This is a genomic window from Flavobacterium frigidarium DSM 17623 (genome assembly GCF_000425505.1).
Classification (GTDB): Bacteria; Bacteroidota; Bacteroidia; order Flavobacteriales; family Flavobacteriaceae; genus Flavobacterium; species Flavobacterium frigidarium.
This window is the reverse complement of sequence record NZ_KE384393.1, coordinates 222,466-280,136: the sequence shown is the minus strand read 5'-3', so window position 1 is coordinate 280,136 and position 57,671 is coordinate 222,466. Positions and strand designations below refer to the sequence as shown.

Below are 57,671 nucleotides of genomic sequence, written 5' to 3'. Positions count from 1 at the left end.
AATAAGGCGGATACTTATAAATCTGACGATCGTACAGCTGTTCTTTATACATTCCTATATAATTGTTATTTGTAACTTGTTGTATCGTATTGTGATCTGGATTATATGTTTGGATCAAAACTTTACCTTGTTTAGACGCGCGTCCAGATCTACCAGCAACCTGAGTCATCATTTGGAAACTTCTTTCAAATGCTCTAAAATCTGGGTGATACAGCATATTATCTGCATTCATAATTCCTACCAAAGTCACATTATCAAAATCTAAACCTTTAGCAAGCATTTGCGTTCCTACAAGAATATCTATTTCTCTATTTTTAAAACTATCTATAATTTTTTCGAAACCAAATTTACCTCTAGTCGTATCTTGATCCATTCTTCCTATTTTACTATCCGGAAAAAGCAATTCTAACTCTTGTTGGATTTGTTCTGTACCAAAACCTTTGGTAGTCAAATCTACACTAGAACAAGCGTGACAATGCGTAGGTTTAGCAATAGAATAACCACAGTAGTGACAACGAAGTTGGTTTTTATGTTTATGATATGTCAAGCTTACATCACATTGCTGACATTGCGGAATATGCCCACAAGTTAAACACTCTAATAACGGAGAGTACCCTCTTCTATTTTGAAACAAAATAACTTGCTCTCCTAGCGCTTTAACCTCAGTAATATTTTGAATTAAAGTATCACTAAAGTGTCCTGTCATTCTTTTTCTAAAGTATTTGTCTTTTAGATCTACTAACTCAATAACAGGCATGGTCACCTTGCCATATCGGTGTGATAATTCTACCAAACCAAATTTGTCATTTGTAGCGTTATAATAAGTTTCGATACTAGGCGTAGCTGATCCTAATAACACTTTTGCTTCATGAAAATTAGCTAATACGATTGCTGTGTCACGAGCATGATAACGTGGTGCAGGATCCATTTGTTTGTAGGTCTGCTCATGTTCCTCGTCTACTATAATTAAACCTAGTTCCTTAAAAGGTAGAAACAATGCCGACCTCGCTCCTATAACAATTTGAGCTTTATCAGAATTTTGTAGGACTTGCCTCCAAACTTCAATACGCTCATTGTTATTATATTTCGAATGAAAAACAGCCACTTTATTGCCAAAGTAAGCACTCAACCTACTCACTAATTGCGTAGTTAAAGCTATTTCTGGTAGTAGGTACAATACTTTTTTACCAGTTGTTAGATACTCTTCGATTAATTTTATATATACTTCGGTTTTACCGCTAGCAGTTACACCATGAAGTAAACAAACCTCTTTTTCTAGAAAGCGCTCTGTTATTTGCTCTAAAGCAACTTGCTGACTTGAGCTAAGTAAAATTTCTTTATTAGATTGATTGTTACTAAAATCTACGCGATCTTCCTGAATTAAATAATCTTCAAAAATACCTTTTTCGATCAAAGCTTTTACTGCCGCAGATGTAGTATTTGCAGCATTAACTAATTTTTTAACTGTGATTGGTTTTTGCTCTGAAGCGTTCAGTTGGAAGTAGTTTAAAACTAATTCTTTTTGCTTCGCCGCATTTTTAAGAACTTCCAGTAAAGTACTTAGGCCTCCATCTGTAGTATATTGTTCATGTAAACGAATATACCGCACTAGTTTAGGCTTGTACCCATCTAGTACTTCTTCTTGAAGGCTGATAACCCCTTTATCAATCAATTGTTGAATGATAGGAAAAACATTCTTTTTATTTAAAATACCAACAATATCTTGAATCTTTAATGTCGACTGCAACTGCAATGCCTCATGTATAAGATATTCCTCATCAGAAAGTGTTTGGGTATCAACAGTCGCATTTTGTTTTTGTGAAATAATTGTTTCACTTTCAAGCAGTAGTCCGCTAGGCAAGGCTGCTCGATATACATCACCAATGGCGCACATATAGTAATTTGCGATCCACTGCCAATGTTTAATTTGAATAGCTGTAACAATAGGAAGTTCATCAAGGATTTGATTAATTTCCTTTGCTTCATATAATGTAGGCTTGTTTTGATGCGTTTCAAGGACTAATGCAGTGTACATTTTATTTTTACCAAAAGGGACCGACACGCGCATCCCTTCTTTGATAAAATGATATTCTGCCTCAGAAATACTGTAAGTAAACGTTTTAGCAAGCGAAAGCGGTAAAATTACTTCTACAAAAAAAAGCATTGTTATTATTTAAAAATTTAAAAGCAAAATGTAATTCAGACCAAGGCTCAATTATTTTACTCTGTACCAGTATTGTGTTCTTCCTAGTAAAGAAAAACCAATGTATCCACGTACTTTTAATTTATCTTGTGATTCAAGTACGATTAGACATTTGTATAATTTTCCATTTTTAGGATCTAGAATTTGACCACCGCTATATTCATCACCATCTTTCTTTAATCCTTTAATAACGTTTAACCCCATAATAGGTTTTTTAGCGTCTTCTCCTGGACAGTCTTGGCATAACTCTTTAGCACGTGAAGCATCTAAGATTTCTACTACCTTTCCGTAAATTTTACCTGACTTCTCATAGATTTCGATAATAGATTTGGCTTTACCAGTTTCATCATCGATCGTTTTCCATTTTCCAGTAATACTTTGAGAATAAAATACTGTTGTAATTAGTAATAGTGCAAAGGTAAATAAGGTCTTTTTCATAATTTTTTGTTTTTGGTTAATAATATAAATTGGTTTGAACATCCTTTTAAAATCGCATAGAAGAATTTAATTGGAAATCCAAACATACTATAAAAATAGCAATATTGTTTATGTTGTAGTATTAATATTTTTTCGCTTTAACTTGGTTATAGTAGCATTCAATTCGAAACCCAAAAGTAATATCATGCAGTTAATCCAAATATAAAACATAACAATTAATAGTGTACCTATAGATCCATAAAGCTCATTATACTGCGAAAATCGAATGACCCAGATTCCGAAGAAATACGAAATTATAATAGTGAAAATAGTTGTAAAAACAGATCCAATAGATATAAAAGAGCGTGTTTTATCATGTTTGGTTCCAAACTTAAATAATATCGATGTTGTAATCAAGATCATTAGAATTAAGAAAACGTATCTTCCTAGTACAACTAGCGGAATTTGTTCGTTCAAAAATTCTCTAGCAGTTAGCTTTTGGATAAAAACTTCAAAAACAACAATGGTCGCAACAGTTACAATTAATAAAACAGATAACAACAGTGACATTCCTATCGCTATTAAATACTGTTGAAAGAAACCTCTCTTTACTAAAACATGTTTAGAATTTTGAAACCCTCCTAATATGGCATTCAGCCCATTTGCCATCAAAAAAATAGATAGTAAAAAACCCGAGGATAGCAATCCAGAGTGGCTATTATGCAAAATATCATTTACAATATTTGAAATCGCATAAAAAGTATTAGGCGGCACCCCATCTTCAACAAACTTTAAAAAATCTGCCTGAAAACCTTCGATAGGGATATAAGGTATGAGATTTAATATAAAAAGTGCAAAAGGAAACAAAGCCATAAAAAAGCTAAATGCAATAGAACCAGCTCTGTTAGAAAGCGCTCCTTCAGCTACTCCTATTCCATAATGCTCTAATAAATCATATAGCGTAAGTCCTTCTAGCCATGGTAGTTTCACCTTTTTAAGTGGTTCTACTACTCTGCTTAAAAGAGGGATCTTACTTATTCTTTCTTCTATTTCTGCTGACATCAATCACGCTTTTTTTAAATGCATTGAATAAAAAAGATTTTAACCTTCTTTAGAACAATCCATTGAAATTATTTGCATTTGGTTTTTAGCTGATAACATCTGCTATATTGATAACCAAAACCTTGCCAAACTAATTATATTGCTTTTAAACTCAAGTCCATATTATAAACTGAGTGTGTTAAAGCGCCCGAAGAGATGTAATTTACACCGCAATCTGCATATTGTTTGATTGTTTCTTCATTGATATTTCCAGAAGATTCTGTCAAACTTTGCGTTCCTATTATTTTCACAGCTTCTCTAGTCATTTCGTAATCAAAATTATCTAATAGAATACGATACACGCCTCCTTCTGATAAAATTTCATTGACTTCATGCAAATCTCGTGCTTCAACAATAATTTTTAAATCCTTATTATTTTTTTGTAAGTATGATTTTGTCTTAGCTATAGCCAATCCTACACCTCCAGCAAAATCAATATGGTTATCTTTTAACATGATCATGTCATAAAGTGCAAAGCGATGATTTTCGCCACCCCCTATTTTTACTGCCCATTTTTCAGCAACGCGAAAACCGGGTGTTGTTTTTCGGGTATCAAGAATTTTAGTATTCGATCCTTCTAATAACTTTACATAGCTATTGGTCTTTGTTGCAATTGCAGACATGCGTTGCATTGAATTCAAAACCATGCGTTCTGCTTTTAATATTGATTGCGAACTACCGGTAACATGAAAAACAACATCTCCATATTTTACAGTTGCGCCATCTTCTATAAAGGCTTGTATTTTTAAACTGGGATCTACGTATTTAAAAATCATTTTTGCAAAATCAACTCCCGCGATAATCCCTTGATCTTTTACTAAAAGTTTTGCAGTTCCTACTGCATCTGCTGGTATACAAGCTAGAGAGCTATGGTCACCATCTCCTACATCTTCTCGTATTGCGTTCGAAATTAATAACTGCAACTCTTCTTGAAATTGTGCTTCACTAATCATTTTACAAAATTTTTATTTAGTGCTAATGTACTCGTTTTTTTATAGATTGAAAAACTTCTCATACAATGCCGTCCAATTAATTATTGACGATAAACACTATTTCTTCTTAATACACTATTAATTAGTAAATTATCGAATAGTATAGCGTTTCTCAACTAGATTTCATTGAAATAATTAATTTTGCCGACCTAAAACTTTCAATTTCGAAATGATTTTCTCGTTACAAAGACAACATTTTTCACTTCAATTAATTACTTTTATTCCGTTTTTTACTTTAAAATTTTCGATGCCACTCGCTATTTGACAAAATAGCAATTTAGAAGTAATTCGAAACTATTTCCATTCAATATTCAAATGATCATAAATGACAACTTTAAAGATTATACTATACTGCTTTTCATTCTTACTTTCACTAGTAGTTTTATTGCCATTGATTAAAAAAGACTTCTGGATTTTTCGTGTTTTTGACTATCCTAGATTACAAAAATTTGTCTTAGTATCGATTGCTTTAGCAGGATGGTTAGTATATTATAGAGACAGCACATTACTAATTGACTGGGGAATAATCATTTTTTTAGGTGTCACATTAATTCACCTCGCTTATGTTATAGTTCCTTTTACCTTTTTAGGAAAAACAATGGTTGACAGAGCTGAAGACTCTAGTAAAACACCTTTAAATTTTTTAGTATCAAATGTGTATCAGTACAACAATAGCTTCGCCAAATTACTCGCATTAGTTAAGGAACGCAATCCTGATATTTTATTTTTAGTAGAAACAGACCATAAATGGCGCGACGCCGTAATTACTTTAAGAGAAACATATCCCTATTACATCGAGATTCCTCAAGATAACACCTACGGACTTTTATTTTACAGTAAATTACCTATTAAAAGACAAGAAATCAACTTTCTAATTGACAAAGAAATTCCCTCTATCATTGCAGATATCAAACATGACAATCAAACGGTAAGAATTTACGGCTTACACCCTACACCACCTGTTCCAAAAGAAAATAAATTTAGCACTGATCGCGACGCTGAAATTTTGATGGTTGGAAAAATGGCTAAAGAGTACAACAAACCTTGTTTAGTGATGGGAGATATGAACGACGTTGCATGGAGTTACACCACTAGGTTATTTTTAAAAACTAGCGAACTATTAGATCCACGACGAGGTCGCGGCATGTACAGTACTTTTAACGCAAAAAAAATATTATTTAGATGGCCGCTTGATCATTATTTTTTAAGTAGCCATTTTAGATTGGTAAAAATGAATGTCGAAAAATCTATTGATTCTGACCACTTCCCTATTAGTATTAGCTTAGTTATAGCAAGTAAAGATGACTCTGATAAAATGACTGCAGATGCCGATGATAAAGAACTAGCCGATGAGAAAATTGAAGCAGGCAAAAATGGAACACCGCTCTAAATCCTTACCATTTTTTAAGTATTCGAAAATTTCAAGAATGCCCTGATCCTTTTAAAAACGCTAGTTATTTTGATAAATATGTATTAATTTAGGCAGAAACCACTTTTTATGGAAGAGCATTTACGCTTCGTTATTCATCGCATCAAAGAAAAATTGTGGTTTAGACCGCTTATATTTTGTATCATCTCTATTGGTTCTGCATTAATTGCGCAACTTGCTGACAGAACACGATTACACGAACTTGTCCCTGATATTAAGGTAGAATCACTATCAGAGCTATTAAATATTATTTCTGCAAGCATGCTTGTGATAGCGATATTCACTGTTGGCTCGATGCTTTCAGCATTTGCTGCTGCTAGCAACACTGCCACGCCAAGGTCATTCAAATTGATTATTAATGATGACGTTTCAAAAAATGCATTATCTGTTTTTATAGGTTCGTTTATTTTTAGTATCGTCGCTCTGGTTGCCTTAAAGAACGGCTACTATGGGCGTGCTGGTTTATTCACATTATTCGTTTTCACGTTGCTTTTTTTCACCTTAGTTATCCTCACCTTTTTACGTTGGGTTGAGCGTATTTCTAAACTTGGACGTATGGGACACACCATTAAACTAATTGAAGACACCACAATTTCAGCCATTACGAATCGGTTACAATCACCCAATCTACACGGAATTCCTGTTGATCAACACCGTAGCAGTGGTCAAAATATTGAAAGCCCCTCGACAGGTTATATTCAGCAAATTAATATGAATGCACTGCAAAAGATAGCTAAAAACATGAACGCAATTTTTACCCTGCATGTGATTCCCGGAAAATTCGTTTCTAATCAACAAACGCTACTTTCTTTTCATTCTAGCAATGAAAAAATAGATTTAGATATAGGAAAAATACAAGAAGCATTTACAATTGGAAACTCTCGTTATTTTGAAACTGATCCACGCTTTGGAATTATCACTTTAAGCGAAATTGCTAGTAGAGCATTATCTCCTGCCGTAAATGATCCAGGAACGGCTATCCAAATCATCAACAGCCACATTAAGTTATTTTCGATTTGGAATTCAGTTAAGCAGGAAAATAAAGACGAGGACATAATATATGATCGCATCGCAGTTCCTGAAATTGAGATCGCTGATTTATTTGAAGATGCCTTCCGCCCTATTGCTCGAGATGGAGCAGCAAACATTGAAGTAATGTTGCGCCTGCAAAAAGCTTTTCATATATTATCTACTAATAATAATAAAGATATTTCCCTCGCAAGTTACTTTCATTCCTCACAAGCATTTGATAGAGCTGAGTTGGTAATGAATCTGGAGGCAGATATCATGCTCTTGAAAGAAAACTGTTTAATCTAGACTGTTTGATAACTGACGATATCAGTTCATTAAAAAATTTCAGAATCGATTTTTAGTCCTTCCATAAAAATTAAACTTAGGTTATAAATATACTACATAAATTGTAAGACGTAAGCATTTTTTAATGCTGTTAAAAACATTGCATATTCGCAGTGTTTTTTTTTAATCCTAGAATCTACTATCTTTGCTCAGTTTTAGAGTAAAATGTAAGCCATCATCAAAATGATTAAACTTCAAATCACTTAAAAGCTTACTAAAAAAAACACGCTCAATACCCACACTAAATTCAATTTATGAAAATATACATTACCCTAATAATTTCGGCTATAATAAACTTAAGCCAAGCTCAAAATGCAAACAGTTATTTCGAAAAAATTCGAGATAATGAAGCAGAATTAACAGCTTTCTTTTCCCAAATGCCAAAAGGAGGCGATTTACACCATCATTTTAGTGGTTCTATTTATGCCGAACCTATGCTAGAGGATGCTATTGCTGATGACTTTTATTTGAATACTAGCACGATGGAAGTATTAAAAGAAAAACCAGAAACCGGCAATTGGGAGCGTTTTTCTACTCTAAATAAAAAAGGTGAATTGTATGCCTACAAGCAAAAGATAATGGAGAAATGGTCTGCTAAGGATTATAATGGTGTGAGTTACCCTTCTGATAAACTGTTTTTTGAATCGTTTCAAAAGTTTAGTCCAACAATCCCAGGACATTTTGGAGAAGGATTATTAGAACTTAAAAATAGAGCTATCTCAGAAAATTTGAGTTACATAGAAACGCAACTATCAACAATTCCTGCCGACATTAGCACAAAAGATTTAGCTACATTTAATGCTCAATTGCGTGCAGCAGCAAGCAACAAAGACGAAAAAGCAGTAAAAAAATTATTAGAATCACTTTATAAAACATTTCAAAAAAGAGATGCTAAGAAGTTTGCTCAAGATTTCAATATTAATTTTGTTGCAAAAATGCACAATGATTTGAAAATTGATGATGACAAATTCACGATGCGTTATCAAAATTTTGTGCTGCGCTTTATGGAACCTGTAGACTTATTTAAAAACTTAGTTGTAGCTTTTATCTCTGCTGATAGCAGCGATTTAATGGCAGGTGTTAATATCGTCTCTCCAGAAGATGGAGACAATTCAATGAACGATTATTGGCTCCACATGGTGATGTTTAAATATTGTCACAGCATTTTTCCTGATGTTAAATATACGTTGCATGCTGGAGAATTAACTTTAGGTTTAGTGCAACCTGAGGATTTAACTTGGCATATTAACGATGCAATTTATGTCGCTGGAGCGAATAGAATAGGTCATGGAGTGGACATGGCTTATGAGAAAAATGCGTATTCTTTACTTCAATATATGGCTAAACAGCAAATTCCTATCGAAATAAATCTTGTTAGTAACGAATTCATCCTGCGAGTAAAAGAAAATCGTCATCCCATATCTTTGTACCGAGATTTTAATGTACCTATAGTTATTAGTACTGATGATGCGGGGATCTTACGTACCAATATGACAGAACAATATGTACTTTTAGCTAAGCGATATAAAGAAGTGTCATACAGTGAAATCAAACAGTATGTGTACAACAGCATCAATTTTAGTTTTATCAAAAACGAAAAAGTAAAGAAAGAGCTAGTACAAGATCTTGATAGAAGATTTGAAAAATTTGAAGCAAACTTCCCCTTAAAATAACCTAGTTTTTATAAAATAACGCCACTACTTTATTGAGTAGTACTTAGAAAATAATGGTCTCTAAGAATTCTAAAATTTCCCTTAATGAATATCAAATTAATTGCCATAGGTAAGACAGACAATAAAGCATTACAAACCTTAATCGATGATTATACAAAGAGGTTGTCTTTTTATGTAGAGTTTGATTTAGAAATCATTCCTGATATCAAGAATGTCAAAAATTTATCTGAAAGTCAACAGAAGGAAAAAGAGGGCGAACTTATTTTAGCCAAAATAACTCCTACCGATCAGCTAATTTTGCTAGATGAAAACGGGAAAAATTATTCTAGTGTTGGCTTCTCAGAGGAACTTCAAAAAAAGATGAACTCGGGTGTTAAAACTCTAGTTTTTGTAATCGGAGGTCCTTACGGATTTTCTGAAACGGTATATGCCAAAGCCAAAGGGAAGATATCACTTTCTCTAATGACCTTTTCTCACCAAATGGTTCGCCTATTCTTTATTGAGCAAGTATATCGCGGCTTTACAATTTTGAAAAACGAACCGTATCATCATCAGTAAATAGATACGGTAGTAACTTAAACATGAATCCTTTTAAAAAAGAAATTCCTTTGGGGTTTCATTTGTAAACGAATCTAATTCTCTAATAATAACTTTAGTTTGAAGGTATTGATCGAAAGTCATGTTCTTATCGAATGCTAAAATAATTTTTGGCGTCACAGCAAGATCTAAATTATTCAAGTACCCCATTATTAAATCCCTATCAAAAGTAGTATTATTACAAAGTACCAACTTAGATCCTTTCTTGAAATAGAAAATTAAATCGGCTTCCATAGGTTTATCAACTTCATAATAAACATGAGTAAACGGAATGAATGCCATGTTTTTACCAATACTATCAGCATAAGCGAAGTAATTGTCAGCTAATTCATTTTTATGTGCTTTTTCCTCTCTCTTTTTAGTTTGCAGCTTTGCAACTTCAGGAATGACTAATTTAAGAGGTAATCGCTTGTCTATATTTAAAATCCAGTTGGTTGAAATTATGCTATTTTTTCTATTTACTTCAACGATTGTATCATTCCCCTTAGTTTTAAAAAACATATAAATAGCGGAATGATCAGTCACATCACCTACAATGGTGTGATTTGATTTTGGTAATAAAACATCTTCTTTATTTCCACATGAAAATAAAACCAGACATAAAAAAACAATACTATACTTCATCTTTAAGATTTAAAATATTAAATAATTTCACAGCTTCTACTGCTTCTTTGACATCATGAACGCGTAATATCGCAGCTCCATTAGTTAATGCAATTGTGTTTAATACTGTAGTGCCATTTAGGGCGTCTTGTGCAGTAACTTTCAATGCTTTTTGAATCATTGATTTTCTAGAGATTCCAACTAAAATAGGTAGCTCAAGCGTTTGGTACAAATGTAACTTTTGAAGGATTTCATAATTTTGCTCCACAGTTTTTGCAAAACCGAATCCCGGATCAATAATCAAATCATTTATTCGCAGGCTTCTTGCTGTTGCAATGCGCTCTGCAAAATAAGAAATACTCTCTTTTACAACATCCTCGTAATGGGTCTCTTCTTGCATATTTTGAGGGGTTCCCCTCATATGCATCATGATGTAAGGTACATTATGTTTTGCTATGACTTCCATCATGCGGTTGTCTAAGTGAGAGGCTGATATGTCATTTATCAATGCAGCACCATGCTCTAAGCAGGTGGCTGCCACGGTACTCCTAAAAGTATCTATCGAAAGTAAAACATCTGGAAACCGCTTTACAATGGCTTGTACGATTGGAACAATTCGATTTAATTCTTCTTCTTCAGAAACGTTTTCAGCATTAGGCTTACTAGAATATGCACCTACATCTATAAACGTAGCTCCTTCGTCAAGCATTTTTTGAACTTGATCTAAAATGGAATTTTCTGTATTGTAACTACCTCCGTCAAAAAAGGAATCAGGAGTGATATTCAAGATTCCCATTACTTTGGGCGTAGACAAATCTATTAGTTTTCCTTTGCAATTTATCGTCATGACTATTTTGTTTGTTGTTGCTGGCCTATCGTTTACTTCATTATCGAACGCAAACCCCATAATCTAGTTAACTTTCGACTTTAAACTTCGGCCTTTTTTAAAATTAATCGCTATTTTTGAGCAAATTTTAGACAAATATACACCAATAATGAAGAATACTTCTCAAGAATATGATGCAGTGATCGCGATATGTCGTTCACTTTACAGCAATAAAATGACAGATTACGGAAGCGCATGGCGTATTTTAAGACTGCCATCATTGACAGATCAAATTTTCATTAAAGCACAACGCATTCGTAGTCTACAAGAGAACGAGGTTAGAAAAATTGATGAGGATGAAAAAGGAGAATTCATCGGGATTATTAATTATTCCATCATGGCTTTGATTCAATTAGAGTTGGGCGTTGTAGATCAGCCAGACTTAAATGTGGCAAGAGCAACTGAATTATATGATGCTAAAGTCAAAATTACAAAAGAATTAATGGAGGCTAAAAATCACGATTATGGTGAGGCTTGGCGTGAAATGAGGGTAAGTTCACTTACAGATTTGATTCTTCAAAAACTATTACGCGTGAAACAAATTGAGGATAATAAAGGAAAAACGATCGTCTCTGAAGGAATTGATGCCAATTACCAAGACATGATCAATTACTCCATCTTTGCATTAATATTAATGAACGCACACGCATAAATTTCGATTAATTATGAAAAATATCATTACTCAATTTTCTAGAATATTTGTTGGTTTACTATTTATAATTTCAGGTTTAATTAAATTGAACGATCCTGTTGGATTTTCATATAAATTAGCAGAATATTTTAGCGAACCCGTTTTTAACATGCCTTTTCTAGTGCCATTTTCTCTAGATCTAGCGCTTTTTCTAGTTATTATCGAAGTAGTTTTAGGAGTGATGTTACTTATTGGATACAAATCAAAATTCACTATTTGGAGTTTACTATTGATGATTGTATTTTTCACCTTCTTGACTTTTTACTCTGCATATTTTGACGTTGTAAAAGATTGTGGATGCTTTGGAGACGCTTTAAAATTAACACCTTGGCAATCATTTACAAAAGATGTGGTCCTGTTATTTTTCATTCTAATACTATTTTTCAACAAACATTTAGTGAAATCACTATTTGACAATAAAATACAAAATATTATTGCTTACGCGAGTATTGTTTTGTGCATGTTTATGGCTGTTTGGGTACTTAACCACTTGCCAATAATTGACTTTAGACCTTATGCTGTAGGAGAAAATATTCAAAAAGGAATGGAAATTCCTGAGGATGCACCTCAATCTGTTGTGGAAATGATATTTATTTACAATGTAAACGGTGTGAACACTGAATTCAAAGAAGATGATTTAATGGCGATACCTGAAGGAGCTGAATTTGTTGAGCGAAAAGACAACATTATTACAGAGGGTTACGTTCCCCCAATTCATGATTTTACTATGATGAAGGATGATTCTGATTATAAAGAAGAATTTTTACAAGAACCAAAATTACTAATGTTTGTAAGCTACGACTTGACTATTGCTGATGAAGCGGGTATGTTAAAACTTAAAAATTTAAATGATAAGGCTGTAGCCAAAGGATATAAAGTCGTAGGTATGACTAATTCATCACGAGAAGTAATCGAACAATCAAAGAAAAAATACGGACTCGATTTTGATTATTACACTTGTGACGCTATCGCTTTAAAAACAATCGAAAGAGCAAATCCAAGTATTGTTAAATTAGAAAAAGGAACGATCAAGCAAAAAGTACATTACAACGATATTAAAGATTTAGAACTTTAATTTAGTACATACTGAAGCTTTAAAATTATCACTAGAACCAACATTGAATGTTAAGATACTTTCTCAATAAATTAGGATATGCTTTGCTCACGCTATATGGAGTAATCACTGTTATCTTTTTCTTATTTAATGTTTTGCCAGGAGACCCAGCTAGAATGATGCTGGATCAAAATGAAAACTCTGACCAACTTGCTTTAATCAAAAAAAAGTACGGTTTTGATCAACCTTTAGCGACGCAATATTTGTATTATTTAAACGATCTCTCTCCTATCTCATTTCATAGTAATAGTCAGGAAGATTACACGTTTTTAAGTGAAGGCAAATATAATGCGACGTCATTGTTTACAATAGCAAATACTACCATAGTTATTAAAACGCCTAATTTAAGGGAAAGTTTCCAAAAAAGCGGGAAGAAAGTTTCTCAAATTATAGGTAACACTTTACCAAGTACCGCCATTCTAGCCTTGTTTGCTATAGTTATAGCTATCGTTTTTGGAGTGATTTTAGGTATTATTTCTGCTTTGTATAAAGACACATGGATTGATCGCCTAATCGCATTAATAAGTACATTAGGAATGAGTATTCCCTCATTTTTTAGCGCGATATTATTTGCATGGCTCTTTGGATTTGTACTGCAAAAATACACACACCTTAATATGACAGGGAGTTTGTATGAAGTAGACGACCTAGGAGAAGGAAGCTATATACAATGGAAAAATATTATTCTACCAGCTATTGTGCTTGGTATACGACCATTAGCGGTAGTTATTCAATTGATGCGTAATTCATTATTAGAAACTTTTGGTCAAGATTACATTAGAACTGCTAGAGCAAAAGGATTGTCTGAGTTCCAAATCATTCGCACCCATGCTTTAAAAAATTCATTAAACCCTGTTGTAACGGCGATTTCGGGATGGTTTGCATCGATGCTTGCAGGAGCCGTTTTTGTCGAATACATTTTTGGATGGAACGGCTTAGGGAAAGAAATTGTAGAAGCGCTGAACAATCTAGACCTTCCTGTAATTATGGGATCAGTATTAGTGATCTCGACAACATTTGTTGTAATCAATATTTTGGTCGATATCATTTATGCGTATTTAGACCCAAAAATCCGTTTGTCTTAAGCGGATTTCCTTTTTTAAGTTGGCTAAATTTATATTAGAAACTAGTAATACTATCCTAAGTCTTTATTTTATAATAACACTATTACGTTTTCATTTTGCTTTTTTCGCATCACAATGAGCTTTTTTGCGAATATAAATAGCGAAAATCAAAAAAAATCAAACTTTGATTACCAATCAAATTGTTTCCTTAACTTTGTTAAAAATAAATTTTATGAAAAAAATTATAGCTTTACTCGTAGCTTTTGTAGCGATATCGTGCAATGACTCAAAAGCACAGCAAACTTCTTTTTCTAAAGAAGCTTTAAAAGAAACCTTGGCAAATACGCAAGATCAGCAAATTGCTTTTCAAGACATATTAAAAAAACACGAAGGTAAAACAGTAGTAATTGAAGTTTGGGCTTCTTGGTGCGGAGATTGTATCAAAGCAATGCCAAAACTAAAAGAGTTACAAGCAACTCATCCTGATGTGGATTATGTTTTTATCTCTATGGATAAAACAGCTGACAAATGGAAAGCAGGAATCGAAAAACATGATTTGAAAGGAGACCATTATATGGCAAATGACCAAATGAAAGGTGTATTTGCTAATGCAATTGACTTAGATTGGATTCCGAGATATATTGTTGTTGATAAGACTGGAAAAATTGCACTTTACAGAGCAATAGAAACTGATTTTGACAAAATCAATGCTACACTTGCTAGCTTAAAATAAAAAAGGAACTAAAAACGAATACCCACCATATAATTAAACTAAAATGAGAAAGAAAATTGTAGCAGGAAACTGGAAAATGCATAAAAATTCAGAACAAACTGAAGACCTTTTAAATGACTTGATCGCTAAAATACCCACAGATTCTGAGACGCAAATCATTGTTGCTCCTACATTTGTAAACTTAGCTTCAGCTGTAGATCATTTAGAGTTTATTAATATTGATGTTGCTGCTCAAAACATGCATCAAGCAGAAAGCGGTGCTTTTACAGGAGAAATCTCTGCTGATATGTTGAAGAGTATTGGAGTAAACACGGTAATCTTAGGACACTCTGAGCGTAGAGCAATCTTTAACGAAACAGATGCTTTGATTGCAAGTAAAGTAGATACTGCATTGACTCATGAGATGACGGTTATCTTTTGTTTTGGAGAAGAATTAAAAGATAGACAAGAAAAGCAACATTTTAATGTCGTAGAAAACCAATTGAAAGATGGTCTATACCACATTAATGAAGCAGCTTGGAAAAATATTGTTTTGGCTTATGAGCCAGTTTGGGCTATTGGAACGGGAGAAACTGCTTCGCCAGAACAAGCGCAAGAAATGCACGAATTTATTAGAGAGAACATTCGTAAAAACTTTGGTGCAACAATCGCTGACGAAGTAAGTATTTTATATGGTGGTAGTGTAAAACCAGAAAATGCAAACGAAATCTTCTCTAAGCCAGATGTTGATGGAGGTCTAATAGGTGGTGCAGCATTAAAAGCAGATGATTTTATAGCAATTGTAAATGCTATCTAAATAAAAAAACAACACTTTATTTCAAAAGCGATAATTCATTTTATCGCTTTTTTTATTTTTATAATATTCCATTAAACAGAAATGCTACCTTTGCAAAAAAATTAGACATGTCAAACATATACATAGGATACCATTTTAACATCCAACCAAAAGATGCTTCCAATAAAGAACAAGCATTGCAAATTGCGTCAGAAATTTTAATTGCAGAATTAGGAGAGATGGCTTTTGAAAGCTTTACAGAAACTGAAACCGGTGTTTCGGCATTTGTACAAAAAGATTTATGGGACGATAAAATAGTAGAAGATATCCAAATTTTAAAGTCAGAGGAATTTACTATCGAATACACTTTTGAAGAAATTGATCAAGTCAACTGGAATGAAGAATGGGAAAAAAACTTCGAACCTATTGATGTAGACGGAAATTGTCATGTACGTGCCCCTTTTCACCCAAAAACTGAGGCAGAATTTGATATTGTGATCGAACCCAAAATGAGTTTTGGAACTGGTCACCATGAAACAACACACATGATGATTCAGCATTTATTAGAAATGGATGTTAAAGGTTTAAAAACCCTTGATATGGGATGTGGAACCGCCATTCTTGCCATTCTTGCTGAGATGAAGGGAGCACAACCTATTGATGCTATCGATATTGATAACTGGTGTTACTTAAATTCTATTGAAAATGCCGAACGTAATAATTGTGAGCACATCACAGTTTATGAAGGTGAGGCGGCTTTACTAAAAGACAAAAAATACGACTTAATTATTGCAAACATTAATAGAAATATTTTATTGAATGACATGCAAGCCTATGTTGATTGTCTAAACCCTGAAGGAACCCTATTGTTAAGCGGTTTCTACGAAGAAGATATTCCTGTTATCGATGCCTCGTGTACAGAAAAAGGATTAACTTATGTTAAAAAATTTCAAAGAAACAACTGGGTTTCATTAAAATACGTAAATTAGTATAATAAATAAATTACGAAATCAAAACGTACAAAAATGAGTACTAAAGAAAAAGTAAGAGAAAAAGTAAGCAGAAAAGAAGCTCCTACGGCCAACAATGAAATAATTGTTTATAATGACGATGTCAATACTTTTGACCACGTGATAGAAACGTTAATTCGCGTTTGTGAGCACACACCAGAACAAGCAGAACAGTGTTCGTTAATTGTTCATTACAACGGTAAGTGCACTGTTAAAACAGGACCACTAGATAAATTAAAGCCACAATGCACTCGTTTATTAGAAGCAGGAATTAGCGCTGAAATAATTTAAATAAAGTAACAGCCTTGATAATAATTTTTATCGAAAGCAAAATACGAAAAAAGCATCTCAATTGAGATGCTTTTTTCATGTGTTACAGTAGCCAACTTAGTTAATGTGGTAGCTTATTTTTGAATACACCGTAAAGGTACGTCCCTAAAAGTGCGCCAAATAACACAATGAATATGCTCCAAAAACCAGCTCCAATAAGAATATAAATAGGTCCAGGACAAGCACCTACAAGTGCCCAACCCAATCCAAATATAATCCCTCCTATCCAGTAACGGCTATTACTATTTTCTTTGTCTGCAATTACAATCGGTTGACCGTCGATATCCTTTATATTTTTTCTTTTGATAATTTGAATACCAATCACTCCAGTTATTATCGCTGTAGTAATAATACCATACATATGGAACGATTGAAATTGAAACATTTCATAAATGCGGTACCAAGAGACCGCTTCCGACTTAGTTAATACGATTCCGAATATGAAACCAACTAATAAAAATTTAAGTACTTTCATATTTTAAAAAATTAAGGGAAAAATTAGATATGCCATGATTAGTCCACCAATGAAAAAACCAATCACAGCTTTTAGTGACGGTATTTGCAAATTACTCAAGCCAGAAATAGCATGTCCAGAAGTACATCCTCCTGCATAGCGCGTGCCAAAACCAATAAGCAAACCTCCAATTAACAAAATTGCAATTCCTTTTATAGAAGTAAATACTTCATTGCCAAAGAGCGCTTGTGGAGCTAATTTACCGTTTGGTGCATCGATACCATAAGTTGCCAATTGTTCGATCGTTTTTGGATTTATTGTTACATTTGATGGATCACTCATGAAATTTACAGCAACAAAGCCACCAAGCATTGCTCCTAAAACTACAACTAGGTTCCAGCGTTGCGCTTTCCAGTCAAAATCAAAAAAAGCAGTGCGCTTCCCTGCTCCCATAATGGTACACATTGATCTCAAGTTTGATGACATCCCAAAAGACTTACCAAAGTAAATCAACGAAAGCATAATGAGGCCAATTATAAAACCTGACACATACCATGGCCAGGTGTAAAAAAGTATATTCATGATAATTATTTTTTTTTTACAAAGATAGGATAGTTATATTTTTCTGAATGTGAGAAATGTTACATTTAATACTTTCGATTAAAATTTTAATTTAAAAATACTTTCTTATGTAGATTTTAAAGTTCTCATTATCTTTGTTTTCGAATAAAATCAGTACACGTTAAAATTCGTGATATTTAAAAAATAATTTTCGATGCAAAAAATCTTTTTACTATTATTGGTTACACTTCTATCAGTCTCATGCGTGAGTACAAAATCAACCTTAAAAAATGTAGATGATAACGCTCCTATCCCACTCCTTACTGTAGATAATACTTTTGTAATTAAAGAGTTCAGCACAGATAAGCGATACGGATATGATAAAGATTATCCGGTCAATGTTTTCTATTATACTACTAGAAACGAAACGATCAATCAAGAGCGCTATTTAAATGCATTAGCAGGACCAAAAGGTCAAAAAATAAGCTTTAAAAAATTAGAAAGCTGTTGTCCCTTCCCTTCAAAAAGAAGCGAAATGGGAGCTGGATTCTTGGATGTATATGAAGTAACTTGGGAAGGTTTGAAAACACCTGTTATTCTATATATGAATATTTATGAAAAAGGATACCTCAAAGTACCGGTTGGTTTTGGCCTTAAAAAATAGAATGAAATAACGTATATGTGTAAAGTAAAAATTTCTTTTTTTCGAACTTCTATTATTTTCGAAAAATAAATCGATATAGCTCCATTTTTGCCTGCTGCCCATGCTATAAAAAAAGTTAATTTGTGAAGGCTAACTCCTAAATCATGGTTACCTTTGCAGCTTTAAAAACATTACTTTATGAACATACAAAATATACCACAAATTAAGCACACAGATAGCGGAAACTTTTTCTTGCTAGCTGGTCCATGTGCTATTGAGGGAGAAGAAATGGCATTAAGAATTGCTGAAAAACTTGTTGGAATCACTGATAAGTTAGCTATTCCTTACGTATTTAAAGGCTCTTTCAAGAAAGCAAATCGTTCAAGAATTGATAGTTTCTCTGGAATAGGTGATGAGAAAGCGTTAAAAATCCTTAGAAAAGTTTCTGAAACTTTTGGAGTACCTACAGTTACAGACATTCACACAAATGAAGACGCTGCAATGGCTGCTGAATATGTAGATATATTACAAATCCCTGCTTTTTTAGTAAGACAAACAGATTTAGTTATGGCTGCTGCCAACACTGGAAAAGTTGTCAACCTTAAAAAGGGACAGTTTATGAGTCCTGAAAGCATGAAACACGCTGTGCAAAAGGTTTTAGATTGCAACAATCAAAATGTGATGGCTACTGATCGTGGAACTATGTTTGGTTATCAAGATATGATTGTTGATTACAGAGGAATCCCTACAATGCAGCAATTTGCAACTACCGTTCTAGACGTGACACACTCATTACAACAACCTAATCAAACAGCGGGTGTAACTGGTGGAAGACCTGATATGATTGAAACTGTTGCAAAAGCTGGAATTGCTGTTGGTGTTGACGGAATCTTCATTGAAACACATTTTGATCCTGCTAACGCAAAAAGTGATGGGGCAAACATGCTGCACCTTGACTACTTTGAAGCGCTAATGACAAAATTAGTAGCGATCAGACAAACAATAAATAAATTTTAATTTTTACAATACGTTCATTGAAAAAGATATTTTTATACAGTGCTTTTATAGCGCTTGTATGTACGACTGCGGTAAGCGCACAAGAAGAAATTAAAGTCCAAGAGAAATACACGGCTCATAACAAAGGAAAATTCTTTGTGTCATGGGGTGGAAATAGAGAAAGCTACACTAAATCTGACGTTAATTTTAAAGGAAAAGATTACGATTTTACAGTAGATAATATGACTGCACATGACAAACCAAAAGGTTGGCATGTTGATTATATTAATCCTGCAAATATGACAATTCCTCAAACCAATTTTAGAATGGGGTATTTTATTAATGATCACTACAGTGTTGCGATTGGTTGGGATCACATGAAATATGTGATGACACAAGACCAAACGGCTAACGTAACAGGAAGTATTAATTTACCCGCTGGAGCGCCTGGAGCTATTTACAACGGAGTATATAACAATACGCCTGTTGATTTTGCTCAAGGAACAGAAGAAAATGGTATACCATTCTTGACTTATGAGCACACTGACGGATTAAATTACATCAATACTGAGGTTTCTAGACATGATGATATTTCATCACTGTTTAAAATTGGAAATACTGATAAAATTCAAGTTAACCTTACTGAAGGTGTTGGTGTAGGATTATTATATCCTAAAACAAATACTACTTTATTGGGCAAAGAACGTCATGATGATTTTCATGTATCAGGTTATGGAGCATCTGTAAAAGCAGGTTTAAACATTACGTTTTTTAAACACTTTTACATTCAAGGAGAGTTAAAAGGAGGTTACATTAATATGCAAGATATTCGCACCACGCAAAGTGCAGATGATAGCGCTTCACAAGATTTTTTCTTTCTGCAAAGACTTATTGCCTTTGGAGGAATATTTAGAATATAATTAATTTACTACCTATTACCTTAAAGGGATTGTTTTACAGCAATCCCTTTTTTTAAGAAATTAAAAAGCAATTCTTACTATTTTATACTTTATGTACTATCAAATATAGTTTTTAGACTAAATTACATGTTTCCAGTTTTTTATACATAAATTAGTAGTATCACAATAAAGGTCCCCAACGATTTAAAACCTAGATTCTAAATGATTAGAGCCAATCAGCAAATAACAAATACAGCAATTGATAGCTTTACCAAATTTGAAAAGTTTTTCGATTTATCTGCAGATATATTGTGTGTGGCTGGTTATGATGGTTATTTTAAAAGAGTCAATCCTGCAGTTTCTAAATTATTAGGCTACAGCCAAGAAGAATTAATGGCGCGTCCCATAAATGATTTTGTGATTCAGGAGGATAAGAAGGCAACAAATGTTGCTAGAGATGATCTAAGAAAGAGGATTCCACTTTTTAATTTCGAAAATAGATATCTTACAAAAGATGGTGCTGTCGTTTGGTTGCTATGGACTTCGCTTCCAGTTGAAGATGATAAGCAAGTTTTTGCAATAGCTAAAAACATTACTCATATTAAAGAACTAGAAAGAGAGCGCAACCAAAACTTAGCCGATCTAATTAAGATTAATCAAAACTTTAAAAAGTTAACCTATACGGCAACACATGATTTAAGATCACCAGTCAATAACTTACTTAGTATTTTTGAACTACTAGATACAACTACTGTAAGTGATCCTGATACATTAGAGTACATTCAATTAATAGAAATGACAGCGCTTAATTTAAAAGAAACGCTAAATGGATATGTTACACTATTAGATGAAAATAACGAATTAAATGAGCATCTCGAACAAATTAATCTTGAAACAACATTGCTAGAAGTAATCACTTCAATTAATGCTTTGATCGAAAATTCACAAGCTAAGATCGATAGTGATTTCAACGCTTTACAAGATATCAAGTTTAACAGAGCCAATTTAAAAAGCATTTTCCTGAATTTAATCACCAATGCAATAAAGTATTCAAAAATGGATTATCTGCCAGAGATAAGTATTTCCTCAAGAGTTATCGATACTAAAAAGCAACTAATCATCACTGACAATGGAATAGGCTTTGACATGGAAAATGTGAAAGACAAGATATTTGGTTTACATCAAAAATTTCATGACCATGCCGACAGTAAAGGAATAGGGCTATACTTGGTGCACAACCACATAACCAGTTTGGGCGGTACAATCACAGTAGATAGTAAAATAAACCGTGGCACAACATTTACAATAACTTTTAAAGATTGATAGTTTTTTTAGTTCCAAAAAACAAATAGCCCCAATAGTCAAACTATTGGGGCTATTTTAATTATTATTTTTGAATCTATTCTTTATTTTAAAATTCCTCTTTGATCCATTAAGTACATCAAGGAAGCCATCGTTCCTGTACCTAATTCTAGTTCTCTTTTATCTACTGCATCAAATTTATCGTTTGCGGCATGGTGGTAATCAAAATAACGTTGTGAATCAGGTTTTAAACCAGCTTTAACGATATTTTTAGAAGTTAATGGTCCAATGTCTGAGCCACTATGGCCTTCAACAAAACTATGAATTAAATAAGGTTCGAATAACGTATTAAATCCTGCAATTTGGTCAAAATTCGCTTTATTACATTCTAACGAAAACCCTCTTGGACTAAATCCTCCTGAATCACTTTCTAAAGCAAAAATATGGTTTTCATTGTTTTTTAAAGATAGCTCTTCGTATTTTTGACCTCCTCGTAAACCGTTCTCTTCATTCATGAAAAGAACCACTCTAATCGTATTTTTTGGTTTGTACCCTATATTTTTAAAAATATTAGCCACATCCATACTTTGCACTACTCCTGCTCCATCATCATGTGATCCATCTGCAAGATCCCATGAATCAAGATGTCCGCCTACAACCATAATATTTTCTGGCGTTACTGAACCTTTAATTTCTCCCACTACGTTATACGAAAGTACGTCTTCAAACTGCTCGCAAGACTGCTTGAAGTAGAAATTCAACTTTGGATTCTTTTTTAAAGTTTTACTTAACAACTCTGCACCATTAGTACTAATCGCGGCAGTAGGTATGTATTTTGACTTAGGTAAGTCGCCATAGCTTTGAGTCCCTGTGTGTGGAAAATCATCTAATCTTAGATTTAGCGAACGCACAATAGTTCCCACTGCGCCAAGTTCTGCTGCTTTTTGTGCACCAGCATAACGTTGATCTACAGCTCCTGAATACGCATGAAACGATTCAATTTGTTCATTATCCATCGGTCTGTTAAAAAAGACAATCTTACCCTTCACTTTCGTTGCTCCTAGTGCTGCTAATTCTTCAAAATTCTGAACTTCTATAACCTCTGCAGTTAGACCATTTTTGGCTGTAGCTACTGAACCTCCCAATGCGCAAATAGGTACTACAGTTTTTGTTTTATTATCTAAAATATAGGCCGTTTCTTTTTCGCCTCGTACCCATTTAGGCACCATTACTTCCTGCAAGTACACTTTATCAAAACCTAATTTTTCCATTTCAGCTTTGGTGTATTGCACCGCTTTCTCAGCATTTGCAGAACCTGATAAACGCGCTCCAATATCATTCGATAAATGATCTAACCATGTGTATGATTTCGAGTTGGTTAATGCTTGTTTGTAAATTTCTTTTAATACTTGCTCGTCAGTTTTTTGAGCAAAAAGCGAACTAGTTCCTAAAAGAAATAATGCTACTACCGTTATTTTTTTCATTGGTTATATAATTTAGTTTATTCTGATTTTATAATTGCCGTTCGGGCTCCGATACCATTATTATTGAATGCTTCTATTTGGAAATAATAAGCATCGGACCTGTCTAATCCATTAAAATAATATTCGTTTTTCCCGTAAACCATGATTGCACCGTACATTTTATCTGGAGATTTACCAAAGTAAATAACGTAGCCGTCAGCAGAGGGTTCCTGTTGCCATTTAAACCAAACATTGCGGCGTTCTCCTTTCACTTTTGGTGCAGAACGTAAAGGAACAAAATTATTTACAGATTTCGGAATTTCGCCATTCCCTTTTCCAAAAGCTCTAAAACCAGACAAAGCAAATTTACCAGTTGGCATTCCCATATTTACAATTTTTAAATAACGTGCTTGAGCTGGCTTTTTTAATTCGATATAATCATGAGGAACATCCTTGCCATTCTGACTTTTATCAATAAGTACTTTCCAATCTTTGTTATTATCTGATGCGTATATAATGTACTTGTGACCAACAGTTGTTTCTGGTTTTCCCATTACAGTAACGTCTTGATCAGCAAAGTTGATTTGTATTGCATTAATGGTACTTTTTTCACCCAAATCAGTAGAAAGCCACTCGCCTTTGTCAGCACTTTTTGCCGACCAGTAGGTTTTGATATCTTCATTCACCGCATTATTAGCTTGAAAACCTCCAAGCGTTGAAGAAACTTGGACTGATTTGTTATAGTTCAACAACATCCAGCCCGTGAAGTTTTCATCTAGATGATTCTTCTTCTCTGATGGCAAATAGGTCGGGTAATCTCCGTATGCCGTATTCGAATACAATATATCATCTTTGTCAAAGCCAGCAGGCCAGATTCCGATGCGTCTTTCAAAATTATTTTTTGTTCCAATAACAATCGTCGAAACATGCCAGTAATCTTCATTACTATCTTGGTAAGTTGCACCATGTCCCGCCCCCCTAGCAAAACCGCCTGGTTTATAAGAGAATGGATTGTGAGATTGATATGTAAAAGGTCCTAGTGGTTTGTCACCAACATATACGCCGTCTCCATAACCGCTAAACTCTGTTCCAGGTCCGCCATATTGTAAATAATATTTATTATTGTATTTGGTCATGAATGCACCTTCCATAAAAGGTTGCATGAAGGTGTTGTCGTTGTTTTCACCAAAGCGTTCCCAGCCATGTTCATCATCGTTCAATGCAATTAAAGGCACAGCTTCTCCCTCGGGTTGAAAAGTTTTTCTATTCAATTTCACACCGTATAATGGATACACATTACTCGAACCGTAGTATTCATAAAGTTCGTCCTTATCTTCATCCCAAAAAATAGCTGGATCCCAAGCTGCCGCTTCAGATTTATGAACTAATTCTTTCCAATCGTCTGTCGATGGATTTTTACTCATCCAGATTGGAAATTCCTTCCCATGTGTCGAACCTACAACGAGCAAAGTGTCATTGACAAATGAAAGCGATGGTGCACATAGTTCGTCATAGACATCGTGCTCTGGTCTCAGGAATTTTCGAGAAATAAATTTCCAATCAGACATGTCTTTACTGTGCCAATACCCCCATTGATTGGTTGAAAAAAGATAGTATTCCCCTTTAAAATAGGTAATCACAGGATCTGCTGTAGCCCTGTGTTTTCCTTGAGTAACAAAATCTGGAATGGGACAATAGCCATAATCTAGATTTATGGGATTACAATACGTTTTGTTTTGTGCAGTTGCCTCAGTTAAGATAAAACTCAGGCCGATCATTAATAAACTGCTAATCATTTTATTTTTATACATCATCGTTATAATTTAATGTTTGTTTATTCGATATAAAAAAAGCCTGCAAGAACACGCGAACTTGCAGGCTTTTAAGGCTATTTTTCGAAAATTATTCTAAGCCGTACATTTTGCATTACTTTAGAAAATTTTCAATTATTAGTCTATAAGTTGGAAACTAATTGCTGTTCCTCCTCCTGCTGCCAAATTTAATTTTAGTTTCGATTTGCTTGTAACTGTAAGTGTAGAGATTTTATAAGCGATTGGATTCGCTTTCCAGTCAGCGTCTTTTGCATCAGCGTAAATAGTCGCTTTATATTTTTTTCCTTTCGTCAGAAAATCCAAATTAATAGTGGTATTTCTAGCATTTTCATCTGTGATTGCGCCTAGGAACCAGTCTTCAGATCCTTTTGCTTTTCTAACGACTGTTAAATAATCTCCGGGTTCTGCTTCTAGATATTTACTATCGTCCCAATCAACAGCAACGTCTTTTATAAATTGAAAGGCATCGCTATATTTCTCGTAATTTTCAGGTAAATCAGCTGCCATTTGCAACGGAGAATACATTGTAACGTACAATGCCAATTGTTTGGCTAAAGTAGTATGTACTTGCTCAGTTTTCGATTTATCGTAATGACTCATTTTTATTTCGAATATTCCCGGAGTGTAATCCATAGGGCCACCTAATAAGCGAGTAAATGGTAAAATAGTTTCGTGCATAGGTGCATTACCATTACTCCAAGCATTAAATTCATTTCCACGAGCAGCTTCTGCGGCAATAAAATTGGGATAGGTTCTGCTATAGCCTGTAGGTCTAGTCGACTCATGAGAATTGACCATTAACTTGTAATCTGCTGCGCGTCTTGCAACAAAATTAAAGTGATTCACCATGCTTTGTCCGTCATGGAATTCACCACGAGGGATAATTTTCCCTACGTATCCTGTTTTGGTTGCTGGATAACCGTATTTCACCATATTTTCGAAATTTCGATCTAAATGACGTTCAAAATTAGATACTGATCCTGAAGTTTCATTGTGCATGATCATTTTTACATTTTTTGATTTTGCGTAAGCAGAAACTGCGGCAATATCAAAGTCAGGATACGGACTAACAAAGTCAAAAACTTCTTCTTTCCAGTTTCCAAACCAGTCTTCCCAACCTACATTCCATCCCTCTACTAGTACACCATCAAAACCATGTTTAGCAGCAAAATCAATGTATCTCTTTGTATTTTCAGTGGTTGCTCCGTGTTTTCCTGACGGAATCAAATCTTGTGTTAATGAGTTTTGAGCATTTTGCGAACCAGCAAAATCCCAAGTTGATTTCCCTACGTGCATTTCCCACCAGATTCCAACATATTTCATCGGTTTGATCCATGATGTATCTTCGATTTTTGAAGGGTCGTTCAAGTTCAAAATCATCTTAGAACCTACTATATCTCTGGCATCATCACTAATCATTATTGTCCTCCAGGGCGATACGCATGGCGCTTGTAAATAGGCTTTATCACCTATTGCATTGGGAACCAACTGCGCTGTAAAATCAAAATTCTTCACATCAACATTAAGATGCATCACCGGATAATTAACGACCGCCGCTTCAAAAATATTTACATACAAACCATCATCTGATTTCATCATTAACGGCGATTGTACAATATATTTTCCGGGAATCGATTTGACACCAATTCCGTTGTTCATATCTATTTTCGAATTATCAATCTCTGATAACTTGGTTTCGTTGTACTCGTATTCATTACTATCAAAATCACCAGGAAGCCAGAATGCTTTGTAGTTTTCAGTTAAGTTGAATTGCGAAACTTCAGCAGAAATGATAAAATAGTTCAGTTCTTTCTGTTTTGGAAAATCATATCTAAAGGCAACTCCCTCATCAAAAACTCTGAAGAAAATAGTCATTTTGATATTTGATTCTTTCTGTATCAAAGATACTTTTAGTTCGTTGTAATGATTTACAATACTAGCTTGTTCCCCAAGCACGGGTTTCCAACTTTCATTGAAGCTAGAATTCTCCACTTTTTCAATTGTAAAGTCAGTAGTAAGCGCCGCTTTATCTTTCAAAGTAAATCCCATCGCGCTCTTTTCAACCACCGTGTTCTTGTTGTATTTTACAGAATAGGTAGGCTGGCCAGTAGCACTAAGTTTAAAATTGACCTCAATTTTTTTTGAAGGAGATACGGCAGTTTGCGCCCCTATATAACTCGAAGAAAAAAGCACTAAGGCTACTAATAAATGTTTCATATTTCTAAGTATTTGTTTGCTGTTGCTAAAGTAAAGATTCTAAATTCGATTAAGATATTGCAGTTATAAAAAACCCTTCGGAGACTAGGCCGAAGGGTAACAAAGTTGCAATAAAAACCAAATTATTTATCCAAAAGGAAGTCAACTTTATTTGCTGCATCTGAATTAGTTCCAATAAACACTTCAAATTGGCCAGCTTCAGCATCGTAGTTCAAGTCTGAATTATAGAATTTTAAATCTTCAATTGTGATTTCGAAAGTAACTGTTTGCTTTTCTCCTTTTTTCAAGAATATTTTTTGGAAACCTTTTAATTCTTTCACAGGTCGCGTTACAGATCCTACAACATCTCTAATGTATAATTGAACAATTTCTTTACCGTCATAATTTCCTGTATTACTAACCTCTACGCTCGCTTTGATAGTTTGGTTAGCTGTCATTTTAGTATTTGACAATTTTAAATTAGCATACTCAAAAGAGGTATAACTCAATCCAAAACCGAAAGGGAATAATGGTTCGTTTCTCTCATCGATGTAGTTTGATTTGAATTTTTCAAACTTTCCTTCTGAGTTTCCTAATGGTCTACCAGTATTTTTTTGATTGTAATAAATAGGCACCTGCCCTACACTTCTAGGAAAAGTTGTCGTCAATTTTCCTGACGGATTCACATCTCCAAACAATACATCAGCAATTGCCGTTCCCGCTTCACTACCTGCAAACCAAACATCTAGTATTGCTGGTACATTTTCTTTTTCATAATTTAGAACTAATGGACGTCCGTTAAAAAGAACTAACACAACTGGCTTTCCTGTTTTAAGAAGCGCCGCTAATAGATCTTGTTGTGCTTGCGGAATTTTTAAGTTGGTTCTACTGCTACTTTCTCCACTCAACTCAGCCGATTCACCAAGAGCAGCAACAATTACATCTGCTTTTTCAGCTGTTTTTAAAGCTTCGGCTAATAATTCTTCCTTAGTTCTGTCGTCTCTGTGTAGCGTTTTACCAAACATTGTTGCTTTTTCTTCAAAGGCAGCGTCATAGTCTAAATTGCTTCCTTTAGCATATAAAATAGAAGCTGCATTTTTTGAAACTTCTTTAATTCCAGCTAACAAAGAAATTGATTTCTCCATGTTTGTTGCTACGCTCCAAGTTCCTGCCATATTTTCTTTGGCATCAGCCAAGGGTCCGATAACGGCAATAGTTGCAGTCTTTTTTAAAGGCAATAATTGGTTTTCATTTTTCAATAACACTAATGATTGTGCTGCTATATTTCTAGCTTCAGTACGATTTGATTTTGTGAAAATTTCGTTTTTAGCACGACTCACATCACAATATTTATAAGGATCTTCAAATAACCCTAAGTCATATTTAGCATTCAAAATAAGGCGCACTGCATTATCTATTTGCTCTATAGTTACTTTTTTCTCGTCAAGTGATTTTTTCAAAGTAGTAAGAAAACCTTCCCCTACCATGTCCATTTCGATTCCTGCATTTAATGCCAAAGCTGATACCGTTTGTAAATCACCCATTCCGTGTGCGATCATTTCAGGAATTCCTGTATAATCAGTCACCACAAAGCCTTTAAAACCCCATTGATTTCTAAGCACATCAGTCATCAACCATTTGTTTCCTGTAGCTGGAATTCCGTCTACTTCATTAAACGAAGCCATCACAGACCCTGCTCCAGCGTCAATTGCCGCTTTGTAAGGAGGGAAATAGTCATTATACATTTTGATTCTACTCATATCAACAGTGTTGTAATCACGTCCTGCTTCAGGAGCTCCATACAATGCAAAATGCTTTACACATGAAAGAATAGAGTTGTTATTAGAAAGATTGTCTTGTTGGTACCCATTCACCATTGCTTTTGCAATTTGACTACCCAAATAAGCATCTTCACCTGAACCTTCAGAAACACGTCCCCAACGAGGATCACGAGAGATATCAACCATAGGTGAAAATGTCCAATTGATTCCGTCAGCACTTGCTTCCTGAGCAGCAATTTGAGCTGTTCTTTCGATTAAAGGCATGTCCCAACTACATGACAATCCTAGCGGAATAGGAAAAGTAGTTTCGTAACCGTGAATCACATCCATACCAAAAAGTAACGGGATTTTTAAACGGCTTTTTTCTACTGCGATCTTTTGAACTTCCTTAATTTTTTGAACAGATTTGATATTAAATAGTCCGCCTACTTTACCGTCTTCAATTTTTTTAGCAACATCTGAGCTTTCGCTTCCAGCTCCAGTAGTAATATCTCCTGATGTAGGTAAATTCAACTGACCTATCTTTTCATCAATAGTCATTTTGGCCATTAAATCAGACACAAATTCTGCCTTAGGTTTTATCTTAACTGTTTTTTTCGAACTCTTTTTTTGGCTGTAGCCAAATGCCGAAAAGCACAGTAAAGCCACAATTAATTTATTATTCATTTTATTTGTTTTTAGTTTGTTTAAACATCCACTCATAAATCTCCTTGTTGTCATACACGCGACTCCAACTATCATGATTTGCATCATCAAAAATGGTCAAGGTCACATTCCCATCCGAAGCTTTTAATCTTTTATACATCATCACAGAATAATTCATATCGACTACATCGTCTAACAAGCCATGATAAATCTTGATTGGCATCGATGCTAATTTTTTATTTTCTAAAAGAACTACTCGATCTACCGCTCCAGCAATAGTTACTAACGCAGCGAATTTTTCAGGGTGTGCTGTAGCCAAATTCCAAGCTCCCCAAGCGCCCATACTTAAACCTGTTAAATAGATTCGGCTATTATCGATGTTATGTTCTTTCTGAATTTTTAATACTAATTCGTAAAGCGAGTCGGCATCCCAATATTCATTTTCTGCACACTGTGGCGCCAGAATATATGCATCTAAAACATTTGTCTGTAAATATTTAAAAGGGCCATGCACCTTAACTTTTTCGATATCCGTTCCTCGCTCTCCTGCTCCGTGTAAGAAGACGATCAGCGGTTTTTTGTCTTTGCTATTTTCAGGAATGTGTAACGCATACTGAATGCTTTTTTTCTTTACTACTTCTGTTTTCACCGTTCCAGCAATGTCTTTTTGAGCAAAACTGAAATTCGAAAACACTAGTGCGATAGCGATTAATTTAAGCTGTTTCATAGTTTAGAAATTATACTTGCTAGAGTGAAAACCTAATGCTGTTAAAGCAGGTTTCACCTCAGAAGCGTTCATAAATAATTTCCATAATAATCCAGAGCGATAATTTTCGATCATAGGAGCAATTGTGCCTTGGTCTATCGCCAAATATCTTTTAGTTACCCAACTATAATGTGGCGAAAATGCATCGTAAGGACCTGCTTTCCCTACGTATTGATTTCGTTTTTCACCATAGATGTAATGTAAAAACTTCATTGATTCTTCTGGTGTGTATGGAAAAGAAGATAATGCTGCTGTGGGCGTAATTACTCCAAAATCACTATCTGTATCGTGAGCAGCATAGCCTGTTGAACCATCTGCATTGCGGGTATAACTAGCAGTTAATCCCCAAACTGAATCAGAATAACCATTCCACTTTTTAGGATTTTCTACAGCATATTTATGCATGATTTTAGCATGATTTTGTGTTACATCGCCATAATTTGCATATTGATCAACCAATTGCGATGGATCTAATCCTAAGTAAGAATACTGAGCCCAAAACAACGGCCCAACATCGCCACTAACCGTGTTGTATTTAAATAATAAAGGAATATCTAATTGCGTTTTTGTTGATTTGATCGCTCCACTTCTAGCCCACCCTTCGTGATAAGCTGCCGCAGGAATTGGGTGCGTGGTTGATGCCGCACCTAGGATGTATGCAATTAAGCATTCATTATATCCTTCTAGTTTGAATTTCATTTCCCATTCATAAGTTGGAGACCAGTGCCAATACATGGCGTTTTCACCGTTAGTGTACCAGCTCCATTCTACGCCTTTCCACAATTCATCAGCTAGTCTTGCAAGATTTTGTTCTGCTTCATTTCCGTTTTTGAAATACTCTCTTACAGTAATTAACCCTTGACTTAAAAATGCAGTTTCGACAATGTCTCCACCATCATCTTTGCCACCAAAAGAAATTGCTTTACCAGTCGCTCCATCCATCCAATGTGCCCAAGCACCATGAAAACGATCAGCTTTTTGAAGAAATTGCATCGCAGTTGTCATGCGACTCACTGCTTCTGCTCTTGGAATAAAACCTCTTTCAACTCCAACAATTAAAGTCATCAATCCAAAACCGGAACCACCAGTGGTAACCTTATTTTTTTCGAAATCAGGATCGTCAACCAAGTATCGCTCTCTCGCTAACTTTGAATTTGACTCAGCATAATCCCAAAAATATTTTAAGGCATCTTTTTGAACTTGGTCTAGTGCTTCTTGATCTGTAAGTGGTGGTATATTGGTGTTGACACTAGAATCAGAAGAACTTGCGCTTTCCCCATTTGAAGCACTGGAACAAGAACTTATAAGACTAAAGAGCAATATGAATGCAGCTATTTTCATTTTTTAGAAAGCTTTAAAATTTAAGTAATACTTTTACTAATTCAGCAGAAAACTGTTCCACAACTTCAAGCGATTGAAGTCATGGAAAACAATTTTAACTACTTTAAATGGTGGTTTATTTAGTAAGAAGTTTTGGTTACAGTCACTGTTACTACTGTGACTGTAAATATCAGATTAAAATCTAAAATCGATTAGTATCCAGGATTTTGAGTTGAAAGTCCGCCTGCTTCATCAATAAATGCTTGGGGAAGTGGGAAAACTTCGTGCTTACCAGTTACAAAAGTTTTACCGTGAATAGTAAAAGCCGCAGCTGCTTGACCTGTTCTTACTAAGTCAAAAAAGCGGTCGTGCTCAAATGCCATTTCGACTCTTCTTTCTTTCCAAATTGCTGTTCTCATATCAGATTGAGAAACTGCCGTTGTGTTTGCTAATCCCGCTCTGTTTCTAATTTGGTTTAACAATGCAATAGCATCTGCTGTTTGTCCTAATTCATTTAATGCTTCCGCTTTCATTAAGATAACTTCGGCAAAACGTAAATATTTTATATTAGTGTCTGTTTCCCAAGCATCAGTGAACGAAGAGGAATACGCTTTATAATTGTACATTGGATTTTCTACAGTAGTAGGCACCACTCGACCGTCGTATAATGTAGTTCCTGCAAAAATGATGGTAGCATTTTTTCGAACATCATTTGCTTCGTAAGCGTTTAATAAACTTTGAGAAGGTGTATTAAAACCCCATCCCCATCCTCCAGCACCACGAGCACCTTGAATGTTAGAATATCCTGCAATTCCTTTTATTGGCACAGTACCTGTTCCTTGAATTTCGAAAATAGACTCAGCATCGTTCTCTCCTGCAAGTCTGAACATAGAAGCATAATTTGCAACTAGTGAATATCCTGTTACTAGATTGCAGTTATCCACAACTTTTTGCCAATTCTTTTGGTATAAATTAATCTTAGCTAATAGAGCATAAGCAGCTCCTTGAGACGCTCTACCTTTTTCCGAAGCAGAATATGCTGATTTTAATGGTAAAACTGCCGCAGCTTCTGTTAAGTCTTTTTCGATAAAAGCATACACTTCAGCTGGCGTTTTGCGCGTTAATTGCATTAGACGGTCCTCTTCAGATGCGGGATTAGGAACGTGATCAATTACTGGCACACCTCCGTAAGCTTTTACCAATGTGAAATACATAAAAGCTCTTAAAAACTTAGCTTCACCCACTAATCGTTCACGGATATTAGCATCTGCTTTGTCTAATGTCGGGATTATCGAGATCGCTCGGTTCGCTCTATTGATCCCTTCATAATTTGCTCTGAAGATTTCTGAAGTTGATGGTGATGAAGGATTGTAAGTCAATGCATCCATTAGATCTTTATCAGAACCAGTGTCTCCAGGTGATGATCCTTTGTCAGCATCATCAGAAGCAATACTAGTCATCCCTACCCATGAAAACGAACTCATACTGAAATCTAGAAATTTATTATAAACTGCTGTTGTAAATGTTGCAGCACCTTCATTACTATTGAATAATTCGATGTCTTCAGTTAAGATTGATTCTGTTTCATTAACATCTAGGTAATCATCTGAACATCCTGAAAGAAAAATTGAGGATAGTACAAACATTGATATATATACTTTTTTCATGATCTTAAAATTTTAAATTAGCACCAATTACAACTGATCTCAACGTAGGATAAGCGTCTAACTCAATTCCTTGAGTTCCGTAAGGGTCGCCATTCCCGTTTAGCTCTGGAGAAAAACCGGAGAATTTTTGAGTAATAAATGGATTGATTGCATTTACATAAAGACGACAGTAGTTAATAAAACCTTCTTTTAAAGGCAATTTGTACCCTAAACTAATGTTGTTTATTCTAAAGAAATCTCCTGACTCCAAGTAATAAGTTGAAGCAACTGGAACCGAATTGAATGGTGCTGGATTTGTAGCAGTCGTATTGCTTGCTGTCCAAAAATTTTCAGCTAAGGAAGCCTCTACATTCTCACCTGTAAAACGTTGTGCTTTTTTCCCATTGTATACTTTTGATCCGCCCGTACCGTAACCATCTACAGATAAATCGAAATTTTTATAGTTAACTCCTACTGTCACACCATAATTTGATGTAGGCAAAATAGAACCTGAATAATTTCTATCACTTTCAGCTAATTTATCTTGAGTTACTTTCTCACCATCAGCAGTATAGTAAAGCATTTTCCCGTTTTCTGGATTTACACCTGCATAATCGTATAAATAGAAACTTCCTAATGCCTGACCAACTGAGCTGTTATCTAATAATTTAGTCCATTGTCCGTTTCCTAAACCTCCACCTTTAATTGGCGAAATATTAGCGTTTTGTAAACTTGATAATTTATTAGTATTGTTAGAGTAATTTCCGCCCAACCAATATGATAAGTCGTCATTAATTTTATCATCCCATCTTAATGAGATTTCATATCCTTTATTGTTTACTTCACCTACGTGAGCGGGCGATGCCGCATTAATACCTGAAGTAATGTAAGGAACTGTAAATAAAATTACATTTTTTGTGGTTTTATCATACAAATCAAATGATCCCTTTAAACGGCTGTCTAAAAACTCAAAATCAACACCTGCTGAAGTCTCCTCAGTAATCTCCCATGACAAACTTGGATCAATTTGAGAGTTGATTGTTGTTCCTTCATTTAATATTGAACCTCCTGTATAATAACTCAATCCTGATGAGTAAGATTGATTGTTAAGCGGTACATTTTGATTTCCTAATTTTCCCCACCCACCTCTAATTTTTAATAGGTCAATTCCTTTCACGTTTGCCATGAAATTTTCGTTAGACACAATCCACCCAATTCCGAATGCTGGGAAAGTTCCCCAACGATAGTCTTTACCAAAATTTGATGAACCATCACGTCTTACGGTACCTGTCAATAAATAACGGTCTAATAACTTGTATTGAAAACGTCCGAAATAAGAAGCCAATTTAGTTTCGTTAAAAACTTCGTCTTTATAACTAGTAACTGTCCCTACATAATTTACATCTTTTAAAGACCAGTAATTACTATTTGGATTCACATCTTTTCTAGTTACAGTAAGTGCCTCTCTCGCTCCTTGAATTGAAGTTTCAATACCTGCAGTTACTTCAATATCATGAATATCGCCAAACACCTCATTGTAAGTAACATAATTAGATAAGTTCCAGTTAAAGTACTGATTTCTACCTTTTGTCAATTGGTTTATATTTTTATCATCTGGATAAACAATCGAACTCAAATTAGCTGGATTGTTGTTTACTTGCCAGATCGCTTGTGTGTCCTCGAAGTTGTAGTTTTTCCAAGTGTAATATTCCCCATTAAACTGTGAAGTAAATTTTAAAGATTTTAAAATATCGTAATCCAATTTAATTCCTCCCTGTAAGGTTACGCTACGTTGCTCTTCGTCATTAAAATCTAATTGCGAAACCGGATTTCCAACATTATTAAATGATGATCCTGATGTTCCCGAAGTTCCGTCAGCTCCTACATATGATATACCGTAAGAACCGTTTGAAAAGCGAACAGGTACAATAGGTGATTGTTTGTAAGCTGATGTAAATGCGCTGAAAGGTTGTGGAGTAGAATTAGCTGATGTAAAACTTAAGTTTTGAGTAATTTTTAATTTATCAGAAATTTTATATTCATTGTTATTTCTAAAAGTAAAACGACTATAATCTAAACCGTTTAAAATTGCTTTTTCTTCGTAGTTACCTGCACTAAAAAAGTATTTCACATTCTCACTTGATCCCGAAATCGAAACGTTATTTTGAGTATAATTTCCAGTTCTTGTAATAGCATCTAACCAGTTTGTATTCACTGGTTGATTTGTAGAAAAGGTATTTGTTCCTAAAGCGGCGTTAGTATAAGTTGCATAAGCATTACTATCTGCCATTCTTACTGTTTTAAGCGGTTTTCTAAATCCAGTAAAACTTTCTACCTCTACAGTAACTTTGTCTCCTTTACCCTGTTTAGTTGTAATAATAATTACACCATTTGCGGCTCTTGTACCATAAATAGCAAGTGAAGAAGCATCTTTCAAAATTTCATACGATGTAATATCATTTGTGTTGATATTATTAATGTTGGTCGTAGGCATACCGTCAACTACATATAATGGAGTTCTCCCTCCTGTAGCCGTTCCTAAACCTCTAATAACAACAGACGGCGAACTTCCTGGTGCATCGGATGAAATTACCTGCACCCCGGCTGCCTTACCTTGAATTGCTTGAGAAGCGTTTAAAACTTTGGTCTTAGAAACTTCTTCAGCTTTTAAAGAAGTAATAGCAGTAGTATTATCTATTTTTTTACGACTACCGTAACCAATTACTACAACTTCATCCAAAGTCATTTCCTGAGAATCTTTCAATGTAATTGTCATAAAAGAAGTACTTGCTTTGATTGATAAAGTCTCAAAGCCTATCATGCTTATTTTTAATGTTTCACCATTAGTTGCATTTATCGAAAAATTACCGTCAAAATCGGTATCAGTATTAGCATTAGATGTTGTCCCTAAGACGATAGCGCCTGGTATCCCAATTCCATCTTTATCCAATACTTTACCTTTGATCACTTGTCCTGACATATATGCCGGAAGTAATATGAGTGCTAAAAAGCTTAAAATAAAATTTCTCATGAATTAATAATTTGTTAAAGTTAGTGGGACCAAATTAGATAATTACATCGTTATAGTAAGCATAAACACACTACTACAATACTACATCAAAAGCGCAATTTTTTAAATTAACTTATTATATATCAACAAGTTATTAATTTAAATATTATCAATTATAAATACCTATGATGTAGTAGTGATGTGTGGGAATAACTTAAAAAAATACGTTAAAAAATAAAGTATATATAATTATTACTATTTATTTATAACGATAATAGAAACTGAGACAGGTTTTCTTCAGTTTCTAATTGTAATTTCTTACGCAATCTGTAGCGATGTAATTCTACCCCTCTGAATGAAATATTCATCATAGGGGCAATTTCCTTAGATGATAAATTCATCTTAAGATAAATACATAATTTGATGTCTTTTGAAGTAAGGTTTGGAAACTTTTTAGAAAGTGTAGTAATGAACTCATTGTGAATTTGGTTCAAATTTGTTTCGAATGATTCCCACTCATGTTTATTAACAGCATTAATTTTAATCGCTTTTTTAACCTCTGATTTTAATTTATTAATGTCAGTTTCTTTTTCAAGTATGCCTTGCACCTTTTCGATCATTTCACTTTGCTTTGCAATAGAGAGGGATTTTCCTGCTACTTGTGAAGATTTTGACAGCAGCTCTAACTCTAAAATATGCTTTTCATATTGTTGTGTGTTGAGGTCATTTTGTGCTTTTAGTTCTAACTCTAGGATTTTCTTTTGGTGTTTTAAATCCTCTTCCTTTAATGCTAACTTTTGAATGTAGCGCATTTTATTCCACTTGTAATAAATATACAATATCACACCTATTAATATGATGTAGACTAAAATCATCCAAATTGAGAAATACCACGGAGTTGCTACTGAAAAAGTAAAACTTTTGACTTTGTTGTATTTAAGTCCGTCATGATTATACATTGTAAAAACTACCGACCCACTTTTTAAATTGTTTAAGGTCACCTTACCATCATTAATGGGAATGGGATTTTTAGAATCTTCTAGTTTGTAAAATAGATTTGGTTTAGACGATCCGTAAAAACCAGAAATTAAATGAATGTTAACCTCTGTATTATAACTAACCGTTCCATCAGTCTCTACTAATTCATCGTTGGCGAAAGCCTCCACCTTTAAATTAGGAACCGCTATATTGTTGTTATTCAATTTTAACGAAATGAAGCCGTCATCTAGATTTAATAGATAGTTATCACCGTTTTTAAATATGTTCAAATTATCATTGATAATCTTTCCTTTATAATATTTATCTTGGATTAAGCTACGCACAAAAGTGGTATCAGCGCTCGCATAAACTTGGTATAAGAGTCCGCCTTGCAATATCACAAAATGATTTTCATCAATCTTCACAACATCTGAAACTTGAGAAAAATTAGTATTGAATAGCTCGTTCTTCACTAGCTTTTTTGCGACAGCATTGTAAGTGTACCATTGGTGATTGATGAGAAATAAAATATCATTTCTAAATTCAAAAATCTTTACAGCAAAGTCATTTTTAATACCGTTTTTCTGAGTGATGTTTTCAATTTTGGTTCGGTACTGCTCGTTATAATTAATGCGATACAAACCTCTGTAATTATCTGCCGCCCAAATTTCGTTTCGTTTATTCTGAGCTACGTATTTTATGGGTTTTAAAAAGTCTTTTAATAGAATCGCCTCTGCTGAGTTAGCTATATCTTTATAAACATACACCCCACTGTAAGTTCCTTGTAAATATGAATTATCAACATTACTTTTAACTAATGTCCAGCCGCCGTTAATACTATTGTATTTAGAGTACGCACCTTCTTTATATAAAAAAGTCCCTTCGTCCTGCCCTACCAAGTAGTTATCGCCGACCTTGTTAATACTCCATGCTTGCCCTTGAGAATTTGGCACTAACGAAAAGTTTTTGTTTTCGTATTGATAAACACCATGATTTGAAGCCAAAAGGTAACCGCGATCTGTTTTCACGACTGAATATACAGATCCTAAAGTTCCAGAATTATCATAAAAAATAAGATTAGGAGAATTTACTTCAATATATGCGATTCCGTTATCTAATCCTAACCATAAATTATTCTCCTTATCTTCAGTAATCGTTAAAATGCTATTGTTCATCAAGACATTATCTCGATTTATATTCATCGAAGAATTAGTTTTAAAATCAAATATGAAAAGTCCTTTATTTGCAGTTCCTATAACAAGTCTATTGTTTTTAAGAAATTTGGCTGCGTTGATATTGGCTTTTTTTAAAACTTCATTCAATGGGTTTTGCCATGGCGATAATGAACCATTTTTACTAATGTAAACACCATTTTTCTTAGTGAAGAAATATGTGCTACCATTATATTTTTCGATAGCATGCACCACGTTGTTTTTCAAAACTTCCCAAGCTTTTATTTCGACCAACTTATCGCCTTGTAATTTTTGAACACCATCGACAACAGTTGCTACCAATAGTTCTTTATCAATTTCGAAAAAATAGGAGATTAAAGGTGCCAGTTTAATTTTCTTGACTTTTTTTCCGTCAAAAATAAATACTTCATTGAAAGACTGAAAGTAGATGTGGTTATCGAATTTGAAAATTTTCCAAATCTCTCCATTATCACTATCATTAAAAATTTTTTTACCTTGAGAAATAGAGGTATAAATCATCCTACCCTTTTCTCTTTTCCAATAGCCAAATTCTTTATAAGAACCAGAGTAAATTTTGTCTCCTTCCACAAATACAGAACGGATGATTGTTTTATTGGGCAGCGTATTTTTCTCCCATTTGATTCCGTCATATCTTAGCAAATAGTGGTTGTTTGCAAAATACAACGCTTTGTCATTTCCTTGAGCAATATTCCAAATTTGGTTGTCACCCTTATAATCAGATTTGCTGTAATTTTCTACAAAAGGCAACAACTCTTGACTATAATTTGGAAATGTATTTAAGAAAAGAAGAAATGTTATAAGTATGATTTTTTTCAAGATGAGAAATTTTATCAGAAGTCTAATTATCTTCAAATATAATTACATTTATTTAGAAAACAGCACAAAAAAAGCCTCTCTTGAGAGAAGCTTATTATTATTGAAATGCTATATAACTATAGTGCTAACAGCGTATAAACTTGCTTAGCAATTTCCATTTCTTCGTTTGTAGGAATAACCATTATTTTGACTTTTGACGTTATTGTATTTATCTCACGAATTTCTTTTGATCTCGTTTCATTAAGTGCATCATTAATTTCGATACCAAAATAATCCATATCAGTGCACACCAATTTTCTAATGTAAGAAGAATTCTCTCCAATTCCGGCTGTAAAAATAATAGCATCAATACCATTTAAAACTGCCGCATAAGATCCGATGTATTTTTTAATCCTGTAAGCGTTCATTGCTAACGCTAGTTGGCATTGTTCATTTCCTTTTTCAGCTTCTGCTTCAATTTCTCTTAGATCACTAAAACCCGTTAAACCAAGCATACCACTTTTCTTTAATAAAATATCGTTAACTGCTGTGCTGCTGTAGCCCAACGTATTGATTAAGTAAAAGATCAAAGAATGATCGATATCGCCGCTTCTTGTTCCCATGATCAATCCATTTGAAGGAGAAAATCCCATCGAATGATCTACAGCCTTACCATCTTTGATAGCTGTTATGCTACAGCCATTTCCTAAATGAATGCTAATGATATTGCTGCTTTTTTGTAAATATTCAATTGCTTTCTCTGACACATATTTATTACTCGTTCCGTGAAAACCGTATTGACGGATTTTATCCTTATCGTAGAACTCGTTTGGAATCGCATATTTGTGCGCAATCACAGGAATGGTTTGATAAAAAGCTGTGTCAAATACAGCAACTTGTTTCGCTTTTGCAAAAATTTCTTCGGCTACATTTATACCAATTAAGTGTGCCGGATTGTGTAGAGGAACAAGAACTGATAATTCAGCTATTTTGTCCTTAACATCTTGATTGATTATAGTCGTATCAGAAAAGAAGTTACCACCATGCACCACACGATGACCTACTGCCACAATTTCATCTGTAGATTTTATTATACCTACATTTTCGTTCATTAGCAAATTGGCTATCTTCACCAATCCCGACTTGTGATCTTCGATTACCAAACGCTCTTCTAATTTGGTTTTATCTGTAGTATACGTAAAATTAGAACTTTCTAAGCCTATTCTATCCACCATACCACTGCAAATAACTTCTTGCTCTGGCATGGTTATTACTTGGTATTTAATTGAAGAACTACCTGAATTTATAATGAGTATTTTCATTGAACTTATTTTTTCCCTCTCCCCACCCCTCTTCAAAGAAGAAGGTGAGTGGATCGAATTATTCTGTATATATTTTTTTAAACTTGAAACCTGAAACTTTATCCTCACTTTTACAACCCCTGCGCTTGAATAGCCGTAATAACTACGGTATTGATAATATCATCTACTGTACAACCGCGACTTAAGTCATTAACAGGTTTGTTTAAGCCTTGCAGCATTGGACCAATTGCTAGTGCACCCGTTTCTCTTTGCACTGCTTTGTAGGTATTGTTTCCTGTATTCAAATCAGGAAAAATCAACACGCTTGCTTGACCGGCAACTTCAGAATTGGGCATTTTACTTAAACCAATCATTTTATCTACAGCCGCATCATATTGAATTGGTCCCTCGATTTTAAGGTCTGGGCGTTTTTCTCTTACGATTTGGGTTGCTTTTCGAACTTTATCAACTTCATCTCCTTTTCCAGATGCTCCAGATGAATAGGAAAGCATTGCCACTTTAGGCTCTATACCAAACGCCATACTAGAATCTGCAGAAGAGATTGCTATTTCAGCCAATTGTTCTGCAGTAGGATTTGGGTTAATAGCACAATCTCCAAAAACAGAAACACGGTCTTCTAAACACATGAAAAACACTGATGAAACCACGCTTGAATTTGGTTTGGTTTTAATGAATTGTAAAGCGGGTAAAATGGTATGTTGCGTTGTGTGTGCTGCACCAGAAACCATTCCGTCTGCGTCGCCTTTATAAACCATCATCGTTCCAAAATAAGACACATCTTCCATTAAATCCCTAGCCATTGCAATTGTGACATTTTTATTTTTTCGCAACTCATAATAAGTTGCTGCGTACTCATCGTACTTACTTGATTCTATTGGGTTGATGATAGCTACTTTACTAAAGTCTAATGTAATTGCAAGTTCGATTAATTTACTTTCTATTTGTTTCTTGTTCCCTATGATGGAAACATCCACCACGTCCATGGCCATTAATCGAGAAGCGGCAATCAATATTCGATCATCATTTCCTTCAGGCAAAACAATATGTTTTCTATGTTTTCTCGCTCTCTTTACTAAGTTATACTGAAACATTTTGGGAGTCATTCCTTCAGCCTCAAAAGCACTTAACTTCGTAGCTAGATTTTCTGTATCGATGTATTTATCAAATGTATTTATCGAAGTTTCAATCTTAAGTGTGTTATCTGCATAAATTTGGGACTTTATACTACCAATTTTATTTGTGATTCCGTACGTGCCCCCTTCAACAGCTAGAATAGGCACTATGCTTGTTAACCCCTCTATCAATTTGATAATACTCTCTTCGGGAACGATATTTCCTGTCAAGACAATTCCAGATATGGTAGGATAATTAGCCGATTCATTTGCTTGTAAAACACCCAAAATAAGATCTGCACGATCTCCTGGAGTAATTACTAATGCATTCTCATGTAAGTGTAAAAGATAATTATGAAGCTGCATGGCACCTACACTAAAATGACCCACTTCATTATTCAAATAAGCTTCTCCAAAAAGTATTTTTGCATTTAGAACATCAACAATTTCCTTAACGGTAGGATTGTCTAAACTTGGAATAAGCGGAATAGCATTTACTATAACTTCATTAGGTAGAATAGCTTTTAATCCAGCAGTTACCTCTTTTATATTTTGGTCAATAACTTTATTAACGATAATTGCGAGTACCTCAACATCCTTTTGTTTGTAGCTATTGTATGTTAGGTGTAACCCATCAATAAGTTCCTCAAGAGTTTTGTCTATCCCTGTACCTACAATAATTGTTGGGATACCCAAGTTTTTTGCAATTAGAACGTTCATATCTAATTCGATGACCGTCCCTTCCCCACTAAAACTAGTTCCTTCAACAAGCACAAAATCACACTGCTCTTCTAAGCGCTTGTACTTTTCGATGATAAGATCAAGTACTTCGCCTAATTTGCCTTTGTTTTTCTTCTTGATTAATTTGCTTTTTGTGATTGCATAGGCATCCTCAAAAGCAATATCTAACTTAAAATGCGAGATTACGGTTTCAATGTGGTTGTCTATTTTTCCGTGTTCGAAATCTTCAATGATGGGTCTAAAGTAACCCACTTTTGCAGTCTTCCCAATCAACATACTCATTAAGCCAAGAGTGATTATCGATTTCCCACTATTGTGCTCAGAAGTTGCAATATAAATGGCCTTATTCATGCTTTATATTTTTTACTGTTATTGTTTTTTATTTGTTTGACTATATAAAAATTTCATCCTAAAACCATTTACGCTTTTTAAAATAAAATACCATTATAATCCCAATTACAACCATGACACCAATCACGGTGTAATACCCATTTTGATATTTTAATTCAGGCATGTGTTCGAAATTCATTCCGTAAACTCCTACAATAAATGTTAACGGAATAAAAATAGCAGAAACGATGGTCAAAGTTTTCATGATTTCATTCATCTTGTGTGATTGCGATGAAAAGAAAAAATTAGAAGCGCTCTCTAACATGCCCATATCAGAATCTATTTGTTCTAATAGTTCCAATGTCTTCTGGTGCAAACGAGAATAATAGCTGAATGTTTCTTGTTCGATTATCTTAAAATCATCATCGTCTTTTAGACTCTTAATTGCAAATAATGAATCTCGTAACGGAATAATAGAACGTTTTAAAAAATTAAAATTATCTCTATGTTTTTCAATTTGGATTAATATTTCGGGATCAGCACTGTTTTTCGAAATACTAATTAATTCTTCCACTTTGTCCTCCTCATTTTCGATGGTGATGTAGAAATTTTCCATAATGGCATCAAGAAGTAAATATAATAGAAAATCGGCTCCTTTTAATCGAACCATGCCGGTATGTTCTCTAATACGCTCTCTAATATGTGTGAAAAAATCAGAACGCTTTTCTTGAAACGATATTAGCACACCGTCCTTAATTAAAAAGCTTATTTGCTCTACACTTATATTATCTGAATTCTCAGTGGGTAACAAAGATTTGATGTTGAAAAATAAATTATCCGATGATTCCTCTACTTTTGTTCTTCGAGACGTATTTAAAATATCAGAAAGAATAAAATTATCTAATTTAAAAAACACACCAATCTCTTGTATGAGTTCAATTTCATTTAAGCCATGTAAATTAAGCCAGTTAATTTGTCCCGGAACCACACTTTTTTGTAGATCTTCAATTTCAATATCTTCATATTCTACACTGTTTAAATCGTCGTAAACAAAGAGTTGCATTTGTGATTCAAACTTTTTATGCTTGCCTGTATATTCTAAAGGATTAACGTGACTCTTTCTACTTTTCTTGTATTTAATCTTTCTCATTCCACTTCTTATATACAGTAATATTACAAAAAAGTTTTGGCACTAATTATCTATTTGAGGGATAAAATTGACAACTTTCCAAGCTATCATTAAGTTTTTCTACAAGCAAACCCGCACAACTGAAAAATATATCAGTCAAGATGAGTAAAAAAAGTTAAAATAGTATCTCTACATGTAACAAATTTAATTTTTCACGTCTCACGAAAGTATTGCATAATTAATCGACAATCGCTGATTTAAGTAAATTTAATAAATTAAATCACTCTTAAGTGAGGCAATGTATGGCGATACTACATTACTAACCCCTAACCCTAAACCCTAACATGGTAAAATTAAGAATTACTTTGCTGGCTGCTATTGTACTCAGTTCGTGTGGTACAACTGAAACTCTGGCGCAACGTAAGAAAAAAAAGGAGCCAGCTACAGTAGCGGCAGCAACAAAGAAAGACGAAAAGAAAGAACCCAAACCTTACGGCAAAGTAATTGACTCTAGTGCAGTTACTCAAAAAGGATTGATTGATGTTCATAAAATGGATAATAAATATCTGTTTGAAATTCCTGCAGCGCTTATTGATACGGAGATTATGACTATAACTCGTTTTTCTAAAACACCTGCAGGTGGAGGAATATTTGGAGGAGAAGAGGTTAATAGACAGGTGATCAAATTTGAGAAAGGTCTTAATAATACTATTTTAATGCGATCTGTGACTTATGTAATCATGTCTCCTGACGAAGGAAAACCTATGGCACAAGCAGTTAAAAACTCTTCAACTGATCCCATTATTGCTAGCTACGATATCTTAGCAATTAAGAAAGAAGACGGTGGAAAAAAAGAAACGGCTTATGTGATTGATATGACTCCCACATTTGAGGCTGACGTACAGACTTTTTCATTAGACCCGAGAAAAAAGCAGTCTTTAAGTATTCAAGCATTCCAAAAAGACCGCTCTTTTATTCAAAAAGTAAGCAGTTATCCAATTAATACAGAAATCCAAACAGTAAAAACATTTGCTACGACTCCTAACTTAATCTCACTGAGTCCTACACCAAAAATTGGTACCAATTTACCATCAGCATTAGACTCTGGAGTTTTAACAGTAGAGTTAAACACTTCGATGATTGCATTGCCAAAAGTACCTATGCGTAAGAGAACATTTGACCCTCGTGTTGGTTTTTTTGCTAACCAATATGATGTTTTTGAAGAAGAATCTCAAAAATCAGAGAAAGAAGTTTTTGCTGTAAGATGGAGATTAGAGCCTAAAAATGCGGAAGATGCAGCAAAGCAAAAAAATGGGGGATTAATTGAACCTGCAAAACCAATTGTTTACTACATCGACCCTGCGACTCCAGAAAAATGGAGAAAATCTATTAAAGCTGGAATTGATGACTGGCAAGTAGCTTTTGAAGCTGCTGGTTGGAAAAATGCTATTCGTGGAGAGTATTGGCCAGAGAATGATCCTACAATGAGTTTAGAAGACGCACGTTTTTCTGTTTTAAGATATTTCGCTGCTGACATCCAGAATGCTTACGGACCAAACGTACATGATCCTAGAACAGGAGAAATACTTGAAAGTCATATTGGATGGTATCACAATATCATGAGTTTATTAAGAAACTGGTATTTAATTCAAACTGCAGCAGTAGATCCTGCAGCTAGAAAAAAGCAATTTGATGATCAATTAATGGGAGAACTAATTCGTTTTGTATCTTCTCATGAAGTAGGACATACTTTAGGTCTTCGTCACAATATGGGAGCTAGCTCGGCTACACCTGTAGAAAAATTAAGAGACAAAGAGTATCAAGCTAAAAACGGTCACACTTCATCTATCATGGATTATGCACGTTTCAATTATGTTGCTCAGCCAGAAGATGGTGTTACTAATTTCTTTCCAAGAATTGGTGATTATGACAAATGGGCAATAAAATGGGGGTATTCTTATTTCCCGGAAGCGAAAACAGAGAAAGAGGAAAAAGGTATCTTAAACGAGATGACAAAAGAGGCATACAAGAATCGTCGCCTTTGGTTTGGAACTGAATCTAGTCCTTATGATCCAAGATACCAAACAGAAGATATTGGAGACAATGCAATGAAAGCATCTGCTTATGGTATTAAAAACTTACAAAGAATTCTTCCTAACTTAATCGAATGGAGCGCTGAAAAAGGAGAAAGCTACTCTGAATTAGATGATATGTACAGTGCATTAACTGGACAATTTAGAAGATACATGGGACACGTTACTAAAAACATTGGAGGTATTTATGATACGCCTAAAACCTATGACATGGAGGGAGATCAATTCGAAATTGTGCCTAAAGCAATTCAAAAAGAAGCGGTGACCTTTTTAAATACACAACTTTTTGATACTCCAAAATGGTTAATGGATCAAAAAATATATGCTAAAATCAATCCTGATAATGGAGTTGAAGCGATAAAAGAAATGCAAAAATCAACATTGAATAGTGTTTTAGCTGGAGACAGAATGGTACGCTTAATGGAGGCTTCTTCTCAAGGAAAACAATACTACTCTGTTGACGATTTAATGACAGACTTACGTAACGGTATTTTTTCTGAATTAAAAGCAAATGCTTCTATTGATATTTACAGACGTAATTTGCAAAAATTATATGTAACTAAATTGTCTGAGTTGTTAAAACCTGGTAGCGTCTCTGTCGGTTCATCGTCTAGATCTAGAACAAAGCAATTAGACTTAAACGACACTGATTTACCATCTATAACAAGAGGTCAATTAACTAGTCTAAAAAGCGCATTAAAAGCTTCAGCTGCAAAGTCAACGGATAAATTATCCAAATTACATTTACAGGACTTGGCCTTCCGTATCGAACAAGTTTTGGATCCTAAATAATAAAGAGTAGTTTACTAGTAATATAAAATCCGTCTCACATAGTGTTGAGACGGATTTTTTTTTGATCACACATATACAAGAGTATCAACCAGAAAATGCAAAGCACAACAAACCATACATACTACATCAGCTCTCGCTAGATTTAAAATGTGAAATACAAAATACTCAGCAATTTCAACCTACCAATGCACATCCTAGATTGTCCAATTGTATCGTAACTAAAGAATTTCAGGGAGCAATTTTATAAAACATCGACGTTCAATGGCTTAGTAACTACCAATTAAATCCTCCAGTATACTCATAAAAAAACCGAACTCAAATGAGCTCGGTTTCTTTAATAAATATTGAGATTGCTTGTTGTAAAAAAGCTTAGTCTTTTTGAGATTTAACTGCTAAAGTATAAATCACCAATCCAAAACCAATTTTGTTTATAGCATCTGCGATGTTGTAAGCCACATCGATGTTACCAGCTGGTACGATTCCGTTGTACCATCCTGTCGTTCCCATCATGTAACCCAATGGATAAATTGCCCATCCAACAAGTACAAACCAGCATAAAATTTTGTGCGCTTTCAATACCTCTCCTCCAGCAGCTGCAGCTAATTTTGAAGCTGAACCTAACCAAATCTCGTACACAATAGCAAAATAAGCAGCACCAGAAACAAATCCCCAGAAAGCAGCCATATCTGTGTAAACTACTTCACCTAAATATCCAGTGATTAACATGATTACAGAATAAATGATCATTTTCCAAAGCAAAGATTGCTTAGCACCTGCCACTTTTAGAATCAAATAAAACTCAACGCACATCAACGGCACAGTTAGTACCCAGTCGACATAACGAAAGAATGTTGGTGATTCACCAAACGCAGCCCAATAATCTCTCATGTAGAAATAATGAACAGCTGCTATAAAAGTAATTAAACCCGAAACCAGCACTGAAGTACGCCACTTTTTGTCAAATTGGCTCAGTGATAAAAAGAAAAAGGCTGATGCAGCCATCATCGCCATACATCCCACAAAGAATGTAAACCCTACATAATCTGTAGGAGATAATTTTGAAACCATTGCTGAAATAAACGTAAAATTTGTCATAATTAAAATTTAAAGTTAAATTTTTTTTGTTCATGTAAATATAGGAATAGTTAAACAAGAAAAATGTTTTTTGTTTAACTATTTTTGATTAATTTTAAACAAAATAATTTAACTATGCTTAGATATACAAATATTGCAATCGTAGCAAGCATTTTTTGCCTTTGGCTCAACTCTTATTTCCCTAATGAGATTCAAATTATTATCGGTTTTTCCTTCATTTTCAGCTTCGGAATTCTTCATGGCGCTAATGATTTACTTTTAATCGAAAATACAAGCGATTCTAAAAATAAAAATACATCTAAAACAATACTATTATACTATCTTATTGCGGTCATATTTGGTTTAGTGTTATTCTATTTAATACCGGTAGTAGCCTTGCTTCTGTTTATTTTATTTAGTGCCTTTCACTTTGGCGATCAGCAAGGGTTCTATTTAAATTTTAATGTATCAAAGTATATCTTGATCCTTTATCCTTTCACTTACGGAATCGTTATATTATTCTTATTGTTTTCTTTTCATTCCAATGAAGTTAAAGTGATTGTAAATGAGATAATACGCTTTAAGGTTTCTACGTTTTATATAAATCAAATCCTAATGACGAGCGGGTTTATCTTTCTAAGTATAAGCGTTTACTTTTACTGGAAATTTGAATCCTTTCGAAAAAAATTACAGATAGAATTATTTTTACTCGTGGTATTTGCTATCTTATTTAAAACTTCAAGTTTGATATGGGGGTTTGCAATCTATTTCATTATTTGGCATAGTATTCCTTCTATTTTAGATCAAATAAAATTTATTTATGGTTCAACTACTTATAGCAATTTTATAGCCTATTGTAAAAATGCCTTTGCATACTGGCTGGCTTCATTATTCGGAATTGCGCTTCTCTATTTCCTATTTAGGGATAAGGAAATATTTACTGCTTTGTTTTTCTCTTTTCTTGCAGCTATCACATTTCCACACGTATTAGTGATTCTAAAAATGATGCATAAAAAAAATACAAAAAATGCATAAAAAAAACCGCTCACAAAAGTGAACGGTTTTAATATAATGTAAGATTCTAGATCCCGATAGCTATCGGGATAAGCGATTCACACAATTTTGTTAAACAAAATTGGTTATCTACCTATTTTACTTCTTCGTAGTCTACATCTTGAACATCATCTCCTTGTGGAGCAGCTTGTGGCTCTCCAGCAGTTTGACCTTGTTCTCCTTGAGCGTACATTGCTTCAGTAGCAGTTTTCCAAGCAGCATTGATGTTATCAAGTGCAGTTTGAATAGCTGGAATATCTTGAGATTGGTGAGCCATTCTCAATTCAGTTAATGCATATTCTACAGCAACTTTATGATCATCAGCTAATTTATCTCCAAGCTCTTTTAATTGAGTTTCAGTTTGGAAGATCATTCCATCTGCTTCGTTCAATTTTTCAGCTCTTTCTCTTGCAACTTTGTCAGACTCAGCGTTAGCTTCAGCGTCTTGTTTCATTCTTTCGATTTCTTCAGAAGTTAATCCAGAAGAAGCTTCGATACGGATATCGTGAGATTTTCCAGTTCCTTTATCAGTAGCTGAAACTTTGATGATACCATTTGCATCAATATCAAAAGAAACCTCAATTTGAGGAACTCCTCTTGGTGCTGGTGGAATACCGTCTAAGTTAAAACGTCCGATAGTTTTGTTATCAGCAGCCATTGCTCTAGCTCCTTGAAGAACGTGTAGTTCAACAGTAGGTTGAGAATCTGCAGCTGTAGAGAAAACTTGAGATTTTTTAGTTGGGATAGTAGTATTAGCTTCAATTAAGATAGTCATAATTCCACCCATCGTTTCGATACCTAAAGATAAAGGTGTAACGTCAAGTAACAATACATCTTTTACATCTCCAGAAAGAACTCCACCTTGAATAGCTGCTCCAATTGCAACAACCTCATCAGGGTTAACTCCTTTAGACGCTTTTTTACCAAAGAATTTTTCAACTTCTTCAGCAATTCTTGGCATACGTGTAGATCCACCAACTAAGATAACTTCGTCGATATCAGAAACAGATAAACCTGCATCTTTCAACGCTCTAGCAACTGGTGCCATAGAACGTTTTACTAATGAATCAGTTAATTGCTCAAATTTAGCTCTAGATAATTTTTTAACTAAGTGCTTAGGTCCTGAAGCTGTAGCCGTTACGTATGGTAAGTTGATTTCAGTTTCAGTAGAAGAAGATAATTCAATCTTAGCTTTCTCAGCAGCTTCTTTTAAACGTTGTAATGACATTGGGTCAAGACGTAAATCGATATCTTCGTCAGCTTTAAATTCGTCAGCTAACCAGTCAATGATTTCGTGGTCAAAGTCATCTCCACCTAAGTGAGTATCTCCGTTTGTAGATAATACTTCAAAAACTCCGTCTCCTAATTCAAGAACAGAGATATCAAATGTACCTCCACCTAAATCGTAAACAGCAATTTTTTGATCAGTTCCTTTTTTATCTAATCCGTAAGCAAGTGCCGCAGCAGTTGGCTCATTGATGATACGCATTACTTTAAGACCTGCAATTTCACCAGCTTCTTTAGTCGCTTGACGTTGTGCATCATTAAAGTAAGCAGGAACAGTAATAACTGCTTCTGTAACTGTTTGACCTAAATAGTCTTCAGCAGTTTTTTTCATTTTTTGAAGAGTCATTGCTGACAATTCTTGAGCAGAATATAAACGACCATCAATATCCACACGTGGTGTATTGTTGTCTCCTTTTACAATCTTGTAAGAAACTCTTTTTGCTTCAGCCGAAACTTCACCAAAACCTTGTCCCATAAAACGTTTAATAGAAGCAATTGTTTTAGTTGGATTTGTTACCGCTTGTCTTTTTGCTGGATCTCCCACTTTAATTTCTCCACCTTCAACAAAAGCGATGATAGATGGTGTAGTTCTTTTTCCTTCTGCATTAGGAATAACAACTGCTTCATTACCTTCCATTACAGAAACACAAGAGTTTGTCGTACCTAAATCAATTCCGATTATTTTACCCATTTTTAATATATTTAATTTAATGTATACTCATTTTTAATACTTATCTCTGTAAAGCAATCACTGTGCCAACACAAAACACCTATGTTAATTGTCAGTTTTTGTTATTATGTCGCAAAAGTGTCTGACAAGATGACATTTTCGACTTACTGTCATTTTAACTGCTGCTTCAATTGGGTTGTCAGCCCATGCATTATTGTACTTGTCTTTTTAGTTTTCGAATACAAAAAGAATGCAAACCTTGCTATAATAGTGAATTCCACTTGAGTCGTATTCTGTAATTTTTAGCTTTCGATTAAAATCTAAAAAACAAGGCAATCAAAGACCATAAATTGTAAGATAAGTTTAACTTCTTAGCTGTGGTACTGCCTGAAAACTTACGTATTTTTGAATAAATGCAAAAGAACAAACATTAAAAAACGTACTATGAGTACCACAACAATAAAACCTAGCACACTTGATTTTTTAAAAACGCTCGAATTAAACAACAATAGAGAATGGTTTAATGAAAATAAAACTACCTATCTCGAAGCCCACGATAATGTTGTTGATTTTGTTGCAGACTTAATAGTGTTAATGAACACACACGATGCAATCGAAAATCAATCGGCTAAAAAAAGCATGTACCGCATTTATAATGATGTTCGTTTTAGTAAAAGTAAATTGCCTTATAAATCAAGATTTACATTTAAACTGCAAAGAGCTACAAGTTCAAAACGTGGTGGTTATTATATGAGTATCCAACCTGGAAACAGCTACTTAGCTTGTGGATTTTCTTCACCTAATTCAGCTGATTTAAAAAGAATAAGAAAAGATATCGAAATCAATGCCGATGAATGGCGTATACTACTAAAGGACAAATCATTGTTGAAAAATTTTAAAGGAATGTCGGGCGAACAAGTCCTTACCTATCCAAGAGGATTTGATAAAGATCATGAAGCGATCGATTTGTTGCGTTATAAGCAATTCATTTTTAGACATAATTTCACTGATGAAGAGGTTCTAGCTGCTGGTTTTGTAGAAAAAGTGGACAAAGTTTATAAAAGTGTGCGTCCTATATTTGACTATTTAAGTAGCGTTTTAACAACTGATTTAAACGGGGAGACGATTATTTAAAATACGCAGTAAAGTCCACTATACTACAGGTATATTCAAAATAACAATATTAATTTATTTAACAGTTGTTAACAGTTTGTTTTATATAATTTAACGAAGTGTGTCAATCATAAAATGCTCTCTCACCAGCTAACTACTTTATATTGATTAATTTTGCGCCAAACTTTATAAAATACATAATATAATGAAAAGATTAAAATTTATCGCTCTTAGTATGGTTATGATTTCTGCTGTAAGTTGTAAGGATAACAAAAAGGAGGCTGAAGTGCCAACTCAAGAAGTGGAAACAACAGCAACTGAAAATACTGCTCCAGCTGAAGGAACTTATACTGTAATCAACGATTCTACAAAAGTAAGTTTCACAGCATACAAAACCACAGACAAAGTAGCTGTAGGCGGAATGTTTAAAGAAATAAAACTTACTGAAACTGCAGAAGGAAAAACACCTTTAGAAGCTTTAAACGGAACAAAATTTTCTATTCCTGTAGCTAGTTTATTCACAAACGAAGTAACTGGAACTAGAGACCCAAAAATTCTTAAATTCTTTTTTGGTACATTAAAGAACACAACAAATATTGAAGGAGAATTTAAAGTAGCTGCTGATAAATCTTGTTCGATTGATGTTGTTTTCAACGGTAAAACAGCAAATATTCCTATGAAATATACAAACAATGGGGACACTAGTGCCTCTTTTGATGGTGTGATGAATTTAGAAAATTGGGATGCTCTAGGCGCTTTAGCGTCAATAAATAAAGCTTGTGAAGCATTACATACTGGTAAAGATGGTGTAAGCAAAACATGGAGTGAAGTTGCTGTTCACGCAGATGTTGCTTTCAACAAAATATAATTCACCAAATATTACGCATTAAATAAGGGACTCATTAATTAATGAGTCCCTTTTTTTAATTATATAGAAAGGCAGTATTGCCTTAATTATTTATATTACATTTTGTTGTAATTGAATTTTTGTCCACCTACTGAAGCTTCATACATTAATCCACCTTTTTGCATAGTAAAAACCATTACACCATCAGTATATTTTACATTAGCAGAGGCTCCTTCTGTTGCAGCTACTGCTGATGCTTGTGCTGAAAATTCAAAACGACTTTCTTTAAAACGATCTAACTGAGCTTGTGATTCAAAGAAAATTACTTCGCGATATGCTTGCCCACCTGCTTGGAAACCAATACTAAGTTGTGACAATTTTGCCATACCCACCATAGATCCACCTTCATAAACCACACCATTACCTGCAGCCGCTCCTACTCCTAGACCACCTTTACCTACATTAGGGAAGATTACATATCCTGCAGCACTATCAAATAGATTTGCCATTAGCGCATCGCTTTTTACAAACTCCATCTTAGCCATTTTACTGTCTTCAATAATTTTAGTTTTCTTAGCTTCAGATTGAGCGAAAACTGCTGTAGTGTTGATTGCAAAAGCTACCACAACTAACATGATCATATTTACTTTTTTCATAATAATATTATTTTAAATAATTAATTGTTTTATTACCTCAAAGATAAAACATTTCCCATTTATCGGCACAAACTAACTGTATAACAATGTTATAACATTGTAATCGCAAGTTATATTATAATCATTTATCCGCCTTCAACTCTTTAATTACCTTCATTTTACAGATTTTAAGATTGGTTTTAAAATTAGTATTAAGTGGCACTTTTACCATTTTATTAAATTTCTTTTTCGAAAATGTAAATAAGAAAAGTAGTACTTAAACAAAATCTTATATATTTGGTCTAGGTAGAAGCCAATAATACTATATTTTGCAGTTGTTAGCACAAGTCAAATGCTGATAACGAATCAGACAGTGATCATGCATGTCGCTTTAAATATAGTATCATGTTTAATTACCGCAGTTGCACTTAACTACTAAAAAATTAAAATACTTACAATGAAGATAATTAAAACGCCCTTTAGAATAAAAAAAATATCCGGTTTCGCGATCTTGTGTTTACTTCTTTCTACTGCAAACGGATTCTCGCAAACTAAAGCAGAAAAAATTGATCAACTAATGACCAAATACCATGAGTACAATCAATTCAATGGAACACTATTAGTAGCTGAGAACGGCGCTACGATTTATAAAAAAGGATTTGGCTTGGCTAATATGGAATGGGATATGCCCAACCAGGTGAATACTGTTTTTAGGATTGGTTCTGTTACAAAGCAATTTACATCGATGCTTATAATGCAACTCGTCGCTCAAGACAAATTAAAATTAGATGTACCTATTAGTTCCTACCTTCCTGATTATCCTAAAAACACTGGTGCTATTATCACAGTACACCATCTATTAACACATACTTCTGGAATTCCTAATTACACGTCATTTTCTAATTTCCAAAAAGAGATCGCTAATCATTCTTACACAACTGATGATTTTGTAAAACTTTTTATGAATAGACCGCTTGACTTTAATCCGGGCGAGCGATTAGCGTACAGCAATTCTGGATATTTTTTATTGGGACATATTATCGAAAAAATTACCGGTAAAACTTACGGGCAGTGCTTAAAAGAATCTATACTTGATCCCTTACAAATGACTTATACAGCTTATGACCAAAATGATCACATTGTCAAAAACCGCGCTTCGGGTTATGAGAAAGACTTTGACGGATTTAAGAAAGCTTTATTTACTGATATGTCTGTTCCTTTTTCCGCAGGCGGAATGTACACTACTGTAGAAGATCTACAACTTTGGGACCAAGCTTTATACACGGATAAATTACTAACTAAAAAATTCAAAGATTCCCTCTTTAATACTTACGCTACTTTTCGAAATATAAAATACGGCTACGGATGGTTTATTAGAGAAATCTCCAATCTTAAAGAACAACCTCTCAAAGTTGTTGAGCATGGCGGTGGTATCGAAGGCTTTAATAGTTTAATTTCGAGAATACCGGAGGATAAAAATTTAATTCTGTTATTAAATAATACAGGCAATACCGTTCTAGAAGAAATTAGTACTGCAATTCGAGCTATCTTATATGACAAACCCTATAAGTTACCTCAACCTTCCCTAGCGACTACTGTTTTAAATTTACTTCATAAAAATGATATTGAAACTGCTTTTACCAAATTAGAAGCGTTAAAAAAAGTGGATACTTATGCAATAGTAGAATCAGATCTTAATGATGCTGGTTATCAGCTATTACAAGATGGAAAAATAAAACAAGCTATAGCCGTATTTAAAATTAATACTGCTAATTTTGATACATCAAGCAATGTATTTGATAGCTTAGCAGAAGCATATGTTGCCGACAAAAACACAAAGGCGGCAATTGAGAATTACAAAAAAGCGGTTCAATTAAACCCTAGCAATGTTCATGCTAAGGAAGAACTAGCCAAATTACAAAACATCAAAAAATAATGCACGAACCACTTTTTAATGTAGGGAGTACTAGTATCAAAATCACCGATAGTAAAAACGAACTTTCTTTTCCCGTATTGCTACATTACCCTACAATAGAGGCTAGTAAAATGACGAATTTTGGTCCTTTTATAATCGATGTTGCTGTAGATGCTACAATAGTAAATAGTCAATTTCCATTGGTCATCATCTCGCATGGTAACAGTGGTTCTCAATATCTTTATAGAACTATTAGCACATATCTAGCTGCTCGTGGTTACATTGTGGCGATGCCGGAACACTATGGTAATAATCGAATAGATAACTCACTTTCAAAAAGCGTTAAAAATTTGGAATACCGACCGCAGCACATAAGTTTAACCATTGACCAGCTATTACATCAATCTCATTTAAAGCAACAAATTGATGCTACTAAAATAGCAGTGATTGGACATTCCTTTGGAGGTTATACTGCTCTAGCCGTTGCAGGCGGCAAAGCTTATTCAATGCAAGGCGAAGCGATTGCAACTCAAAAAGACGATCGCATTAAAGCCATCGTTGTTATGGCACCTGCAGCAGGATATTTCAGTCCGATTGCTGCATTGAGTCAAGTCACTGTTCCTATTTTGTTATACATCGCCACCGAGGATAAATATACTCCAAAACAGTGGACTGCGGATGTGATTTTAAATGGCGTTCCCAATCCAGAATTAATTCGCTTACGCGAAATCAAAAATGCAGGACACTTCTCTTTTATTAGTCCGTTTCCTGATGCCATGAAGAGACCTGATTTTCTACCTGCAACTGATCCCGAAGGTTTTGACAGAGTTGCTTTTCATAAGCAACTAGCTGATGCCATTTTTCAATTTTTAAACAGCCATTTGGTTACTGCTTAAAAATTAAAATCTATTTTTACTATCAAGAAACACCATTAAATTATAATGATTACATCTGCAAAAATCGAAGATACTACTGGATTAACACTATTAATAAACTCAGCTTACCGAGGAGAAACCTCAAAAAAAGGATGGACCACTGAAGCCACAATTTTAGAAGGAAGCCGAACAAACAAAACCGAAATACTAGAGATTATAAAAGATTCCAAACAAAATTTATTAAAATTTACTGATGACAAAACGATTCTAGGCTGTGTTCTTTTAATCGAAAAAGAAAGCAAACTATACTTAGGGATGCTTACGGTATCTCCAGAATTACAAAATAGCGGCATTGGTAAAAAACTATTGGCTGCAGCCGAAGATCATGCTAACCAACTCAGATTAAAGAGAATCGTAATGACTGTAATTTCGATCAGGAAAGAATTAATCGAATGGTATGAACGCCATGGTTATCAAGATACAGGAGAGCGAGAAGCATTTCCAGTAAGCGATATACATATTCCTATTGTCGACGAGCAATTAGAATTTATGGTATTAGAAAAAGGATTATAATAAAATAGGTGATACACACAACGGTATCACCTATCTCATTTTTATCCTATGCTACTATGAAATTACAAAACCAATTCGGTAAACAAGCGCTCTATGGTTTGATCAAGATCATCACACATTCCTGGATGTGGTCTTGAAGATTGAATTACCGAACTTCGTAAAGCCGTTAACCATCTAAAACGTGACGGAATATCCATCATAGCGATAGGTCCACCATCTTTAGTACCATGAGCCACTTTTTCGAAAGCATATATATTTGCTTGAATTTGCTCGACATCGGCTTCTGATGATAAAGCTAGAATCTTTTCAAGCGGCACCATGTGTTTCACCTTTATAAATTTGGATTTTTTACAAAAAAGTATAATCCCTACATTCAGGAATTCTTCGCGTTCTACCCTAGGCACAACCCGAATTACAGCATACTCATATAAGTTTTTCTCTTGCATTTTTTGCTTCGTTTATAAAAATTTCTGAATGATTTAATCGAGTCGTCAAGAACTGTAAATAGATAGCTCGCAACTCTTCTGCTGTTGCATCTACATCTTCCCATTGCAACCAATCTATTGGGATTAAGGCTACAATTCCAGTTAAAACCTCTGGACTTAGAAGCTTTTTAAATGCAGTATCCGTCGCAT

General features: G+C 34.3%; 47 protein-coding genes (2 of these 47 only partly in view). 22 read left to right on the top strand and 25 right to left on the bottom strand.

Translation table 11 applies throughout. The features are described from left to right. The 4 genes from priA to nadC form a co-directional block, all read right to left on the bottom strand. Positions 1-2,164: the 5' portion of a replication restart helicase PriA gene (gene priA / locus H603_RS0115655; protein ID WP_026709511.1), read on the bottom strand. It extends 290 nt beyond the left edge of the window; the window shows 2,164 of its 2,454 coding nt (coding positions 1-2,164); its start codon is at positions 2,162-2,164; its stop codon lies off the left edge, out of view. A 51-nt stretch (positions 2,165-2,215) separates the two neighbouring features. After that, the gene (locus tag H603_RS0115650; protein WP_026709510.1) at positions 2,216-2,641 is read right to left on the bottom strand and encodes a DUF2147 domain-containing protein; all 426 of its coding nucleotides are present in this window, start codon (positions 2,639-2,641) and stop codon (positions 2,216-2,218) included. Positions 2,642-2,749: 108 nt separating this feature from the next. Then, on the bottom strand, positions 2,750-3,682 hold the full coding sequence (locus tag H603_RS0115645; protein ID WP_026709509.1) for a YihY/virulence factor BrkB family protein: 933 nt from the start codon (positions 3,680-3,682) through the stop codon (positions 2,750-2,752). A gap of 134 nt (positions 3,683-3,816) precedes the next feature. Further along, entirely contained in the window at positions 3,817-4,674 is an 858-nt protein-coding gene (gene nadC / locus H603_RS0115640; RefSeq protein WP_026709508.1) for a carboxylating nicotinate-nucleotide diphosphorylase, read from the bottom strand. A 364-nt stretch (positions 4,675-5,038) separates the two neighbouring features. Between nadC and H603_RS0115635 the strand changes: the two genes are divergently transcribed. The 4 genes from H603_RS0115635 (at position 5,039) to rlmH (ending at position 9,729) form a co-directional block, all read left to right on the top strand. Beyond that, complete coding sequence (locus tag H603_RS0115635; RefSeq protein WP_026709507.1) at positions 5,039-6,103, top strand: endonuclease/exonuclease/phosphatase family protein; 1,065 nt, start codon at positions 5,039-5,041, stop codon at positions 6,101-6,103. Positions 6,104-6,211: 108 nt separating this feature from the next. Then, entirely contained in the window at positions 6,212-7,459 is a 1,248-nt protein-coding gene (locus tag H603_RS0115630; RefSeq protein WP_026709506.1) for a DUF2254 domain-containing protein, read from the top strand. A gap of 293 nt (positions 7,460-7,752) precedes the next feature. Beyond that, positions 7,753-9,171 carry an amidohydrolase family protein gene (locus H603_RS0115625; protein WP_026709505.1) on the top strand — a complete coding sequence of 473 codons (1,419 nt, stop codon included), beginning with the start codon at positions 7,753-7,755 and terminating at the stop codon, positions 9,169-9,171. Between the two features lie 84 nt (positions 9,172-9,255). Beyond that, positions 9,256-9,729, top strand: coding sequence for a 23S rRNA (pseudouridine(1915)-N(3))-methyltransferase RlmH (rlmH, locus tag H603_RS0115620; RefSeq protein WP_026709504.1), 474 nt, complete (start codon positions 9,256-9,258; stop codon positions 9,727-9,729). A gap of 33 nt (positions 9,730-9,762) precedes the next feature. Here rlmH and H603_RS0115615 read toward each other — a convergent pair whose 3' ends face one another. Together H603_RS0115615 and folP are read right to left on the bottom strand one after the other, a co-directional pair. Then, positions 9,763-10,392: a hypothetical protein gene (locus tag H603_RS0115615; protein WP_026709503.1), complete on the bottom strand. Its 630-nt coding sequence runs from the start codon at positions 10,390-10,392 to the stop codon at positions 9,763-9,765. After that, on the bottom strand, positions 10,382-11,218 hold the full coding sequence (gene folP, locus H603_RS0115610; protein WP_026709502.1) for a dihydropteroate synthase: 837 nt from the start codon (positions 11,216-11,218) through the stop codon (positions 10,382-10,384). The genes H603_RS0115615 and folP overlap by 11 nt, the downstream gene beginning before the upstream one ends. Positions 11,219-11,366: 148 nt before the next feature. On the opposite strand from folP, the gene H603_RS0115605 reads away from it, so the two are divergent. From H603_RS0115605 to H603_RS0115575, 7 genes are all read left to right on the top strand, one after another. Continuing rightward, positions 11,367-11,909: a DUF1599 domain-containing protein gene (locus H603_RS0115605; RefSeq protein WP_026709501.1), complete on the top strand. Its 543-nt coding sequence runs from the start codon at positions 11,367-11,369 to the stop codon at positions 11,907-11,909. Between the two features lie 13 nt (positions 11,910-11,922). Beyond that, a complete protein-coding gene (locus H603_RS0115600) occupies positions 11,923-13,023 on the top strand; it encodes a BT_3928 family protein (RefSeq protein WP_026709500.1) in 1,101 nt (366 codons plus the stop codon). A gap of 47 nt (positions 13,024-13,070) precedes the next feature. Then, a complete protein-coding gene (locus H603_RS0115595; protein WP_026709499.1) occupies positions 13,071-14,147 on the top strand; it encodes an ABC transporter permease in 1,077 nt (358 codons plus the stop codon). Positions 14,148-14,358: 211 nt separating this feature from the next. Continuing rightward, the gene (locus H603_RS0115590) at positions 14,359-14,859 is read left to right on the top strand and encodes a TlpA family protein disulfide reductase (protein WP_026709498.1); all 501 of its coding nucleotides are present in this window, start codon (positions 14,359-14,361) and stop codon (positions 14,857-14,859) included. Between the two features lie 43 nt (positions 14,860-14,902). Beyond that, positions 14,903-15,655 carry a triose-phosphate isomerase gene (gene tpiA, locus H603_RS0115585; RefSeq protein ID WP_026709497.1) on the top strand — a complete coding sequence of 251 codons (753 nt, stop codon included), beginning with the start codon at positions 14,903-14,905 and terminating at the stop codon, positions 15,653-15,655. A 107-nt stretch (positions 15,656-15,762) separates the two neighbouring features. Next, positions 15,763-16,623: a 50S ribosomal protein L11 methyltransferase gene (prmA, locus tag H603_RS0115580; protein ID WP_026709496.1), complete on the top strand. Its 861-nt coding sequence runs from the start codon at positions 15,763-15,765 to the stop codon at positions 16,621-16,623. Positions 16,624-16,659: 36 nt separating this feature from the next. After that, on the top strand, positions 16,660-16,935 hold the full coding sequence (locus H603_RS0115575) for an ATP-dependent Clp protease adaptor ClpS (protein ID WP_026709495.1): 276 nt from the start codon (positions 16,660-16,662) through the stop codon (positions 16,933-16,935). Between the two features lie 100 nt (positions 16,936-17,035). On the opposite strand, the gene H603_RS0115570 is transcribed toward H603_RS0115575, so the two are convergent. Continuing rightward, positions 17,036-17,449: a DUF6691 family protein gene (locus tag H603_RS0115570; protein ID WP_026709494.1), complete on the bottom strand. Its 414-nt coding sequence runs from the start codon at positions 17,447-17,449 to the stop codon at positions 17,036-17,038. A 3-nt stretch (positions 17,450-17,452) separates the two neighbouring features. Continuing rightward, positions 17,453-18,010: a YeeE/YedE family protein gene (locus H603_RS0115565; RefSeq protein WP_026709493.1), complete on the bottom strand. Its 558-nt coding sequence runs from the start codon at positions 18,008-18,010 to the stop codon at positions 17,453-17,455. Positions 18,011-18,203: 193 nt separating this feature from the next. Here H603_RS0115565 and H603_RS0115560 point away from each other — a divergent pair, with 193 nt between their 5' ends. The 4 genes from H603_RS0115560 (at position 18,204) to H603_RS0115545 (ending at position 21,850) form a co-directional block, all read left to right on the top strand. Continuing rightward, positions 18,204-18,653: a hypothetical protein gene (locus tag H603_RS0115560; RefSeq protein WP_026709492.1), complete on the top strand. Its 450-nt coding sequence runs from the start codon at positions 18,204-18,206 to the stop codon at positions 18,651-18,653. Positions 18,654-18,830: 177 nt separating this feature from the next. Further along, positions 18,831-19,649 (top strand): 3-deoxy-8-phosphooctulonate synthase, encoded by an 819-nt coding sequence (gene kdsA, locus H603_RS0115555; protein ID WP_026709491.1) that lies wholly within the window; start codon positions 18,831-18,833, stop codon positions 19,647-19,649. Between the two features lie 17 nt (positions 19,650-19,666). Beyond that, positions 19,667-20,548: a hypothetical protein gene (locus H603_RS0115550; protein ID WP_051219367.1), complete on the top strand. Its 882-nt coding sequence runs from the start codon at positions 19,667-19,669 to the stop codon at positions 20,546-20,548. 201 nt (positions 20,549-20,749) lie between these two features. Further along, positions 20,750-21,850 carry a sensor histidine kinase gene (locus H603_RS0115545; RefSeq protein ID WP_051219365.1) on the top strand — a complete coding sequence of 367 codons (1,101 nt, stop codon included), beginning with the start codon at positions 20,750-20,752 and terminating at the stop codon, positions 21,848-21,850. Between the two features lie 83 nt (positions 21,851-21,933). Here the strand turns inward: H603_RS0115545 and H603_RS0115540 are convergent, their stop codons facing one another. From H603_RS0115540 to corA, 12 genes are all read right to left on the bottom strand, one after another. After that, a complete protein-coding gene (locus H603_RS0115540) occupies positions 21,934-23,313 on the bottom strand; it encodes a M28 family peptidase (RefSeq protein WP_026709488.1) in 1,380 nt (459 codons plus the stop codon). A 17-nt stretch (positions 23,314-23,330) separates the two neighbouring features. Beyond that, positions 23,331-25,106, bottom strand: a complete 1,776-nt coding sequence (locus H603_RS0115535; RefSeq protein ID WP_394359129.1) for a discoidin domain-containing protein — start codon at positions 25,104-25,106, stop codon at positions 23,331-23,333. A gap of 135 nt (positions 25,107-25,241) precedes the next feature. Further along, complete coding sequence (locus H603_RS0115530; protein ID WP_026709486.1) at positions 25,242-27,341, bottom strand: glycoside hydrolase family 97 protein; 2,100 nt, start codon at positions 27,339-27,341, stop codon at positions 25,242-25,244. Between the two features lie 122 nt (positions 27,342-27,463). Beyond that, positions 27,464-29,767, bottom strand: coding sequence for a beta-glucosidase BglX (bglX, locus tag H603_RS0115525; protein WP_026709485.1), 2,304 nt, complete (start codon positions 29,765-29,767; stop codon positions 27,464-27,466). Position 29,768: 1 nt separating this feature from the next. Continuing rightward, positions 29,769-30,473: a carboxylesterase family protein gene (locus H603_RS0115520; RefSeq protein WP_026709484.1), complete on the bottom strand. Its 705-nt coding sequence runs from the start codon at positions 30,471-30,473 to the stop codon at positions 29,769-29,771. A 3-nt stretch (positions 30,474-30,476) separates the two neighbouring features. Further along, positions 30,477-31,853, bottom strand: a complete 1,377-nt coding sequence (locus H603_RS0115515; protein WP_026709483.1) for a glucoamylase family protein — start codon at positions 31,851-31,853, stop codon at positions 30,477-30,479. Positions 31,854-32,044: 191 nt separating this feature from the next. Further along, positions 32,045-33,499: a RagB/SusD family nutrient uptake outer membrane protein gene (locus H603_RS0115510; RefSeq protein ID WP_026709482.1), complete on the bottom strand. Its 1,455-nt coding sequence runs from the start codon at positions 33,497-33,499 to the stop codon at positions 32,045-32,047. Positions 33,500-33,503: 4 nt separating this feature from the next. Then, positions 33,504-36,509 carry a SusC/RagA family TonB-linked outer membrane protein gene (locus H603_RS0115505; RefSeq protein ID WP_026709481.1) on the bottom strand — a complete coding sequence of 1,002 codons (3,006 nt, stop codon included), beginning with the start codon at positions 36,507-36,509 and terminating at the stop codon, positions 33,504-33,506. Positions 36,510-36,751: 242 nt separating this feature from the next. Beyond that, positions 36,752-39,496 (bottom strand): helix-turn-helix and ligand-binding sensor domain-containing protein, encoded by a 2,745-nt coding sequence (locus H603_RS0115500; protein ID WP_051219363.1) that lies wholly within the window; start codon positions 39,494-39,496, stop codon positions 36,752-36,754. A gap of 116 nt (positions 39,497-39,612) precedes the next feature. Further along, positions 39,613-40,797 carry an acetate/propionate family kinase gene (locus H603_RS0115495; RefSeq protein WP_026709479.1) on the bottom strand — a complete coding sequence of 395 codons (1,185 nt, stop codon included), beginning with the start codon at positions 40,795-40,797 and terminating at the stop codon, positions 39,613-39,615. A 110-nt stretch (positions 40,798-40,907) separates the two neighbouring features. Then, complete coding sequence (gene pta, locus H603_RS0115490) at positions 40,908-43,001, bottom strand: phosphate acetyltransferase (protein WP_026709478.1); 2,094 nt, start codon at positions 42,999-43,001, stop codon at positions 40,908-40,910. Between the two features lie 58 nt (positions 43,002-43,059). Beyond that, on the bottom strand, positions 43,060-44,130 hold the full coding sequence (gene corA, locus H603_RS0115485) for a magnesium/cobalt transporter CorA (RefSeq protein WP_026709477.1): 1,071 nt from the start codon (positions 44,128-44,130) through the stop codon (positions 43,060-43,062). A gap of 323 nt (positions 44,131-44,453) precedes the next feature. Here corA and H603_RS0115480 point away from each other — a divergent pair, with 323 nt between their 5' ends. After that, on the top strand, positions 44,454-46,994 hold the full coding sequence (locus H603_RS0115480; RefSeq protein WP_026709476.1) for a zinc-dependent metalloprotease: 2,541 nt from the start codon (positions 44,454-44,456) through the stop codon (positions 46,992-46,994). A gap of 369 nt (positions 46,995-47,363) precedes the next feature. Here H603_RS0115480 and H603_RS0115475 read toward each other — a convergent pair whose 3' ends face one another. Beyond that, the gene (locus H603_RS0115475; protein ID WP_026709475.1) at positions 47,364-48,089 is read right to left on the bottom strand and encodes a bacteriorhodopsin-like; all 726 of its coding nucleotides are present in this window, start codon (positions 48,087-48,089) and stop codon (positions 47,364-47,366) included. A gap of 84 nt (positions 48,090-48,173) precedes the next feature. On the opposite strand from H603_RS0115475, the gene H603_RS0115470 reads away from it, so the two are divergent. After that, on the top strand, positions 48,174-49,103 hold the full coding sequence (locus H603_RS0115470) for a Brp/Blh family beta-carotene 15,15'-dioxygenase (protein ID WP_245576129.1): 930 nt from the start codon (positions 48,174-48,176) through the stop codon (positions 49,101-49,103). Positions 49,104-49,215: 112 nt separating this feature from the next. On the opposite strand, the gene dnaK is transcribed toward H603_RS0115470, so the two are convergent. Further along, the gene (gene dnaK / locus H603_RS0115465; protein WP_026709473.1) at positions 49,216-51,099 is read right to left on the bottom strand and encodes a molecular chaperone DnaK; all 1,884 of its coding nucleotides are present in this window, start codon (positions 51,097-51,099) and stop codon (positions 49,216-49,218) included. Between the two features lie 423 nt (positions 51,100-51,522). Between dnaK and H603_RS0115460 the strand changes: the two genes are divergently transcribed. Both H603_RS0115460 and H603_RS0115455 read left to right on the top strand, forming a co-directional pair. Continuing rightward, positions 51,523-52,212: a DUF2461 domain-containing protein gene (locus H603_RS0115460; RefSeq protein ID WP_026709472.1), complete on the top strand. Its 690-nt coding sequence runs from the start codon at positions 51,523-51,525 to the stop codon at positions 52,210-52,212. Positions 52,213-52,396: 184 nt separating this feature from the next. Then, positions 52,397-53,059 (top strand): hypothetical protein, encoded by a 663-nt coding sequence (locus H603_RS0115455; protein ID WP_026709471.1) that lies wholly within the window; start codon positions 52,397-52,399, stop codon positions 53,057-53,059. A gap of 95 nt (positions 53,060-53,154) precedes the next feature. Here H603_RS0115455 and H603_RS0115450 read toward each other — a convergent pair whose 3' ends face one another. After that, a complete protein-coding gene (locus H603_RS0115450; protein ID WP_026709470.1) occupies positions 53,155-53,694 on the bottom strand; it encodes a lipid-binding SYLF domain-containing protein in 540 nt (179 codons plus the stop codon). 436 nt (positions 53,695-54,130) lie between these two features. On the opposite strand from H603_RS0115450, the gene H603_RS0115440 reads away from it, so the two are divergent. Genes H603_RS0115440 through H603_RS0115430 form a run of 3 tightly spaced genes read left to right on the top strand, consistent with a single transcriptional unit; the run spans position 54,131 to position 57,036 of the window. Next, positions 54,131-55,609, top strand: coding sequence for a serine hydrolase domain-containing protein (locus H603_RS0115440; RefSeq protein WP_084157762.1), 1,479 nt, complete (start codon positions 54,131-54,133; stop codon positions 55,607-55,609). Then, positions 55,609-56,484 carry an alpha/beta hydrolase family protein gene (locus tag H603_RS0115435; protein WP_026709468.1) on the top strand — a complete coding sequence of 292 codons (876 nt, stop codon included), beginning with the start codon at positions 55,609-55,611 and terminating at the stop codon, positions 56,482-56,484. Before H603_RS0115440 ends, H603_RS0115435 begins: the two co-directional genes overlap by 1 nt. 45 nt (positions 56,485-56,529) lie before the next feature. Continuing rightward, positions 56,530-57,036: a GNAT family N-acetyltransferase gene (locus tag H603_RS0115430; RefSeq protein WP_026709467.1), complete on the top strand. Its 507-nt coding sequence runs from the start codon at positions 56,530-56,532 to the stop codon at positions 57,034-57,036. Positions 57,037-57,098: 62 nt separating this feature from the next. Here H603_RS0115430 and H603_RS0115425 read toward each other — a convergent pair whose 3' ends face one another. Together H603_RS0115425 and H603_RS0115420 are read right to left on the bottom strand one after the other, a co-directional pair. Then, on the bottom strand, positions 57,099-57,482 hold the full coding sequence (locus tag H603_RS0115425; protein ID WP_026709466.1) for a DUF3037 domain-containing protein: 384 nt from the start codon (positions 57,480-57,482) through the stop codon (positions 57,099-57,101). After that, on the bottom strand, positions 57,460-57,671 hold the final stretch of the coding sequence (locus H603_RS0115420; RefSeq protein WP_026709465.1) for a HipA family kinase. 583 nt of this gene lie beyond the right edge of the window; only the last 212 of its 795 coding nucleotides appear in the window; its start codon lies off the right edge, out of view; its stop codon occupies positions 57,460-57,462. The genes H603_RS0115425 and H603_RS0115420 overlap by 23 nt, the downstream gene beginning before the upstream one ends.

What these genes read in the sequence shown, in the direction of transcription:
- prmA (WP_026709496.1), top strand. Translation starts at nt 15,763, where the DNA reads ATGTCAAACATATACATAGGATACCATTTTAACATCCAACCAAAAGAT.
- H603_RS0115425 (WP_026709466.1), bottom strand. Translation starts at nt 57,482, where the DNA reads ATGCAAGAGAAAAACTTATATGAGTATGCTGTAATTCGGGTTGTGCCT.
- H603_RS0115650 (WP_026709510.1), bottom strand. Translation starts at nt 2,641, where the DNA reads ATGAAAAAGACCTTATTTACCTTTGCACTATTACTAATTACAACAGTA.
- H603_RS0115595 (WP_026709499.1), top strand. Translation starts at nt 13,071, where the DNA reads ATGTTAAGATACTTTCTCAATAAATTAGGATATGCTTTGCTCACGCTA.
- H603_RS0115510 (WP_026709482.1), bottom strand. Translation starts at nt 33,499, where the DNA reads ATGAAAAAAGTATATATATCAATGTTTGTACTATCCTCAATTTTTCTT.
- corA (WP_026709477.1), bottom strand. Translation starts at nt 44,130, where the DNA reads ATGAGAAAGATTAAATACAAGAAAAGTAGAAAGAGTCACGTTAATCCT.
- rlmH (WP_026709504.1), top strand. Translation starts at nt 9,256, where the DNA reads ATGAATATCAAATTAATTGCCATAGGTAAGACAGACAATAAAGCATTA.
- folP (WP_026709502.1), bottom strand. Translation starts at nt 11,218, where the DNA reads ATGACGATAAATTGCAAAGGAAAACTAATAGATTTGTCTACGCCCAAA.
- H603_RS0115615 (WP_026709503.1), bottom strand. Translation starts at nt 10,392, where the DNA reads ATGAAGTATAGTATTGTTTTTTTATGTCTGGTTTTATTTTCATGTGGA.
- H603_RS0115520 (WP_026709484.1), bottom strand. Translation starts at nt 30,473, where the DNA reads ATGAAACAGCTTAAATTAATCGCTATCGCACTAGTGTTTTCGAATTTC.
- H603_RS0115505 (WP_026709481.1), bottom strand. Translation starts at nt 36,509, where the DNA reads ATGAGAAATTTTATTTTAAGCTTTTTAGCACTCATATTACTTCCGGCA.
- H603_RS0115625 (WP_026709505.1), top strand. Translation starts at nt 7,753, where the DNA reads ATGAAAATATACATTACCCTAATAATTTCGGCTATAATAAACTTAAGC.
- H603_RS0115435 (WP_026709468.1), top strand. Translation starts at nt 55,609, where the DNA reads ATGCACGAACCACTTTTTAATGTAGGGAGTACTAGTATCAAAATCACC.
- H603_RS0115645 (WP_026709509.1), bottom strand. Translation starts at nt 3,682, where the DNA reads ATGTCAGCAGAAATAGAAGAAAGAATAAGTAAGATCCCTCTTTTAAGC.
- kdsA (WP_026709491.1), top strand. Translation starts at nt 18,831, where the DNA reads ATGAACATACAAAATATACCACAAATTAAGCACACAGATAGCGGAAAC.
- H603_RS0115475 (WP_026709475.1), bottom strand. Translation starts at nt 48,089, where the DNA reads ATGACAAATTTTACGTTTATTTCAGCAATGGTTTCAAAATTATCTCCT.
- H603_RS0115630 (WP_026709506.1), top strand. Translation starts at nt 6,212, where the DNA reads ATGGAAGAGCATTTACGCTTCGTTATTCATCGCATCAAAGAAAAATTG.
- H603_RS0115540 (WP_026709488.1), bottom strand. Translation starts at nt 23,313, where the DNA reads ATGAAAAAAATAACGGTAGTAGCATTATTTCTTTTAGGAACTAGTTCG.
- H603_RS0115545 (WP_051219365.1), top strand. Translation starts at nt 20,750, where the DNA reads ATGATTAGAGCCAATCAGCAAATAACAAATACAGCAATTGATAGCTTT.
- H603_RS0115565 (WP_026709493.1), bottom strand. Translation starts at nt 18,010, where the DNA reads ATGAATATACTTTTTTACACCTGGCCATGGTATGTGTCAGGTTTTATA.
- H603_RS0115430 (WP_026709467.1), top strand. Translation starts at nt 56,530, where the DNA reads ATGATTACATCTGCAAAAATCGAAGATACTACTGGATTAACACTATTA.
- H603_RS0115460 (WP_026709472.1), top strand. Translation starts at nt 51,523, where the DNA reads ATGAGTACCACAACAATAAAACCTAGCACACTTGATTTTTTAAAAACG.
- H603_RS0115635 (WP_026709507.1), top strand. Translation starts at nt 5,039, where the DNA reads ATGACAACTTTAAAGATTATACTATACTGCTTTTCATTCTTACTTTCA.
- H603_RS0115455 (WP_026709471.1), top strand. Translation starts at nt 52,397, where the DNA reads ATGAAAAGATTAAAATTTATCGCTCTTAGTATGGTTATGATTTCTGCT.
- H603_RS0115495 (WP_026709479.1), bottom strand. Translation starts at nt 40,797, where the DNA reads ATGAAAATACTCATTATAAATTCAGGTAGTTCTTCAATTAAATACCAA.
- H603_RS0115560 (WP_026709492.1), top strand. Translation starts at nt 18,204, where the DNA reads ATGCAAAAAATCTTTTTACTATTATTGGTTACACTTCTATCAGTCTCA.
- H603_RS0115570 (WP_026709494.1), bottom strand. Translation starts at nt 17,449, where the DNA reads ATGAAAGTACTTAAATTTTTATTAGTTGGTTTCATATTCGGAATCGTA.
- H603_RS0115530 (WP_026709486.1), bottom strand. Translation starts at nt 27,341, where the DNA reads ATGAAACATTTATTAGTAGCCTTAGTGCTTTTTTCTTCGAGTTATATA.
- H603_RS0115590 (WP_026709498.1), top strand. Translation starts at nt 14,359, where the DNA reads ATGAAAAAAATTATAGCTTTACTCGTAGCTTTTGTAGCGATATCGTGC.
- dnaK (WP_026709473.1), bottom strand. Translation starts at nt 51,099, where the DNA reads ATGGGTAAAATAATCGGAATTGATTTAGGTACGACAAACTCTTGTGTT.
- bglX (WP_026709485.1), bottom strand. Translation starts at nt 29,767, where the DNA reads ATGAATAATAAATTAATTGTGGCTTTACTGTGCTTTTCGGCATTTGGC.
- pta (WP_026709478.1), bottom strand. Translation starts at nt 43,001, where the DNA reads ATGAATAAGGCCATTTATATTGCAACTTCTGAGCACAATAGTGGGAAA.
- H603_RS0115440 (WP_084157762.1), top strand. Translation starts at nt 54,131, where the DNA reads ATGAAGATAATTAAAACGCCCTTTAGAATAAAAAAAATATCCGGTTTC.
- H603_RS0115515 (WP_026709483.1), bottom strand. Translation starts at nt 31,853, where the DNA reads ATGAAAATAGCTGCATTCATATTGCTCTTTAGTCTTATAAGTTCTTGT.
- nadC (WP_026709508.1), bottom strand. Translation starts at nt 4,674, where the DNA reads ATGATTAGTGAAGCACAATTTCAAGAAGAGTTGCAGTTATTAATTTCG.
- H603_RS0115480 (WP_026709476.1), top strand. Translation starts at nt 44,454, where the DNA reads ATGGTAAAATTAAGAATTACTTTGCTGGCTGCTATTGTACTCAGTTCG.
- H603_RS0115450 (WP_026709470.1), bottom strand. Translation starts at nt 53,694, where the DNA reads ATGAAAAAAGTAAATATGATCATGTTAGTTGTGGTAGCTTTTGCAATC.
- tpiA (WP_026709497.1), top strand. Translation starts at nt 14,903, where the DNA reads ATGAGAAAGAAAATTGTAGCAGGAAACTGGAAAATGCATAAAAATTCA.
- H603_RS0115605 (WP_026709501.1), top strand. Translation starts at nt 11,367, where the DNA reads ATGAAGAATACTTCTCAAGAATATGATGCAGTGATCGCGATATGTCGT.
- H603_RS0115575 (WP_026709495.1), top strand. Translation starts at nt 16,660, where the DNA reads ATGAGTACTAAAGAAAAAGTAAGAGAAAAAGTAAGCAGAAAAGAAGCT.
- H603_RS0115600 (WP_026709500.1), top strand. Translation starts at nt 11,923, where the DNA reads ATGAAAAATATCATTACTCAATTTTCTAGAATATTTGTTGGTTTACTA.
- H603_RS0115535 (WP_394359129.1), bottom strand. Translation starts at nt 25,106, where the DNA reads ATGATGTATAAAAATAAAATGATTAGCAGTTTATTAATGATCGGCCTG.